The 42411-nt window shown below is 71.1% G+C and carries 34 protein-coding genes and 1 pseudogene; 21 read left to right on the forward strand and 14 right to left on the reverse strand.

Features of this window, described 5'->3' with window-relative positions:
- The first annotated feature begins 160 nt into the window (after window positions 1-160).
- On the forward strand, window positions 161-688 hold the full coding sequence (locus E3O32_RS12450; RefSeq protein WP_134509976.1) for a pyridoxine/pyridoxamine 5'-phosphate oxidase: 528 nt from the start codon (window positions 161-163) through the stop codon (window positions 686-688).
- A 39-nt stretch (window positions 689-727) separates the two neighbouring features.
- Here the strand turns inward: E3O32_RS12450 and E3O32_RS12455 are convergent, their stop codons facing one another.
- Complete coding sequence (locus tag E3O32_RS12455; protein ID WP_134509978.1) at window positions 728-2134, reverse strand: glycosyltransferase family 2 protein; 1407 nt, start codon at window positions 2132-2134, stop codon at window positions 728-730.
- Window positions 2135-2304: 170 nt separating this feature from the next.
- Here E3O32_RS12455 and E3O32_RS12460 point away from each other — a divergent pair, with 170 nt between their 5' ends.
- Window positions 2305-3258: an oxidoreductase gene (locus tag E3O32_RS12460; protein WP_134509980.1), complete on the forward strand. Its 954-nt coding sequence runs from the start codon at window positions 2305-2307 to the stop codon at window positions 3256-3258.
- 52 nt (window positions 3259-3310) lie between these two features.
- Here E3O32_RS12460 and E3O32_RS12465 read toward each other — a convergent pair whose 3' ends face one another.
- Both E3O32_RS12465 and E3O32_RS12470 read right to left on the reverse strand, forming a co-directional pair.
- Window positions 3311-4393: a nucleoside hydrolase gene (locus tag E3O32_RS12465; RefSeq protein ID WP_134509982.1), complete on the reverse strand. Its 1083-nt coding sequence runs from the start codon at window positions 4391-4393 to the stop codon at window positions 3311-3313.
- A 40-nt stretch (window positions 4394-4433) separates the two neighbouring features.
- Entirely contained in the window at window positions 4434-5840 is a 1407-nt protein-coding gene (locus tag E3O32_RS12470) for an MFS transporter (protein ID WP_134509984.1), read from the reverse strand.
- A 112-nt stretch (window positions 5841-5952) separates the two neighbouring features.
- On the opposite strand from E3O32_RS12470, the gene E3O32_RS12475 reads away from it, so the two are divergent.
- Window positions 5953-6741, forward strand: coding sequence for a GntR family transcriptional regulator (locus tag E3O32_RS12475; protein ID WP_134509986.1), 789 nt, complete (start codon window positions 5953-5955; stop codon window positions 6739-6741).
- An 11-nt stretch (window positions 6742-6752) separates the two neighbouring features.
- On the opposite strand, the gene E3O32_RS12480 is transcribed toward E3O32_RS12475, so the two are convergent.
- Window positions 6753-11597 (reverse strand): SCO7613 C-terminal domain-containing membrane protein, encoded by a 4845-nt coding sequence (locus E3O32_RS12480; protein WP_134509988.1) that lies wholly within the window; start codon window positions 11595-11597, stop codon window positions 6753-6755.
- A gap of 106 nt (window positions 11598-11703) precedes the next feature.
- Window positions 11704-12519 (reverse strand): alpha/beta fold hydrolase, encoded by an 816-nt coding sequence (locus E3O32_RS12485; RefSeq protein ID WP_166790847.1) that lies wholly within the window; start codon window positions 12517-12519, stop codon window positions 11704-11706.
- 82 nt (window positions 12520-12601) lie between these two features.
- Between E3O32_RS12485 and E3O32_RS12490 the strand changes: the two genes are divergently transcribed.
- Both E3O32_RS12490 and E3O32_RS12495 read left to right on the forward strand, forming a co-directional pair.
- Entirely contained in the window at window positions 12602-13531 is a 930-nt protein-coding gene (locus tag E3O32_RS12490) for an AEC family transporter (RefSeq protein WP_134509992.1), read from the forward strand.
- A 331-nt stretch (window positions 13532-13862) separates the two neighbouring features.
- Entirely contained in the window at window positions 13863-14942 is a 1080-nt protein-coding gene (locus tag E3O32_RS12495) for an HNH endonuclease signature motif containing protein (protein WP_255455517.1), read from the forward strand.
- 61 nt (window positions 14943-15003) lie between these two features.
- Here E3O32_RS12495 and E3O32_RS12500 read toward each other — a convergent pair whose 3' ends face one another.
- Together E3O32_RS12500 and E3O32_RS12505 are read right to left on the reverse strand one after the other, a co-directional pair.
- A complete protein-coding gene (locus tag E3O32_RS12500) occupies window positions 15004-15648 on the reverse strand; it encodes a putative antibiotic biosynthesis monooxygenase (protein WP_134509996.1) in 645 nt (214 codons plus the stop codon).
- 78 nt (window positions 15649-15726) lie between these two features.
- Window positions 15727-16563, reverse strand: a complete 837-nt coding sequence (locus E3O32_RS12505) for an exodeoxyribonuclease III (RefSeq protein ID WP_134509998.1) — start codon at window positions 16561-16563, stop codon at window positions 15727-15729.
- A 100-nt stretch (window positions 16564-16663) separates the two neighbouring features.
- Here E3O32_RS12505 and E3O32_RS12510 point away from each other — a divergent pair, with 100 nt between their 5' ends.
- The 4 genes from E3O32_RS12510 (at window position 16664) to cofC (ending at window position 21655) form a co-directional block, all read left to right on the forward strand.
- Window positions 16664-17665 carry a TIGR03557 family F420-dependent LLM class oxidoreductase gene (locus tag E3O32_RS12510; protein WP_134510000.1) on the forward strand — a complete coding sequence of 334 codons (1002 nt, stop codon included), beginning with the start codon at window positions 16664-16666 and terminating at the stop codon, window positions 17663-17665.
- Between the two features lie 20 nt (window positions 17666-17685).
- A complete protein-coding gene (gene cofE / locus E3O32_RS12515; RefSeq protein WP_134510026.1) occupies window positions 17686-18525 on the forward strand; it encodes a coenzyme F420-0:L-glutamate ligase in 840 nt (279 codons plus the stop codon).
- Between the two features lie 479 nt (window positions 18526-19004).
- Window positions 19005-20579, forward strand: coding sequence for a M1 family metallopeptidase (locus E3O32_RS12520; RefSeq protein ID WP_255455518.1), 1575 nt, complete (start codon window positions 19005-19007; stop codon window positions 20577-20579).
- 344 nt (window positions 20580-20923) lie between these two features.
- Window positions 20924-21655 carry a 2-phospho-L-lactate guanylyltransferase gene (gene cofC / locus E3O32_RS12525; protein WP_134510002.1) on the forward strand — a complete coding sequence of 244 codons (732 nt, stop codon included), beginning with the start codon at window positions 20924-20926 and terminating at the stop codon, window positions 21653-21655.
- A 193-nt stretch (window positions 21656-21848) separates the two neighbouring features.
- Here the strand turns inward: cofC and E3O32_RS12530 are convergent, their stop codons facing one another.
- The 6 genes from E3O32_RS12530 to E3O32_RS12555 all read right to left on the reverse strand — a co-directional run bounded on the left by E3O32_RS12530 (window position 21849) and on the right by E3O32_RS12555 (window position 29847).
- Window positions 21849-23942, reverse strand: a complete 2094-nt coding sequence (locus tag E3O32_RS12530) for a fructose-specific PTS transporter subunit EIIC (protein ID WP_198417567.1) — start codon at window positions 23940-23942, stop codon at window positions 21849-21851.
- Between the two features lie 238 nt (window positions 23943-24180).
- Window positions 24181-25176: a 2-phospho-L-lactate transferase gene (gene cofD / locus E3O32_RS12535; RefSeq protein ID WP_134510004.1), complete on the reverse strand. Its 996-nt coding sequence runs from the start codon at window positions 25174-25176 to the stop codon at window positions 24181-24183.
- Complete coding sequence (locus E3O32_RS12540; protein WP_134510006.1) at window positions 25173-26120, reverse strand: ABC transporter ATP-binding protein; 948 nt, start codon at window positions 26118-26120, stop codon at window positions 25173-25175. The genes cofD and E3O32_RS12540 overlap by 4 nt, the downstream gene beginning before the upstream one ends.
- Window positions 26111-27178: a putative F420-0 ABC transporter permease subunit gene (locus E3O32_RS12545; RefSeq protein ID WP_174776513.1), complete on the reverse strand. Its 1068-nt coding sequence runs from the start codon at window positions 27176-27178 to the stop codon at window positions 26111-26113. The genes E3O32_RS12540 and E3O32_RS12545 overlap by 10 nt, the downstream gene beginning before the upstream one ends.
- A gap of 29 nt (window positions 27179-27207) precedes the next feature.
- On the reverse strand, window positions 27208-28230 hold the full coding sequence (locus E3O32_RS12550) for a putative F420-0 ABC transporter substrate-binding protein (RefSeq protein ID WP_134510008.1): 1023 nt from the start codon (window positions 28228-28230) through the stop codon (window positions 27208-27210).
- A 228-nt stretch (window positions 28231-28458) separates the two neighbouring features.
- On the reverse strand, window positions 28459-29847 hold the full coding sequence (locus E3O32_RS12555) for an aminotransferase-like domain-containing protein (protein ID WP_134510010.1): 1389 nt from the start codon (window positions 29845-29847) through the stop codon (window positions 28459-28461).
- A 191-nt stretch (window positions 29848-30038) separates the two neighbouring features.
- On the opposite strand from E3O32_RS12555, the gene E3O32_RS12560 reads away from it, so the two are divergent.
- From E3O32_RS12560 to E3O32_RS12600, 9 genes are all read left to right on the forward strand, one after another.
- Window positions 30039-30917, forward strand: coding sequence for a nitrilase-related carbon-nitrogen hydrolase (locus tag E3O32_RS12560; protein WP_134510012.1), 879 nt, complete (start codon window positions 30039-30041; stop codon window positions 30915-30917).
- A gap of 23 nt (window positions 30918-30940) precedes the next feature.
- A complete protein-coding gene (gene hydA / locus E3O32_RS12565; protein WP_134510014.1) occupies window positions 30941-32389 on the forward strand; it encodes a dihydropyrimidinase in 1449 nt (482 codons plus the stop codon).
- A gap of 13 nt (window positions 32390-32402) precedes the next feature.
- Window positions 32403-33419 (forward strand): TIGR03842 family LLM class F420-dependent oxidoreductase, encoded by a 1017-nt coding sequence (locus E3O32_RS12570; RefSeq protein WP_134510016.1) that lies wholly within the window; start codon window positions 32403-32405, stop codon window positions 33417-33419.
- Window positions 33416-34285, forward strand: a complete 870-nt coding sequence (locus E3O32_RS12575; RefSeq protein ID WP_241974915.1) for an ABC transporter permease — start codon at window positions 33416-33418, stop codon at window positions 34283-34285. The genes E3O32_RS12570 and E3O32_RS12575 overlap by 4 nt, the downstream gene beginning before the upstream one ends.
- A gap of 29 nt (window positions 34286-34314) precedes the next feature.
- Complete coding sequence (locus E3O32_RS12580; RefSeq protein ID WP_134510034.1) at window positions 34315-35130, forward strand: ABC transporter ATP-binding protein; 816 nt, start codon at window positions 34315-34317, stop codon at window positions 35128-35130.
- A complete protein-coding gene (locus E3O32_RS12585) occupies window positions 35127-35960 on the forward strand; it encodes an ABC transporter permease (protein ID WP_241974916.1) in 834 nt (277 codons plus the stop codon). Before E3O32_RS12580 ends, E3O32_RS12585 begins: the two co-directional genes overlap by 4 nt.
- Window positions 35961-36044: 84 nt before the next feature.
- Entirely contained in the window at window positions 36045-37196 is a 1152-nt protein-coding gene (locus E3O32_RS12590) for an ABC transporter substrate-binding protein (RefSeq protein ID WP_134510018.1), read from the forward strand.
- A 156-nt stretch (window positions 37197-37352) separates the two neighbouring features.
- On the forward strand, window positions 37353-38672 hold the full coding sequence (locus E3O32_RS12595; RefSeq protein ID WP_134510020.1) for an aspartate aminotransferase family protein: 1320 nt from the start codon (window positions 37353-37355) through the stop codon (window positions 38670-38672).
- 53 nt (window positions 38673-38725) lie between these two features.
- The gene (locus tag E3O32_RS12600) at window positions 38726-40225 is read left to right on the forward strand and encodes a CoA-acylating methylmalonate-semialdehyde dehydrogenase (RefSeq protein ID WP_134510022.1); all 1500 of its coding nucleotides are present in this window, start codon (window positions 38726-38728) and stop codon (window positions 40223-40225) included.
- Window positions 40226-40276: 51 nt separating this feature from the next.
- On the opposite strand, the gene E3O32_RS12605 is transcribed toward E3O32_RS12600, so the two are convergent.
- Window positions 40277-41242, reverse strand: coding sequence for a LysR family transcriptional regulator (locus tag E3O32_RS12605; protein WP_338145198.1), 966 nt, complete (start codon window positions 41240-41242; stop codon window positions 40277-40279).
- Window positions 41243-41357: 115 nt separating this feature from the next.
- Between E3O32_RS12605 and E3O32_RS17725 the strand changes: the two genes are divergently transcribed.
- The 3 genes and pseudogenes from E3O32_RS17725 to E3O32_RS12615 form a co-directional block, all read left to right on the forward strand.
- Window positions 41358-41480 carry a hypothetical protein gene (locus E3O32_RS17725; RefSeq protein ID WP_255453676.1) on the forward strand — a complete coding sequence of 41 codons (123 nt, stop codon included), beginning with the start codon at window positions 41358-41360 and terminating at the stop codon, window positions 41478-41480.
- A 65-nt stretch (window positions 41481-41545) separates the two neighbouring features.
- Window positions 41546-42094, forward strand: a complete 549-nt coding sequence (gene pyrE, locus E3O32_RS12610; protein WP_134510024.1) for an orotate phosphoribosyltransferase — start codon at window positions 41546-41548, stop codon at window positions 42092-42094.
- Window positions 42094-42411 (forward strand): annotated as a pseudogene (locus E3O32_RS12615) (hypothetical protein); the annotation flags it as partial. The gene pyrE and the pseudogene E3O32_RS12615, both read left to right, overlap by 1 nt.

The following is a 42411-nucleotide window of genomic DNA, read 5'->3' on the forward strand; positions in this document are numbered from 1 at the left end:
CGGTAATGAAGGGCCATGAACCATTTTCTCAGACCCCTCAAACACGCCCAGGAACGACACGCCCTGCCGGTGGGCAGCCCCATAAAGCAACAGGCTCTGGACCCTGCGCCCGCCTCCCCAACCTGAGCCGCGACAGGGGTGCCCGGAGTAGGCTCGCCGGATGACTGAAGCCTTCCGCCGCCGGCTGCGCGCCCTGCCGGATTTCCCGAGCGACCTGCCCGTGTTCGACCCGGCCACCGCGCCGGACGACCCGACGGTGTTGTTCAAGGAGTGGTTCGAGGACGCACTCGCCGCGGGCGTTCCGCAGCCGCACGCGTTCAGCCTCGCCACGGTCGGCGCGGCGGGCATGCCCTCGTCCCGGATGCTGATCCTCAAGAACCTGGATGCCCGGGGCTGGCAGTTCGCGTCGGCGCGCACCTCGCGCAAGGGTCGCGAACTCGGCGAGAACCCGCAGGCCGCGATGAACTTCTACTGGTCGCGCCTCGGCCGGCAGGTGCGCGTGCTCGGACCGGTCTCCGAGCTCTCGGCGGAGGCATCCGCCCTCGACTGGGCCGAGCGCCCGGCGGCGGACGGCGGCGCCAACCCGGCCTGGCAGCTCTACGCCCTGCGCCCGGTCGAGATCGAGTTCTGGCAGGCCAGCGCCGACCGCAACCACGTGCGGCACCGCTACGAGCTGACCGCCGGCTGAGTCAGGGAACAGGCCGGGAGGGGAACCAGGCCGGGCCGGCTACTTCCAGCGGCGCGCGGAACCCGCCAGGTACTGCGTGTAGCCGGCCAGCGACGCGAACGAGCAGAGCACCTGGTAGCCGAGCAGGAAGGCCAGGTAGCCGACCGCGTTGCGCCGCACGTGCAGGTCCAGCGGGCCGAACACCGAGCGCCGCTGGTGCCGGCGGAGCCCGCCGTAGATGAGCAGGGTGACCGGGAGCACGGTCAGCGCCCAGGCCGAGACGATCGCGGGGACCCCGAAGAGGAACAGGACCAGGCCCGGCAGCCAGATCAGGGCGTAGCCGACGTCGAGCAACGGGATGAGGTAGTCGATCCCGCTGATCAGGCCGGCCAGCCGGCGCTTCTGCCGCCACGGCGGCACCGCGTGCAGCCCCTCGAACATGCCGCGGGCCCAGCGCGCCCGCTGCCGCAGGAAGTGCGGGACGGTCGCCGGGGCATCCGTGAACGCCACGGCGGTGGGCTCGAACAGGACTCGTCCGCCCTGCTGCAGCAGCTTCCAGGTGACGACGATGTCCTCGCCGATCGCGTCGGGCCAGCCGCCGATCGCCTTCACGTCATCGGTGCGGTAGACCGAGAACGCGCCCTGGGCCACGAGGGTGGCCTGGTAGAGGCCCTGCATGCGCTTCACGGCGGCGATGCCGAGGTAGTAGTCCCACTCCTGCATGCGGGTGAGCAGGTTGACCCGGGAATTGCGCACGAGCACGGTGCCGGCCACGGCGACCGTGTCGGCCGGGGCGGACTCGAGCCGGGAGATCAGGCGGCGCAGGGCCTCGCGGTGCAGCAGGGTGTCGGCGTCGACGGTGATGACGTAGGGCGTCGTGACCTGCTCGAGCGCGGTGTTGAGGGCGTGCGACTTGCCCGGGCTCGGCTCGGGGATCACCTGCAGGGTCATGCCCGAGGTGGCGGCGGTCCGGGCGGCGACGGCGGCCGTCGCGTCCTCCGAGCCGTTGTCGGCGAGGATCACGGTGACCGCGCCGGCGTAGTCGCTCTCGCCGATGCACCGGATCGTGCCGGCGATGCCGGCCTGCTCGTTGCGGGCCGCGACGATGATCGTGACCGGGGACACCGGGTTGCTGATCCGCAACGGCGGCTGGCGGTCGAGGAGCAGCGACATGGTCATCAACGCCACCACGAAGCCGGGCAGGTAGGCGACGAGGGTGACCATGACCCAGGCGGCCGGCTCGCCGACGCTGTGGGAGAGATCGGCGATCCAGGGCTGGGAGATCCACACCGCCGCGCCAGCCCAGGAGACTGCGAAGAGGGTGGAGAGCAGGAACTTGACCGTCACGGACAGGTAGAAGCCGGTGTACGCGTTCCCCGGGTGCTCCGGCCGGGCCGTGGGCGGTGTGCCCTGCGGGACTTCGGGCGGGCGTGAGTCCGCGTGCTGCGCGTGCTCCGTGACGGACATCCTGTAACCCCTCCCCTCAACGCTATGCCTTTCCCCGCTCATCGACGAAAGGAGCGCCCTCCCATTTCGGGGGTCAGGCCGGGCCTTTCGCTCGGTGCGGGGGTCAGCCCGGGGCGCAATCGTTTACAGTGCTCTTATTGCGCCGTCGGAGCGCGAGTGAGGACGAAACCATGGCCCGAAGCACACCGCCCCGTTCCGGCTGGACCGCCGCCGACATTCCCGATCTGGCCGGCCGCACGGCCATCGTCACGGGCGCGAACTCGGGGCTCGGCTTCGTGACGGCGTCGGAACTGGCCCGGCACGGCGCATCCGTCACCCTGGCCGCGCGCGACCCGGACCGGGGCGAGGAAGCGGCCGCCCGCATCCGGGCCGCCGCACCGGATGCCTGGGTGCAGGTGCGCACGCTCGACCTGTCGAGCCTGGCCTCGATTCGCGCCTTCGCCGGCGCATGGGCCGACGAACACGTCGACGGGCTCGACCTGCTGGTCAACAACGCCGGCGTGATGAACGTGCCGCGGCGGCTCACCGCGGACGGTTTCGAGCTGCAACTCGGCACCAACCACCTCGGCCACTTCGCGCTCACCGGGCTGCTGCTGGGCTCCCTGCTACGCCGCCCGGCCGCCCGGGTGGTGACGGTCTCCTCGACCCTGCACCGCCGCGGCCGGATGAACTTCGACGACCTGATGGGGGAGGCGAGCTACAGCGGCTGGGCCGCCTACGGCCAGAGCAAGCTGGCCAATCTGCTCTTCACGAAGGAGCTGGCACGCCGGGCCGCGGTGGCCGGCCTGCCGCTCCTCGTGCTCGCCGCGCACCCCGGTTACGCCGACACCAACCTGCAGGCGGTGGGACCCTCGATGCGGGGCAGCGCGTTCCAGCGGGGCGTGTCCGCCCTCGCCAACCGATTCCTGGCCCAGCCGGCCGAGATGGGCGCGCTGCCCTCCCTCTATGCCGCGACGGCCCCCGGGCTGGCCGGCGATTCGTTGGTCGGGCCGGACGGGCGCGGCGAGCAGCGCGGCCACCCGCGCCTCGTCGACCGGTCGGCGGCGGCGAAGAACGGCGCGGATGCCCGGCGTCTCTGGGAGGAGAGCGAACGCCTCACCGGCGTGCGTTACGCCCTCGGCTGAGCGGTCCGGGGCGACGCGGTCCGACGCGGTGCGGCAGCTCCCGCAGCCCCGCTCAGGCGGCCACCGATTCGGACAGGCCGGCGGCATAGGCGGGTTCCGGCATGGGCACCGCTGCGGTGGACCGTGCCGGAGTCGTGGCCCGCGCCGGCGCGAGGGCGAGGATCCGCTCGAGCAGGCGCGGCGCGGCATCCCGGCGTAGGGACAGCAGCACCCGGGCTTCGTGCGGGTTCTGCCCGTTGCGCACGTCGGCGCTGACCGGGCCGTCGACCTTGGCGAAGTAGGTCTGGCCGCGACGCGGGCCGGCGGTCGTGTCGACGCCGATGCGGAGGGTGGGCATCCGCTCTGGGTCGAGGTCACCGGTGGCGAACGCCGCGGCCAGGCAGTCGTGCGGGGACATCCGCCGGGTGCTGAAGTGCTTCTCGTAATAGGTGAAGCAGGTGCCGAGCATCTGCGCCAGCGCCTGCTGGGTGAGGCCCTCCGCGGCGGCCAGCGCACGCCGGTGGGTCTCGTCGAAGGAGTGGGCGAGGGCCACGTCGAGCGGCACCAGGGTCACCGGCCAACTGGCCGCGAACACGTCCGCGGCCGCCTCGGGGTTGGCGGCGACGTTGGCCTCGGCGAACTTGCCGGCGTTGCCCGGTGCGAAGACGGCGCCGCCCATGACCGTCACGCGGCGCACCAGGCGCGGCAGTTCGGGGTCGAGGTAGAGCGCCTCCGCGAGGTTGGTCAGCGGCCCGGTGGCGATGATCTCGAGCCTGCCCGGGTGCTCGTGCGCGAGCCGGATCAGGAGTTCCGTGGCGCTCTCGTCCACGGGATGCCGGCGCGAGCGGGGGAGCAGCACGTCCCCGATCCCGTTCCGGCCCTGTCCGGTCCGGCCGTGCCCGGGGGTCCCCGGCCGCGGCCCGTCCACGGGATCGTACCCGCCGACGGCGACGGGGATGTCGTCGCGGCCGGCCGTGGCGAGCAGGTTCAGGGTGTTGGCGGCGGCGACGGCCGCATTCAGGGCGCCGGCCACGGTGCCGATCCCGGCCAGGCGAATGCCGGGCGTCGCGAGCAGGTAGGCGATCGCCAGCGCGTCGCCGACCCCGGTGTCGCAGTCGAGGTAGATCGGGGTGAGCGGGGTGGGGTGGGTGTTCATCGGTGAACCATCCATTTCGGGGTCGACGGGTTCGAGGGGGTCAGGCGCCGGTCTTCACGGCGGCGCGCAGGACGAGGGAGGCGAGGAAGGACCCCGTGCACAGCAGGGCGGAGATCCAGAGCGCGCTCTGGTAACCGGCGGCGGATGCCGTCGCCACGGCGGGCGCGACCAGGGCGATGCCGGTGCCGATCCCGATCCCGAAGCAGGCGCCGTTGAGACCGGGCAGGGCCCCGCGGGCCTCGGGCGGGGAGTTGAGCACGGACACCCCGTTGACGGCGCTCTGGAACAGGCCGAGGTAGCAGATCCCCATCACGATGAGCAGGCCGAAGACGGCCCAGCGGTCGAGGGCGAACACGGCCAGAGCCACGGCGACCAGCGCGATCAGGCCGCTGCTCAGCCGGAGGGAGGTGATCCAGCCGATCCGCACGGCAACCCAACCGGAGAAGATCGCCGCGGTCACGCCGAACAAGGCGGTCGGGGAGAGGTAGAGCAGCGCGGACATCGACGCGTTCAGGCCGTAACCGACCTGCTGGTCCTGGCTGAGCATGATGACCGTGAAGTTGAGCGCCGAGTACGCTCCCGCCATGGTCAGGACCGTGCTGACCAGAAGCGGCCAGACCTGCCGGGAGCGCAGGGCGCGGATCGGGATCAGGGGCCGGATGATCCGGTTCTCGACCAGGACGAAGGCGACGGCGGTGACGAGGGTTCCACCGAGGCAGGCGATCGTCAGTGGGTCCGACCAGCCGGCGGAGGAGACCTGCGAGATCAGGCTGGTGACCGAGACCAGGAAGAGGGAGAGGATGCCGGCGCCCCACCAGTCCATCGACCCGGCCTGGGTCCCCGGCTCATCCTGCGGCACGAACCGGGCGACGCAGACGATCGCGATCAGCCCGAGAACGAGGGTGATCACGAACAGGAACCGCCAGCCGATGGTGTCGGTCACCAGGCCGCCGAGGAGCCCGTCGACGCCGAACAGGCCGCCGTTGACCGAGGTGATGATGCCGACCGCGATCCCGAACAGGCGGGAGTCCAGCCGCTCGGAGAGCAGCAGGAAGGAGATCGTGAAGGTGGCACTGGCCGCACCCTGCAGAACCCGGCCCACGAGCAGCATCGCGAGGCTGGGGGCGAGCACGCAGACGACGGTGCCGACCAGGAGCAGCGTGAGCACGATCACCAGGCTGCGCCTGCGGCCGATGAAGTCGCTCCAGCGGGAGAACACCATGCCGAACACGGCGCCGGCGAGGAAGAAGGTCGACTGCACCCGGGCGACGTCCCGCATGCTCTCGCCCAGCTGCACGCCGATCGCGGGCAGGGCGGCGGAGAGGAGGGTCGCGTTCAGCTGGAAGGTGAGGATGGCCAGCACCAGTGTGCCGATCAGCACCCCGGCGGAGCGGGGAGCCCGGTCCCGGACGGGTGCCGGGATCAGTTCGGGGGCAAGCACGAGCATGAACGAACTCCTTCGTTGGAGCAACCACAAGGTCGATACGCTCAGTCTACATGCATGTTATACACGTGCACCAGTTCCGCCCGGTATACTCGGTCGCAACCGGGGGAGACGAATGGATCGACGCACCGAGGCGGCCCTGGCCGGGCCGCTCGAGAGCACCGGCGGGATTCCGCTGCGCGTGGCCGTGTACTCGCGGATCACCGAGGCCATCCGCGACGGCTCACTGCCGATCGCCTCCCTCCTGCCCTCGGAGACCGAACTCGGCGCCGCGATGGGGGTCAGCCGCACGGTCGTGCGCGAGGCGCTGATGCTCCTCGAGGAGGACCGTTTCGTGCGCAGCCGCCGGGGAATCGGCCGATTCGTCGCCGACCGGCTGCCGCACCTCGGGTTGCAGAAGATCCGCCCGATCGAGGACCTGCTCGGCGAGACGGGCCAGCCGGTGCAGGTGCGACGCACCCAGAACGCACTGCAGCCCTCGTCGCCGGCGTTCACCGCCGACGCGATCGGGATCCTGCCCGGCGAACCGTCCTGGTTCATCGAGAGCGTCATCTCCCGCGACGGCGCGCCGATCGCCCTGCTGCAGGAACACGTGCCGGCCGAGGGCCTGGACCGGCTCGGCCCGGCCGCCGTCGCCGCCGTCGCCGACGACCAGGCGGATGCCCGCAGCGTGCTCTCCGCCCTCATCGCGGTGCTCGGGCCGACCTTCGGGCCCGGCGAGACCGACATCACGATCGGCGTTCCCGGGGCGACCAGGGGCAAGCTGCTCGGGCTGCCCGCGAACAGCCCCGTGCTCATCCTCACCCAGACCCTCGAACGCGAGGGACACCCGTTCTACCTCTCCAAGGCCCTCATCAACACGAACCCCGTGCAGCTGACGATCAGCCACTCCGCGCAGTCCTGATCGGGTCTTCCTCAGCGCAGCGCGGAGATGCCCAGGGCGATCGCCTTGAGGTTGCCGATCCGCTGCTCGTAGCGGGCGGCGAGCACGATCAGCACGGCGCCGCCGATCCCGAGCCACAGCCACCACGGCACGGCGCCGTAGGCCAGCGAGATCCACGGCCAGAGCTGGGCGATCGCGTGCACGAGCAGCACGACGGCGCCGATCACGAAGGGCGCCTGCAGGCGGCGCACCGCGCCGACCACGATCACGACGGTGGCGACGACGCCGAGGCCGACCACCCGCCAGAGCGGGCTCTCGGTCACGTCGAGCAGCAGTGACGGCACGAGGAGCACGAGCAGGCCGGGCGCGAACCAGGGCCAGCTGCGCGCGGCCGGCGTCGCCTCGAGGTGCAACCAGCCCGTGGTCAGCAGCGCGACGGCGAGCGGAACGCTGACGATCTCGATCGTGTCGGGGGCCGCGTGTGCGAAGCCGGCCAGCACGGCGACCGCCCCGGCCGCGATGAACACCCAGCTGACACCGCGGCCGAGAGGGCTCTCGTCGAGCCAGAACGCGGCCAGGTGCAGGGAGGAGAAGGTCCAGACGAGCAGGATCACCCGGATCGTGGCCAGGGGCGCGAAGTCGAGGGCGGGCAGCTCTGCGGCGAGCACGAGCGCGGTCGCCAGGATGACCAGTGCGTAGCCGCGGCGGAGTGCCGCGGCATCCGTCGGCCGGCCGGCGCCGGCCGGGATCGCGCCGACAGGCAGGGTGAGGGCAGCGGGGCCGTGAGCTCCGGTGACGAGGATGGTGCCGGCGACCACGAGAGCGAGCGCTGCCGGGAACAGCCAGGCCTCGAGCCGGGCATCCGGGCCGGCCGGCACCTCGGCGAGGAGCCTCACGATGCGCCCGCCCGCGGCCGAGACGACTCCCACCAGGCTGAGCACGAGGGCGAGCCCGGCGGGCGCCCTCCACCGCGGGTGCGGGGTCAGGACGGCCGCACCGACGGCCAGCGCGCCGCCGACCGCGAGCGCGAGGATCGGCCGCAGCACGGCGTCGCCGCCGGTGAACGCACTGGGCAGCAGCCCGATCGCGAGGCCGGCCCCGAACCGGCGGGTGGCCAGGGCGTCGAACGCGACGCCGCCGACGCGGAGCCGGGGAAGCAGCTGCCCCAGGGCGACGACGAGGCCGAGCGGCACGGTGACGAGTTCGAGCGGGTCCACCGCTCCGGTCACGATCGCGGCGAACGCCACGAGCACACCCAGGGCCACGGCCAGCCAGCCGGTTTCCGCGCGCAACGGCCCCCGGCTGCCGTCCCTGGTGAGGGCGAGCAGGTGAAGCGCGCCCAGCCCGAGCACGAGCGCGGTTCCGCGCAGGGTGCCGACCCAGCCTTCGGCCTGGCCCCCCGCGCCGTCGAAGCCGGCGATCTCGGCGAGGCTCACGATCGTGAGAACGCCGGCCAGCAACAGCATGCCGGCGAGCCGGCGCGCGGACCGGGTGCGGGTATCCGGGTGGCGAGGCAGCAGGAAGGCGGCCGCCGCCAAGACGGCCAGCGGCAGCAGCCACAGTTCGAGGCGGCCGTCCGGCGGCCCGGGTTCGTTCAGCACGGTGACCGCCCGGGCCACGACGGCGACGACCAGGCCGGCCGCCCCCGCGGTGCCGGCTGCCGCCAGGTAGGCCGACCGGGCCGGCGACCAGCGGATGCCGGTGACGGCCAGGAGCAGCAGGGCGCAGACCAGCATGACCACGACCGGGCGGGCGACCGGGCCGGTCTGGCCGGCCACGGCGAGCGGCAGCACGGCCACGAGCAGCCCGGCCAGGGTGAGCAGGGCGGCGACCGGGCTGGCGGCGGCGGCCCGGTCGACCCGGCCGAACCGGCGCACCAGCACGGCCACGACGAGCAACAGTCCGGCGACGGGGAGCACGAAGGGTTCGAGAGCGGCCGTGCCGGCGGCGGAGAGCCCCCGCCAGAGCCCGGCGATGCCGAGGACCATGGCCAGCCAGCCCAGGTGGCGGCGCGGCGAGCGGGAGGCGAAGAGGCCGTCGGCCGCGATCGCCGCGACCAGGGCCCCGACGCCGGCCACGAGCAGCACCAGCCAGCCGAGGTCCGGGTCGGCGGTGACGGCCCAGCCAGTGGCAGGCACGAGCACCAGCGTTGCGCCGGCCTCGACGGCGAGCCGGTCGCGGTCCGCGCCCCCGGCTGTGGCGGTGGCCCCGGCTGTGGGCCCGCCGTGGGTGCCGAGGAACAGGGCGAGGGCGAAGACGAGCAGCGCGGAGGCCGCGGCGGGAAGGGCGATGGTGGCCACGGCGGCCGGGGCATCCGTCGCCCGGATCACGCTCCACCCCAGCAGCAGGAGCACCGAGGCAAGCGCCACGGCGGCGGTCAGGCGCTCGCGGTGCAGCTCACGGTTGCGGGGCGCCAGCACCCAGACCAGCGGCACCGCGAGCAGGATCGCCGCGTGCGCGATGCCCGCGGCCGGTTCGCCCTGCAGGAGCGTGGCATGCTCGGCGGGCGTGAGACCTTCCGCGATGGCGGAAAGCGGCAGCGCGAAGGCGGCCGCCGTGGGGGCGAGCAGGGTCCAGAAGGCCCAGCGGCGTTCGGTCGCCCCGAACAGCGGGAGGGGGACGGCCACGAGGAGCTGGAGCAGGGCCGCCACCAGGGTGAGGCCGCGGAGCTGGTCGACCAGCCGGGCGTCCCCGGTCGGCGCCGCGTCGAGGTTCAGCGCCCAGGGCGCGGCGACGGCGGCGACCAGGGTCAGCAGCAGCGCGCCGGCGAGCAGTGCCCCGCGGGTGGTGCCGCCTCTCACCCGGTCGACGAGGAGCCGAGCGGTGAACAGGGCCACGATCGCCCCGGCCGAGCCGACCCACCAGCTGCCGCTGCTGTTCCAGCTGACCAGGTAGCCGAACAGCACGGTGGCGGTGAGGAAGGCGACGACGACCGGGCGGAACCGGCCGAAGGACGCCCGGCCGAACCGCTGCAGCAGCAGACCGAGGAGGGACAGCAGGCCGAGGAGCACGTAGACCAGGGTGACCAGCCAGAGCGCGCCGAGGAACGGAACCGCGAGCACCGCGACGACGGCGAACAACCAGGCGATGACACGAGCCCTGACCGTGAGGATGCCGCCCAGCGCCCAGACGAGCGTCGTCAGCAGGCCGACCCCGGCCAGGGCGCCGAGCGCCCAGACGTTCTCCGCGACCGGCGGCGCGAGCGGATCGCCGGCCCCGGACAGACCCCCGGCCACGGCGCCGACCAGCGGGATGGCGGCATAGAGGCCCGTGAGCACGGCGAAATTGGCTGCCGCGAATGCCGCGGTCAGGGCGGCGACGATCGCCGCGGTGCGGGTCGGCCCCGAGCTCCGGCGGGCCAGGAGCTCGAGGGCGAGGGCCAGGCCGACGGCGATCAGGATCGGCCCGGCGGTGGCTCCGGCGAGGTCGCCGGCCCGGAAGGTGGCCACCGGAGCGATTGCCACCACCGCCAGGGTGGCCAGCGCGGCCGCGCCGTAGGCGAACGCGCGATGTGGCCCGCCGGCCGCCGGGGCGACCAGCACGACGACGGTGTGCAGCAGGGCGGCGGCCGCCACCAGCCCGAGGGTGAGGACAGGCGCGAGCGCGTTGGCGGGGTCGACGAAGAGGGCGGCGAGGAAGGCGCCGGCCAGGGCCAGGCCGCCCAGGGTGAGCACGGCCGCGCGCTCCGGCACCCGGTCGATCGAGGGCCAACGGCCGCCGCGCACAGTCGGGGCGGCGGCGGGAACGGCGTTCGGGGCTTCGGCAACCGGAGCCATGGCGACCGGGGTGTCGCCGACCGGGGCATCGGAGTCCCGGCCCGGTGCGGGCAGGGTGAACCGGTGCACCAGCGCGCCGATCGACGCGCCGAGGAACGCGAGGTAGAGGCGCGTGGCGTCGGGCTGCCCGGTCGCCAGGCCCGCGGCGAGCAGCCCCAGCCCCGGTGCGGCGGCGGCGAACCCGGCGACGCTGGCGACCCGGAGCCGGGAGACGGCGTGCCAGCCGAGGAAGAGGAGCGTGCAGGCCACCAGGGTCACGCCCCAGTAGGTCAGGGCGTCCGTTCCGGCCAGCCCGAACAGGTCGTTCTGCCGCAGGGCCCAGGCGTCGAGGAGCACGAGCACGACGGCGAGGGCGCCGATGCCCTCGGCCGTCGCCACGAGAGTGCGACGGCGGAGGGCCGCCGCGGTGACGAGCGCCGCCACCGTGACCAGGCCGACGATCAGCGAGCGCACCGCGAGCCCGGCGAAGAGCCACGCCACGGTGAGGAAGAAGATCGCCGCGACCGACACGAGCGTGACGCCGACCAGCAGCAGGAGGATCTGCACGCTCGAGCGCTTCGGCGGCCGGGGTGCCCCGGCGGCGTGGGGCTCGGCTCGCGGCGGGAGCGGAGGCGCCTGCTGTGGTCCGAGCGGAAGCAGCGGCTGAGCGGGCAGCGGTGCGCCTGCCGGCGGCGCGAAGACTGGCGGCGCGAAGACCGGCGGCGCGGCGGGAGTCGTCGAGGATTCGGGCGCCGCGGCGGCCGTCGGCGCAGCCACGGCCACGGCCTCGGCCACGGCCACGGCCACGGCACAGGCTACGGCCGCGACCGGGCCGCGGGGGAGCGGCAGCTGCGCGGTGCGGGCCCGCTCGAGGTCGAAGCGGATGCGCCCGATCAGCGCGACGCGCCTGTCGAGCAGCGCCGCAGCATCCGTCGACGCGGCCAGCAGCTCCGTCGCCGCGGGGTGCGAGAGGTCGAGTCCGCAGGACGGGCAGCGGAACGATCGCAGCCGGGACTGGCAGGCGGGGCACTGGGTGACATCGGTCAGGTCGGCGGGCCGCCGAGGCCAGAGCACCCGCCCCGCGAACTGCGCGAACGAGCCTGGTGTTCCGGTGCCTGACATCGTTGCCCCTCGCTGGATGTGAACCTTCCCCACAGGCTAGCGGCACGGGTGCGTTCGTGGCGGTACGGTCGCAACCGGGGGCACGTGATGACCGACCGCGGGTGGGTTACAGCCGGTTCTCGGCCAGCCAGGCCAGGAGCACCCGTTCGAACTCCGCCGGCCGTTCCACGCTGGGCAGGTGGGCGGTGTTCCGGAACGTGCAGCCGGTGGCTTGCGGCAGGGTCGACAGCAGGTATTCGTATTGCGCCAGCGCGGGGGTGATGTCGAATTCGCCGACCGTGACCAGGGCAGGCACCTCGATGTCGACCACCCGGATGCTCGCCGGCGGCTCCAGTGGGATGGGGAGCGGATTCTCCTCGGCGTGCACCACGTTCACCCGGTTGAGGGCGTAGGCCGTGGAGAGGAACTCGGGGTCGAGGTCGGCTTCGGTGCGGAGTGGCCCGATCGCCCAGAGGGCGACTTCGAGCCGGGCCAGGCGGTGCCAGTCCTTCGCGTCGAACGCGCGGTCGAGTTCGTCGAAGAGGGCATCCTCCGCCTCGGTCAGTTCCACCTCGGGGAAACCGCTGGGGCCCGACCCGATCGTGACCAGCCCGGTCACCCGGTCGGGGTGTTCCAGGGCCAGGTCGATGGCGATCGAGCCCCCGCGGGAGCACCCGACCAGGGTGGCCGCGGCCACCCCGAGGTGGTCGAGCACGGCGATGGCGTCGGCGCGGTTGGAGAAGGCGACATCCTCGGTGCTGGTCTGGCCGAAGCCGCGGCTGTCGAAACGGATGACGAAGTGGCCGGCCGCCAGCGCGGCGATCTGCGGGTCCCACATCCGGAGGTTCGCGATGCCGGCGTGCAGCAGCAGCAGGGCGGGCGCCGAGGCATGCCCGTCGGTCTCGTAGTACAGCGATGCGCCTGGAACGGTGAGATGGGGCATGGCTCGAGCGTAGGCGGGCCGCTTCTCCGGCCGCAAGGACCCGGCTGACTTTCGGCCGCCGCCACCCCGTAGGCTCTGTGCCATGGGCGGTGTGCTGGTGGGGTTCGCCATCATCGGGTTCGTGATCCTGGTCGGCTACCTGATCGAACGATTCGGGGTGGCCGGCGCGGGCGCGCAGCGGGTGCTCAACCGGGTCGCCTTCTTCGTGGCGACACCGGCCCTGTTGTTCACGGTGCTGTCCCACGCGGATGCCCGGGTGCTGTTCTCGTCGTTCCTCCTGACCAGCCTCTGCAGCGTCCTGCTCGGCGCCGGGCTCTACCTCGTCACCGCGCGGCTGTTCTTCCACACTCCGGTCGCCGAGACTGTTCTGGGCGCGGCCTCGTCGAGCTACGTCAACGCGAACAACATCGGGCTGCCCGTGGCCATCTACGTGCTCGGGAGCGCGCGCTTCGTCGCCCCGATCCTGCTGCTGCAACTGCTCGTGCTCGCCCCGGTGATCCTGGCGGTGCTCGACGTGTCGACGAGGGGCCGGCTGTCCGTGCGCGCCATCCTGACCCAGCCGTTGCGCAACCCGATGATCATCGCCTCCGCAGCCGGGGTGCTGGTCTCGATCTCGGGGGTGCGGCTGCCCGCTCCCGTGCTGGCGCCGCTGGAGCTGCTCGGCGGTGCGGCGATCCCGATGGTGCTGCTCGCGTTCGGGATGTCGCTATCCGGGGAGCGGCTGCTGCGGGCCGGCTCCGGGCGCAGGCTGGTCGCCACCGCCGCCGTGATCAAGGTGGTCGTGGTGCCGTCGATCGCATTCCTGCTCGGCCGGTTCGTGTTCGCGCTCGACGCGGCCGAGCTGTTCGGCGTCGTCACCATCTCCGCGCTGCCCACGGCGCAGAACATCTACAACTTCGCCGCCCGGTATGACCGGGGCGTGACGGTGACGCGGGACACCGTGCTGGTCACGACCCTGGCGTCGGTGCCGGCCCTGCTGCTGATCGCGGCGCTGCTCGCGCCCGGTCGCTGAGTGAGCCCGTCGCCGGGTCTCGACAAGCTCGACCGCCGGTGATTGAGCTTGTCCGCCGGTGATTGAGCTTGTCGAAATCACCGCACCTGGTCTCGACAAGCTCGACCTCCGACGGTGATTGAGCTTGTCGAAATCACCCCCGACCTGTCCTCCACAATGTGGGTTTGATCAGCTTATCCACGCCCAAGTGCGAGGGCCGGTTGGGCGCCTCGGAATGTCGGTGGCTGGTCGTAGTGTGCTCGTATGGCCACCCCGGTGAGCACCACCCAACAGCAGCTCGGACTGCTCTTTGACGCGGTCGCGGCAGCCGACAAGGCGATCGCCCGGTGCTTTGCCGTGCGGGCCGAGGCGGTCGACCGGGCCCGCCGGTTCAGCGCCGCGCAGGCCGGGTCGATTCCGCTCAGCCTGCAGTCCCGGTGGAGTCGCGAGNGCCGAGCACCTCCCCGCCACCCGGGCCGCGTTGGCGGAGGGGCGGATCAGTTATCGGCATGCGCAGACGATCGTCCAGCAGTCCTGGTCGATCCCCGAGGAGGGGCTCGCCGCGTTCGAACAGGCCCTGCTGCCCTCGGCCGAGCATCTGACGGTGGCCAAGCTCAAGCACAAGGCCCGGCTGCTGCGGGAACGGTTGCATCCGGAGACGATCACGGCGCGGCGGGCGAGGTCGATCACGGACCGCACCAGCGGGGTGACCCCCGAGTACGACGGGATGGCGACCCTGTTTCTGACGACGGGGGCCGAACTGGTGCAGGCGATCTTCCACCGGGCCACCGACCTCGCCGCCAGCCTCCAGGGGCCCGACGAGGAACGCACGCTGACGCAGGTGCGCACGGATGTGCTCAGTGACCTGTTGATCCACGGGGTCACCCCGACCGGCGTCGGCACCGGCGTCAAAGCCACCGTGCAGGTCACGGTGCCGGTGCTGACACTCCTCGGGCACAGCGAGGAACCCGGGTACCTGGAGGGGTACGGGCCAATTGACCCGGACACGGCGCGGGACCTGGCGTCGAAGGCGCCGAGCTTCACCCGGCTGCTCACCCACCCCGAGACCGGGGTGATCCTCTCCGTCGGCAGGGACCGGTACAAACCGCCCAAGGCGATGCGCCGGTTCCTCCGCCTCCGCGATGAAACCTGCCGCTTTCCCGGGTGCAACAAACCGGCCCGGGGTGCGGAGCTTGACCACTCGCATGATTGGGCTCTCCTCGGCGAGACCGCGCACGACAACCTCGCCCACCTCTGTAAACCCAACCATGCGTTGAAGACCCAGACCCGGTGGACCGTCGCCCAGAAGCCCGGCGGCATCCTCACCTGGACGTCACCGACCGGGCGGGACTTCGTCACCGAACCGGCCACCGTCCTGCCCACCGGACCCCCGTCGACGGCGTCGGACCTCCCCGACGACCCGCCTTTCTGACCAGGTACTCGAATCAGGGCCCGTCGGTCGAGGGGGCGGCGCACGAATCCTCCCGGGCGGCCTAGCGAACGGGCGGCTTCGGGCGGGTCGCCGGCCGTCGCATCAACCAGGGCCGCAGCATCCGGGTGACCCAGGGCATCACCAGGAAGGTCATGGTCGGGGCCATCACGAGTGTCGTCACCAGGATCTTGGGCAGGACGTCCACGTCGTGCCAGCCGGGGATCAGCCAGGTCGCGAGCAGGGTGAAGGCCAGGTTCGTCGGGAGGAAGCCCAGCCCGATGCTCACGGCCTGCTTCCACCGCGGTGGCTGGAAGGATGGCGCCGCGTCGACGTCGTCATCGTCGGAAGCAGGGGCGTCGAACCAACCCTCGATACCGGTGCGCTTCTCCACCCGGGCGTCGAGGATGAGATCGTGGCCGTCGATCAGCCAGTGCGCCCGCTCCTCGGAGCCCTCCCAGGCATCCAGCAGCTCGGAGTTCGCGAAGCGGTAGAGCATGTGCCAGCTGAGCGAATCCGCGGTGGCGCGCACCCAGCCGGAGCCGAGGAACCCGGGGAAGCTGCTGGCGAGGTCCATCCCCTGTTGGGCCCAGTGGGTGGCGTCCGGGATTCGGGTGGGCTCGACCCGGCGGGTGACGGACACGGTGACGGAGGACGCTGGCCGCGCTTGTGGCGCTCCGGCGGCGTTCCCCGGGGGCAGGGAAGACATGGTTCCAGTATCGCCGCTGCGTGCACTCCTACCGTTGCCGTCTCGTTTCCGGCTCGTTGCGGGCGGCCGGGCACCCGCTTAGAAGATCATCGGGCGGTCGTCGTCCTCGCCGTCGAGGGCCAGCTCCACCACGACGGGAACATGGTCGCTGGGCGCATCACCCTTGCGTTCGCCCCGGTGGATGCTCGCCCCGGTGACCAGGTCGGCGAACGCCGGCGAGCCGAGGATGAAGTCGATCCGCAGGCCCTCGTTGCGCGGGAAACGCAGCTGCTTGTAGTCCCAGTAGGTGAAGCCCTCCGGAACCAGCGGGCGCACCACGTCGTGCAGCCCCGCGCCTTCGAAGGCCTCGAAGGCCGCGCGCTCCGGCGGCGAAATGTGCGTGGAGACCCCGGGGATCAGGGTGGGGTCGCCCACGTCGCTGTCCAACGGGGCGACGTTCCAGTCGCCCATCAGGGCCAGGGCCAGCTGCGGGTTCGCGGCGAGTTCCTGCCGCGCGTGCTCCTCGAGCCGGGCCAGCCAGTCCAGCTTGTAGGTGTAGTGCGGGTCGTCGAGGGACCGCCCGTTCGGCACGTACAGGCTCCACAGGCGCAGGTCGCCGACAGTGGCGCCGAGCGCACGCGCCTCGAGCGGCAGGCCGGGACCTTCCTCGCCCTTCTGGAAACCGGGCATGCCGGGAAAGGCTGTGGCGACATCCGTCAGTTCGTGACGGCTCGCGAACGCGACCCCGTTCCACTGGCTCAGGCCGTGGATGGCCAGCTCGTAACCGGCCTCTTCGAACTGATGGGCCGGGAACTGCTCCGGCTTGCACTTGATCTCCTGCATCGCGAGCACGTCGATGTCCTCGCGCACCATCCAGTCGACCACCCGGTCGACGCGGGCTCGGATCGAATTGACGTTCCAGGTGGCGATGCGCATGCCCCCAGCCTATTTGACGGACACCGCACCGCCCGGGACGGGGATACTCGGAGACAGCAATGGCAGGATTGACGCACGACCAGAAGGCAGGGGTGGACCCATGACGGATTTGCAGATCGGCTACGCGGCGATGCTGGAGCAGTTCGCGCCGGCGGAGGCCGTTGCGCTCTCGGCCTACGCCGAGGAACACGGCTTCACCGGCGTGATGGCGGCGGACCACTTCCAGCCGTGGGTGCCCGCCCAGGGCCAGTCGTCGTTCGTCTGGAGCGTGCTCGCCGCGGTCGCCGAGCGCACGAAGGGCGACTTCGGCCCCGGCGTCACCGCGCCCACCTTCCGCTGGCACCCGGCGATGGTCGCCCAGGCCTCGGCCACGCTCGCGTCGATGTACCCGGGCCGGCACTGGCTCGGCCTCGGCTCCGGCGAGGCCCTCAACGAGCACATCGTCGGCGGCTACTGGCCCGAGGCCCCCGAACGCATCAACCGCATGTTCGAGGCCATCGAGATCATCTCGAAGCTGTTCACCGCGTCGATCGCCGGCAAGGACGTCAAGCACTCCGGCCAGTTCTTCAAACTCGAGTCGACCCGGCTCTGGACCATGCCGGAGGTCGCGCCCGAGATCCTCGTCGCGACCGCCGGGCCGGTCACCGCCAAGCGCGCGGGGCGGCAGGCCGACGGCCTGATCACGGTCGGAGCCCCGCTGGAGAAGATCTCGATGCTGTTCGGCAAGTTCGACGACGGCGCCCGCGACGCCGGCAAGGACCCGTCGACCATGCCCAAGGTGCTGCAACTGCACATGAGCTGGGCCGAGACCGACGAAGAGGCGATGACGAACGCGCTGCACGAATGGCCGAACGGCGGGATGAAGTTCCCGAAGGGGGACATTCGGTCGCCGTTCGAGTTCGAGCAGATGGCGAAGCTGGTGCGGCCGGAGGACTTCGAGGGGCGGATGATCATCTCGGCCGACCCCGACGACCACCGCGCCTACATCCAGAAGTTCGTCGACCTCGGCTTCGACCGGATCTACCTGCACAATGTGGGGCGCAACCAGCGCCAGTGGATCGACGTGTTCGGCGCATCCGTGCTGCCGAAGCTCGTGCGGTAGTGGCGCCCGACCCCACCGGGATGCACGTCTTCGTGCTCGCGGGCATCGGCGAGGTGCGGGCCGGTGACGACCTCGCCGCGCTCATCCTGGCCGCCGCCGAGTCGCCGGTCGCCCGCCTGGCGGACGGCGATATACTCGCTGTGACCAGCAAAATTGTCTCCAAGGCCGAGGGGCGCCAGGTCGCCGCGACCGACCGGGAGCAGGCGATCACCGACGAGACCGTGCGCGTGGTCGCCACCCGCGTCTACCCGGGCGGGGTCACCCGCATCGTGGAGAACCGACAGGGACTTGTGATGGCGGCGGCCGGCGTCGACGCAAGCAACACCCCCGACGGCACGGTGCTGCTGCTGCCCGTCGACCCGGATGCCTCCGCCCGCGCGCTCTGCACCGCCCTGCGCGCGCGCACCGGGCTGCGGCTCGGCGTGCTGATCACCGACACGGTCGGCCGCCCGTGGCGGGAGGGCCAGACCGACATTGCGATCGGCGCGGCCGGAGTGGCGGTGCTCGACGACCTGCGCGGCACGACGGATGCCTCCGGCCGGCAACTCGACGTCACCGTCGCCGCCGTCGCCGACGAGATCGCCGGCGCCGCCGACCTCGTCAAGGGCAAGACCAGCGGCAACCCCCTCGCCGTCGTGCGCGGGCTCGGCCGGCTGGTCGAGGCGCTGCAACTGCAGCAGGGGCCGGCGCCGCAGGATGCCGCGGGCGGCGCATCCGCTTTGCTGCGCCCGAGTGAGACCGACATGTTCCGGCTCGGCACCGCCGAAGCCGTGGCAGAGGGGTACGCGGCGGGCTATGCCGCCGGAATCGCCGCGGCACGCGCGGCGGGTCCCGTGGCGGAGCGGTCGGGGCGCGGCTAGCGCAGTGAGGCGGCGTGACGGCGCGCCGTGAGACACCGAGCGTCCCACTGCAAGACGGCGTCGACGAGTACGGCAATCGACATGGGTGCCGTTGCTGTTTCCGGGGCGGAGCGCTAAATTGAGGATTTTCTGCGCGAACCGTTGCCATTGACCCAGGTCTCCGCGACAACAGGCTCGGAAGCCCCACCGAACCACTTCACTCCGGTCGGCCTTCGAGCGTCCCAGACCTGGTCAAGAACTCGACGAAGCAGCGCTGAAACCTGGCATTCGCACTCTTGTCTTGTCCCGCAGGTCCCTGTCCGCCGTCACTCCCAACAACCGTCACTCCCAACAACCGTCACTCCCAACAAAGGGGTTGTCTCGTGCACTCATTCAGAAAGTTCCACACCGTCGCCCTCGCAGGGCTGTCCGTGTTCGCACTGGCTGCCTGCGGGACTGGAACAGCAGCGACCCCCAACACGTCTGCAGGCACGGTGAGGGTGACTCCGGCGGTCGCGGTCGTTCCGGCAACGATCGGATTCGGCGCGTTCAGTGGGACGGCGCAGGTCTCTCCCGGGAAGGATGAGGCGCGCTACCCGGCCGGCGCCGCCGGAAGCGGTGACCCGTACTTCCCCAACGCCGGCAACGGCGGGTACGACGTCCAGCACTACGACCTCGCTCTCCGTTACTCGCCGCCGGTGGACCCCACGGTGCTCACCGGCCGCCTGAGCGCCGTCGCGACCATCACACTTCGCGCGACGCAGGATCTACAGTCACTGAACTTCGACTTGCGCGGGCTCGACGTCACCTCGGTCCGGGTGGACGGCAAGGCGGCGGCACACGGGGATTCGCGCGGCAAAGACAGCGCCGAGTGGTCACAGATTCAGGACGATGCGAACCGATACTGGGAACTCACCGTCGGGCTGCTGCCGAAGCTCAAAGAAGGACGGACGACGACCATCGTCATTGAGTATGGCGGGATCACCGGGCGGCCGCTCGACACGACCGGGGCCCTCTACGGGTGGGTCACCACTGCTGACGGGGCCATGGTGGTCAATGAGCCCGACGGCGCGGCGACCTGGTATCCCGTGAACGACGACCCGCAAGACAAGGCAACGTACACCTTCCGGATCACGGTCCCGGCCGGCAAGACGGCTGTGGCGAACGGCCTGCCTGCCGGAGAGCCCCGTACCAAGGCCGGGTGGACGACCTGGACGTGGCGGGCAACGGACCCGATGTCCAGTTACCTGTCCACGGCGAGCGTGGGTGACTTCGCCATATCCCGCGACCCGAGTTCGGACCGTCTGCCCATCATCAATGCTGTCGACGATGGCGTCACGGGTGAGGCCCTCACAGAGACGACCGCGGCCCTCGCGCTACAGCCCCGGATGATCACCTTTCTGGAGGCCCAGTTCGGGCGATACCCGTTCGAGTCGTTCGGCGCGATTGTCGACGACGATTCGGTCGACTACGCGCTGGAAACCCAGACGCGTCCGGTCTACTCAGGGGTCGCGGACGAATACACGGTGGTGCACGAACTGGGTCACCAGTGGTTCGGCAACTCTGTCACCCCGTCAGATTGGAAGGACATCTGGCTGAACGAAGGCTGGGCGAGCTATATCGAGTGGCTGTGGGCCGAGCATCAAGGCACGGCCACAATTCCCGACCAGTTCGCCGACACCGTGGCATTTCTCGACGCAACCAACGGCTGGGCGCTCAACATCGCAGACCCGGGTCGCGACAATCTGTTCGCGAATCCGGTCTACCTGCGGGGAGCGGCCACCTTGTACGCGTTGCGCGCCAAGATCGGCGATGCCGCGTTCTTCGCCGGCGCCCGGTTGTGGCTCACCCGGTACAACGACTCGAATGCGACCACTGAGGACTTCGAAGCCGTGATGGAAAAGACCTCGGGCCAGCAACTCCACACCTTCTTCGACGACTGGCTGCGCGAAGGCGACCGCCCGGCAATGCCCCAGCCCCAAGCGCCGTCTCCGGCGAGGAGCGCTCAAGCGGCCCAGGCGCCCGTCGGGTCCGCGGGTTCCCACGACAGAGAAGGTCGGCCAGGCTCTCGTTGAGCTCCTCACGATCGAGAGCGGGCCGGCGCCGCCGGACTCCGGCGGATCTAGCCCGGCGACCGGAGGCATCCGCGGCGAAACCGACCCCACCGCCGACCGTCGGGATGGAGTTTCTCGCGACGCGCCGGTTGCCCCGGCGCGAATGAAGGCGAGTCGCGCAAATCTCCGTCTGAACCATCCTGCGTTGCGGCAGCTGCGGCCGGGCATGGCGCGACCCGGGGCATCCGGGCACGCCGGCGCCCGCGCACGAGCGCCGGCTCGGCGGAGGCCTGCGGTGAGCCCGGTGCTTCTTGCGAGCATCGCCGGGCTGGGCCGGGCCGACCCGCGACGGTAAACTTCGGGGCATGAAGTCGGGGCAGTCGGGGCAGTCGGGGCAGTGGGTGGCGGTCGTCCCGGTGAAGGGAAACCCGGGCGCGAAGAGCCGGCTCGGCGACCGGCCCGACCGGCCCCGGCTGGCGGATGCCTTCGCCCTCGACACGGTCGCAGCGGTGCTCGCGGCACCTCGGGTGGGCCGGGTGCTGGTGGTCACGGCCGATGACGCCCTCGCCGCGCGGCTGGCCGCCCTCGGGGCGGAGATCGTGCTGGAAGCAGCCGTGCCCGAAGCAGCCGTGCCCGCGACGGAACCGGCTGCCGGGGAGGGTTCCGGCGAGAGCGCCCGGCCTCCGGCCGACCCGATGAACGCGGCGATCCGGCAGGGGCTGACCGCGGCGCGCACCCGGTTCCCGCGGGCGAACCTGCTGGTGCTGACCGGGGATCTCCCGGCCCTAACGCCCGCCGACGTCGAACAGGCCCTCGCGCTCGCCGCCGGCCACGAGCGATCGATGGTGCCCGACGCCGCCGGAACCGGAACGACCACCCTGCTCGCGCTCGCCGGGGTGCCGGTCGAGCCCAGATTCGGGCCGGGCTCCCGGGCTGCGCACGAGGCCGCCGGGCATGTTCCGCTGGAGATCCCGCCGGCCGCCGGCATCCGCAGCGACGTCGACACCGCCGCCGACCTGCTCGTCGCTGAGCGCCTCGGCCTGGGGGCGCACACACGCCCCCTCGTCGCCGCCGACCCGGCCTCGATCTGGCGCTGACTCCGGGCTCCTGCTCCGGCCGCCTGCTCCGGGCGCTGACGCTCCGGAATGGAGTTATTCGCGACACGCGGTGTTTCCGGGCGCGGATCGCGGCGCGTCCCGAGAATCTCCGCATCAAGCAGATTCGGACGCCGCGGAGCAAAGCGGATGCCAGCCGCGTCGGCTAGCGGCGGCATCCGTCTGGGGGCCGGGCTCAGATCGCGGCGGGGGCCGTCTTCTTCGCGCCGACCTGACCGGCCAGCGCCTCGAGCACCTCCGCGGGGGTCGCGGCGGCCTGGAGTGCGGCCCGGAAGGCGGGTTTCACCAGGGCGCGGGACAGCTGCGCGAGCACGGTGAGGTGCTCGGTGCCGGCCGCCGCCTCGGGAACGGCGATCATGAAGACCAGCGTGGCCGGGGAGCCGTCGACCGAATTCCAGTCGATGCCTGTCCTGCTGCGGGCGAAGGCGAGCACCGGGGCGCTCACCCCGTCGGACTTGGCGTGGGGGATCGCGATGCCGTCGCCGATGCCCGTCGTGCCATGCTCCTCGCGGGCGAAGGCCGCCTGGACGACACCGGCTTCGTCGGTGACGCGGCCGGTCGTGCTCATCAGGCCGGCGAGGGTGCGGATCAGCGCGTCCCGGTCGGTCTCGTCGACGTCGAGCACGATCGTGCGTTCGTCGATGTAGTCGAGCACCGTCTTCGTCACCGGAGGCACCGTCGCCGAAACGGGCTCGAGCTCGGCGGACCGGTTCGGGCCGGCGCCAGCGGAGACGGGACCGGACGCATCCGCATCAGACGCCCCCGCCCCTGCAGTCGCAGCCGCCGCGGCGTGGCGTTCCGCCGTGCGCGCGGAAATGCCGAGCAGCAGCACCGACACGAGGGCGGTGACGACGGCGCCGATGAGCAGCGCGGCGAAGTACATCGGCACCCCGGAGACGGCGCCGAAAACGGCGACGATCGGGCCGCCGTGCGGCACGGAGTCGGTGACGCCGAACAGGGCGGCGATGCCGCCGGCCACGGCTCCGCCGATCATGTTCGCCGGGATGACCTGCAGCGGCTTGGCGGCGGCGAGCGGGATGGCGCCCTCGGTGATGCCGAAGAAGCCCATGAACAGGGCGGCGATGCCGGCCTCCCGCTCGGGCTTGGAGAAGTAGCGGCCGCGGATCAGCGTGGCCAGGCCCATCCCGAGCGGCGGAACGGCGATCGCGGCGGCGACCATGCCCATCGGGGCGGGGTTGCCGGCCGCGATCAGGGCGCCGCCGAAGAGGAACGCGGTCTTGTTGATCGGGCCGCCCATGTCGAAGGCGACCATGGCGCCGAGGATCAGGCCGAGCACGATCACGCTGCCGCCCTGCAGGCCGGTGAGGAACGTGGTCATGCTGGAGAAGACCCAGCTGATCGGCTGGCCGAGGGCGAGCACGAAGGCGCCGCCGACGATCACGGTGGTGAGCACGGGGATCACGAGGATCGGCATGATCGGCCGGATGAAGCGGTGCACGGGGATCTTCTTGATGCCGAGGGCGACGAAGCCGACCAGGAAACCGGTGATGATGCCGCCGATGAAGCCGGCGCCGGACTCGGAGTTGTAGAAGGACCCGGTGGTGGCGATCCAGCCGCAGATCATGCCCGGGGCGAGTCCGGGCCTGTCGGCGATCGCGTAGGCGATGAACCCCGAGAGAATCGGCACCATCAGGGTGAAACCGAGCACGCCGATCTGGTTGATCGTCAGCCAGAAGCTGCCCTCGGGGATGACGAGGCCCTTCGGGGTCGCCTCGCCGCCGAGGGAGAGCGAGATCGCGATCAGCAGCCCGCCGACCACGACGAACGGGATCATGTAGGAGACGCCGTTCATCAGGGCGCGGTACAGGGTGCCCCCGAAGTCGGCCCTGCCGGAGCTCGCGGTCCCGGAATCCCGGCCGTCGCCGGCGGCGGTCGGCCCTGCGGCCGACGGCCCCGCGGCGAGGGCGTCCCTGATCAGTGCGGCGGGGTGATGGATGCCGTCGGCGACCTTCGCGGAGACGATCCGCTTGCCCGCGAAGCGCGAGCGGTCGATCTTGGTGTCGGCGGCGATCACGACGGCGTCCGCACGATCGATGTCGTCCTGGCTGAAGGTACCCTCCACGCCGACCGAGCCGTGCGTCTCGACCTTCATCTCGTAGCCGAGCTCCGCCGCCGCGCTCTCCAGCTTCTCCGCCGCCATGTAGGTGTGCGCGATGCCGGTCGGGCAGGCCGTGATCCCGAGGATCAGGAGCCTTGGTGGGGCCGGGGGCGCGTTGGTGAGAAGTTCGGGCATGACGGGTTCGGGCATGGCTGAGAGGTCCTTCCGGGGCGAGGCCGACCGGAATCTCCGCGAACACCACAGCCCAAGTTCATAAGCTTAACTAAGTATATCATCCCCGAATGAGGGCCTCGCTGTCTGGTGCACGGACCGCCCGGGACGGGCGCTGCCGCTAGGGGATGGAGTTTTTCGCGACGCGCCGGGTGCCGAGGCGGGCACCACGGCGAGTCGCGAAAAACTCCAACCCGGAGCGGGGCGGGAGCCGGCCTCAGGCTTGAGCGGAGCGCCCGAGGGTGAGGGTGTCCGCCGCGATTCGCGCGGTCGACGCCGCGTCACGCATCCAGAGCGGCACGGCCGCCCCGCGGATGCCGGCGGCCGCCAGCGCGGGCAGCGCCGCGGCATCCGTCTCGTCCACCAGCCAGGCGTCGAGCACGCCCCCGGCCGCGCGGGAGCCGTAGTGCAGTCCCACGGCCTCGGCCGCGGTCTCGACGCCGATCGTGCGCAGGCACGCGTCGGCCATGCCGCGCACGGCGGAGCCGGCGATGATCGGCGACACCCCGACGACCGGTGCCGCGGTGGCCCGGAGCGTCTCGCGGATGCCGGGGACGGCGAGGATCGTGCCCACCGAGACGACCGGGTTCGACGGCGGCAGGATGACCAGGTCGGCCTCCGCGAGGGCGGCGAGCACTCCCGGGGCAGGGGCGGCGTGCTCCAGCCCGACCTGCACGAACTCGGTGACCTCCACCTGGGAGCGGTAGCGCACCCACCACTCCTCGAAGTGGATCAGGTCGCCGGCCTCGTGCTCGTCGATCGCCGCGTCGAGCCGCACGTGGGTCTCCACCGGCTGGTCGCTCATCGGCAGCAGCCGGGCGCCCGGCTGCCAGCGCCGGCAGAGGAACTCGGTCGCCTCGGAGAGCGTCGCCCCGCCGCGGAGCAGGTCGCTGCGCACGATGTGGGTGGCCAGGTCGAGGTCGCCGAGGGTGAACCAGGACCAGCCGCGCCCGTAGGCGGCGATCTCGGCCGAGGTGCGGCGGGTCTCCTCCGGCCGGCCCCAGCCCTGTTCCTCGTTGATGCCGCCGCCGAGCGTGTACATCACGGTGTCGAGGTCGGGGCAGATGCGCAGGCCGTCGAGCCACATGTCGTCGCCGGTGTTCACGATCACGGTCACCGCGGTGTCGGGGGCGGTCGTGGAGAGGTGGTGCAACAGGCCGCGGGTGAAGCGGGCGCCGCCGATTCCGCCGGCGAGCACGGTGATGTTCTTCATACGGATGCTTCCTCCGTCGGGTCTGGGTCCGCGAGCTCAGCCCTCACGGCCCGCCCCACGGGTCGGCCCCGTCGAATTCGACGGAGATTTTGCTCCGGATTGCGGTTTTTGGCCTCTACCGCGCCCGATGAACGAAAATCTCCGTCGAATTCGACGGGCGGATGAGGCTCTTCCGCGGCGGGGGAGAAGACGATCACCGGATGCCCGCCCCGCGGATGCGGCACGATGTCGGCGTCCACTCCATAGACCTGGGCGATGGTCTCCGGCACGAGCACCTCGGCGGGGGTGCCGGCCGCGACGAGCCGCCCGCGGTGCAGCAGGAGGATCCGGTCGCAGTACGCGGCCGCGAGGTTCAGGTCGTGCAGGGCCATGATCGCCGTCAGCCCGAGCGAGCGCACCTGGCCGAGCAGGCCCAGCTGGGCGCTCACGTCGAGGTGGTTGGTGGGCTCGTCCAGCAGCAACAGGCTCGGCCGCTGCGCCAGCGCCCGGGCGATCTGCACCCGCTGCTGCTCCCCGCCGCTGAGAGTGTGCCAGAGCCGCGCGGCCAGCGCGCTGCCGCCGACCAGGGCCAGCGATTCCTCGGCCACCCGGTGGTCGTCCTCGCCGCCGAAGCCGCCGAGCAGCCGGCTCCGGTGCGGGATACGGCCGAGCAGCACGACCTCGCGCACCGATAGGTCGACGCTCGGCGCCGCGCTCTGCTCGAGCAGGGCCACCCGCCGCGCCGTCTCCCGGCGGGTGAGGCCGTGCAGGGCGGTGCCGTCCAGTTCGACCTGACCGCCCGCCGGGGTGTCGAGGCCCGCGATCAGCCGGAGCAGCGTGGACTTGCCGGCGCCGTTGGGGCCGAGCAGGCCGGTCACCGAACCGGTCGGCAGCTGCGCCGACACGTCGTCGAGGATGGCCGTCCCGCCGATCCGGAACGACACCCGGTCGAGCCTCACGCCCATGCCGCGGCCCTCCGGCTCTTGATCAGCACGATGAAGACGGGCACGCCGATGAGCGCGGTGATGATGCCGACGGGCAGTTCACGCGGGTCGAAGACCGTGCGGGCAAGAGTGTCCGCCACGACGAGGAACAGGGCGCCGAAGACCACGGTCAACGGCAGCAGCCGACGGTGGCCTGGCCCGCTCAGCCCGCGCACGAGGTGTGGCAGGATCAACCCGACGAAACCGATCGCGCCGCTCACGGCGACCATGGCCCCGGTGAGCAGGGCGACCGCGCCGAGCAGCGCCCACCGGGTGGCGTTGACGTTGATGCCGAGGGAGGCAGCGGCCGTGTCGCCGAACGCGAACGCGTCCAACCGGGTGGCCGAGAGCACGATCCCGGTGCCCACGACCACGAGCGCGCTGCCCGAGATGAGCACGCTGGTCCAGGAGCTGCCGGCCAGCGAGCCCAGCAGCCAGTTGAGGATCTCCCGGTAAGAGTCGCCCTTGGCCGACCAGAAGATGACGAAGGATGTGCCGGCCGCCCCGAGCTGGGCGATCGCGAGTCCGGAGAGCACCGCCCGGCCGGGAGTGATCGTGCCGCCGACCCTGGCGATGCTCAGGGTGGCGACCAGGGCGGACAGTGCGCCGAGGAAGGCCGCGGCCGGCAGGGCGAAGGCGACGCCGAGGATGACGACGCAGACCGCGCCGAGCGACGCCCCGCTGGACAGGCCGAGCAGGTAGGGGTCGGCGAGCGGGTTGCGGGTGACGCTCTGCATCACGGCGCCGGAGAGCGCGAGCCCCGCGCCGACCGCGGCCGCGGTGAGCACCCGCGGCAGGCGCAACTGCCAGACGATGGAGTCGGTCAGCGGCGGGACATCCGTCATTCCGGGCAGGCCCAGGTGGGCGCCGACGCTCGCGAGCACGTCTGCAAGCCCCACGTCGGCCGGGCCGACGGCGACGGCGGCGACGCAGACGAGCAGCAGCGCCAGCACCGACGCCGCGACGAGGCCGAGGTAGCGCCCGCGTGCAACGGCCCGGCCTGCCGCCCGCGCCGTCGCCGCGCGTCCATCCACTGTCACGGCCTGTCCCCTGTCACGCGGTCTCCCGGCTACCTGGACTTCTGCTTGTCGAGCGCGGCCAGCTGGTCGATGGCCGACCCGGCGGCCTCCACGTTGCGGATGCCGGCCTCGGTGGCCGCGAACGGCAGCACGATGTAGCGCTTGTCCTTCACGGCATCCAGCCCCTGGGTTGCCGGGTTCGACTCGAGCGTGGCGATCTTCGACGCCGCGGTGTTCCAGGTGGCGTCGACGAGCACGATCACGCCCGGGTTCGCGGCGATCACGGATTCCCAGCCCACCGAAGTCCAGGTGTCGTGCACGTCGGCGAACACGTTGGTCAGGCCGGCGGCCTTCATGATCATGGCGGGCGAGCCGATCCCGGCGCCGACGTAGGGGCTGTCGGTGCCGCTGGAGTACCAGAGCGCCGTGGTCTTCGCGTCGGCGGGGGCAAGGGCGGCCAGCGCCTTCTCCTGCGTTGAAACGAGCTTGTCCGCGGCATCAGCCCGGCCGAAGATGGCGCCGGCCTGGGCGATCTCGGCGAACACGGAGTCGAAGGTCAGCGGGTCGGGCATGTAGCCGGTGGCCTTGCACGCGGCAGGGGAGACGTAGCTGCCGATGCCGAGGCCCTCCAACTGGCCGCGCTCGCCGACGCCGTCGGCGGTGAAGTTGGACTCCCAGCCGCCGTAGAAGAAGTCGGGCGCGAGGGCCAGCACGGCCTCCTGGCCGGGCACGAAGTCGCTGACCACGTTGAGGCCCTTCCCGGCCGGGGCCAGGGAGGCCGGCAGGGGCCCGTCGAGGAACGCCGAGCCGACGATCCGGTCGCCGAGGCCGAGCGCGAGCAGCAGTTCGGTGGTCGACGACTTGATCGTGACGATGCGCTTGGGCGCCGCGGCCACGGACACGGTGGTGCCGCAGTTGTCGAGCGTGACGGGGTACCCCGCCGGGGCTCCGGTCGCGCCGCCCTCGGAGGTCGCCCCGCCCGCGGCGCCGGTGCCGGCTCCGGCGCATCCGCCGAGCATCAGGGCGACGGATGCCGCGCCCGCGACGTAAAGAAGAGTACTTCGACGGTTCATGAAAACCTCACGTTTCGAAACCGCCCCCGCCCATCGGCGAGAGTGCACTTTTCGCCCTCAGGGAAGTGCTGAAGGGGCGAGAACTGCACTCTCGCGGCCAGGAACGGGCGGCGGAGCGGGGGGGAGCCGCGGGGGAGCGGCAGGGGTGGGGAGCGTGTGTGGGGGGACCTGCCGCCCAAGTCAGGGTTGGCACGACCGGTCAGAGCCAACCGGCGGTCTGGATCCAGCCTAGGCCCATCTCGTTTCGGGCGGGCGCGCACCGGGGGCGGGGAGGAGCGCGCCGGGTCCCGGGCGTCGGAGCACCGCGGCGACGGCCCGCGCGACCTCCGTCACGTCGCCGTGGAGCGCCCCGGCGGTCACCCGGATGAACGCCTCCGGGCTGGCATCGGACAGGAACGGCGAGCCACCGGCTACCCGGATGCCCGAGGCCGCCAACTGCACGATGGCATCCCGTTCGTCGGCCACCGGAAGCCAGGTGTTGATGCCATCCGCCTGCCCGGTCGGCCAGCCGAGCGCGGTCAGAGCGTCGGCCAGGGCCTTCTGCCTCGCGAAGTAGATCCGTCTGGCCTCGGCGATCTGGGCGATGCTGTCGCCGTGGGTGAGCAGGTCGTGCAGGATCGACTGCAGCATCCGGCTCGTCCAGCCGGGCCCGAGCATCCGTCTGGCCACGATCCGGTCCACGAGCGCCGCCGGCCCGCCGAGGGCGGCGATGCGCAGGTCGGGGCCGTGCGACTTGGAGTAGCTGCGCACGTGCAGCACCCGGCCGGGCAGCCAGCGGCCCAGGCTCACGTCGGGGGCCACGCTGATCTCGCCGGAGTGGTCGTCCTCGATCACGACGGTCTGCGCATTGCGCTTGTGCACGCCGAGCAGCCTCGCCAGTTCCTCGGCCCGGGCGAGCGGCATCGACGCCCCGGTCGGGTTGTGTGCGCGCGGCTGCAGGATGACCGCCACCGGCGACTGGGCGAGGGCGGCGGCGAAGGCGGCCGGCACGATCCCGTGCGTATCGACCGGCACCGGCAGGCGTTCGATGCCGAGCTGGTCCAGCAGATCGAAGAACGGCGGGAAGCCCGGGTCCTCCACGATGACCCGGTCGCCGAACCGGGCGACCACGTCGAGACTGCGGGAGATGGCGTCGAGGGCGCCGTCGACGACCGTGATCGATTCGGCCGGGAACGGCCAGGATGCCCGCAGTACCGCGAGCAGCTCCGGGATCACCGGCAGTTCCTGGTAGAGGACGGTGCTGGCCCGCTGGGAGACCCGGGAGAGCGCCGGGCCGAGATCGGGCAGGAGCCGCGGGTCGGGCGTGCCCCGCGACAGGTCGATCCTGGCCTCGCGGTGGTAGCCGGCCATCGACTGGCTGCGGGCCGGCAGCCAGCGCGGAGCGGCGTCGAGAACAAAGGTTCCGCTGCGGCCGCGGGAGACGATCAGCCCCACCGCGGAGAGCGCCTGCCAGGCGTGGCTGACCGTCGCCGGGCTCACCGCCAGGGCCGCCGCCAGCGCGCGCACGGTGGGCAGCCGGTCGCCGGGGGCGAGCCGGCCCGAGCTGATCAGGCGGCCGAGCGCGGCCGCGATCCCGGCGGGAGTGCGGTGCTCGACCTCGTCGATAACGGTTTGCATGACCCCTTGCCTCCGGCTGGTTTGGACGACAGGATGATTAACGCGTGCGTCACACACAGAAACAGAACTGAAATGTTTACGTCGAAGAATAACAAACACGGACAACGCAGTCCGATTCGACTCAACTGATTCGGCGAGGCGACTCCCGGCCACAGGGCCAGCTCAGCGCCGAGCTCGATGTGGAGGCAAGGATGACCGGGGAAACCAGTACCACCGACGGGCGCACGATCGTGCGGGCCGCCATCACCCAGACCGACTGGACCGGCGACCAGGAATCGATGATCGCCAAGCACGAGGGATTCGTGCGCACGGCGGCCGAGGCCGGCGTGCAGGTGATCTGCTTCCAGGAGCTCTTCCACGGGCCGTACTTCGGCATCGTGCAGGACCCGAAGTACTACGACTACGCCCAGAGCGTTCCCGGCCCGCTGGTCGAGCGGTTCCAGAAGCTCGCCGCGGAGCACAAAATGGTGATCGTGCTCCCCGTCTACGAGGAGGAGCAGCCCGGCGTGCTCTACAACACCGCCGCCGTGATCGACGCCGACGGCAGCTACCTCGGCAAGTACCGCAAGCACCACATCCCGCACCTGCCCCAGTTCTGGGAGAAGTTCTACTTCCGCCCCGGCAACGGCGACTACCCCGTCTTCGACACCATGGTCGGCAGGATCGGCGTCTACATCTGCTACGACCGGCACTTCCCCGAGGGCTGGCGGGTGCTCGGCCTGAACGGCGCCGAGATCGTCTTCAACCCCTCGGCCACCAAGCCCGGCCTCTCCAACCGGCTCTGGGAGCTCGAGCAGCCGGCCGCCGCGGTCGCCAACCAGTACTACATCGGTGCGAACAACCGGATCGGCACCGAGAGCCGCGAGTTCGGCGACGAGGCGGTCACCTTCTACGGCAGCTCCTACTTCGTCGACCCGCGCGGCAACTACGTCGGCGAGGTGGCGTCGACGGATGCCACGGAGATCGTCATCCGTGACCTCGACCTCGGCGTCATCCGCGAGGTGCGCAACTCGTGGCAGTTCTACCGCGACCGCCGCCCCGACTCCTACGAGCCGATCGTCGAACCCTGAGCCCGGCCGAATAGGAGCGCACCATGACGACAACCCTCATCACCGGCGGCACCGTTGTGACTGCGACCGGCCGGTCCAGAGCCGACGTGCTCATCGACGGCGAGACGATCGCCGCGGTGCTGGCCCCCGGATCACTGCTGCTCGGCGCCGACCTGGCCTCCGGAGTCGACCGGGTGATCGACGCGACCGGCAAGTACGTGATCCCGGGCGGGATCGACGCGCACACCCACATGCAGCTGCCGTTCGGCGGCACCGCGGCATCCGACACCTTCGAGACCGGCACCCGCGCGGCCGCCTGGGGCGGAACCACCACGATCATCGATTTCGCGGTGCAGAGCTACGGCCAGCGCGTCTTCGACGGACTCGCCGCGTGGCACGAGAAGGCCGCCGGCAACTGCGCGATCGACTACGCGTTCCACCAGATCATCGGCGACCTCAACGCGGACTCCCTGCAGGCGATGGACGGGCTGCTCGCCGAGGGGGTCTCCAGCTTCAAACTGTTCATGGCCTACCCGGGCGTCTTCTACTCCGACGACGCGCAGATCCTCAAGGCTATGCAGAAGTCGGCCGAGACCGGACTGATGACCATGATGCACGCCGAGAACGGGCCGGCGATCGACGTGCTCGTCGGCCAGCTGCTCGCAGAGGGCAAGACCGACCCGTACTACCACGGGGTTGCCCGGGCCTGGCAGCTCGAGGAGGAGGCCACCCACCGTGCGATCATGCTCGCCAACCTCACCGGCGCGCCGCTCTACGTCGTGCACGTGAGCGCGAAGCAGGCCGTCGCCCAGATCGCCACCGCCCGCGACAACGGCCAGAACGTGTTCGGCGAAACCTGCCCGCAATACCTCTACCTCTCGCTCGAGGAGAACCTCGGCGCCCCCGGCTTCGAGGGTGCCAAATGGGTGTGCTCGACCCCGCTGCGCTCCCGGGCCGAGGGGCACCAGGACCACCTCTGGCAGAGCCTGCGCACGAACGACCTGCAACTGGTCTCCACCGACCACTGCCCGTTCTGCATGAAGGGCCAGAAGGACTTAGGCCTCGGCGACTTCTCCAAGATCCCGAACGGGATCGGCTCGGTCGAGCACCGCCTCGACCTGCTCTACCAGGGTGTGGTCACCGGCCGGATCTCGCTCGAACGCTGGGTCGAGATCACCTCCACCACCCCGGCGCGCATGTTCGGCCTCTACGGGAAGAAGGGTGTGATCCAGCCCGGGGCGGATGCCGACATCGTCGTCTACGACCCGACCGGCCACACCTCCATCGGCTACGGCACCGACGAGTTCGGCGAGCCGACCGGTCGCAGCCACCACATGAACATGGACCATTCGGCCTGGGAGGGCTACGAGATCGACGGCCACGTCGACATCTTGCTCTCCCGCGGAAAGGTCGTCATCGCCGAGAACTCCTACCTCGGGGCCAAAGGCGACGGCCGGTTCGTCAAGCGCAGCCTGAGCCAGTACCTCATCTAGGGCAGGGGACAGCATGGATTTCGGAGCAGTACTCCAGACCAACCCGCCGTCGGCCCGTGTCGTGCAACTCGCCCAGCTCGCCGAGGTGCACGGCTTCAGCCACGTCTGGACCTTCGACTCGCACCTGCTCTGGCAGGAACCCTATGTGATCCACAGCCGCATCCTCGCCGAGACCCGCAAGATCATGGTCGGCCCGATGGTGACCAACCCGGCCACCCGGGACTGGACGGTGACGGCGTCGACCTACGCCACCCTGAACGAAATGTACGGCAACCGCACCATCTGCGGCATCGGCCGCGGCGACTCCGCGGTGCGGGTCACCAACGGGGCACCCACCACGCTGAAGACGCTGCGCGAATCGATCCACGTCATCCGTGAACTGGCGAATTCGCGGGCGGTGGAGCACAACGGCGCCACCCTCCGGTTCCCGTGGAGCACGGGCTCCAGCCTCGAGGTGTGGGTGGCCGCCTACGGGCCGCTCGCGCTCAAGCTCGCCGGCGAGGTCGGCGACGGCTTCATCCTGCAGATGGCCGACCTCGACGTGGCCGAGTGGATGATCGGCACCGTGCGAGAGGCCGCGGCGAACGTGGGACGCGACCCGGAGTCGATCACCTTCTGCGTCGCCGCGCCGATGTACATCGGCGACGACTGGGAGCACATGCGCAACCAGTGCCGGTGGTTCGGCGGCATGGTCGGCAACCACGTCGCCGACATCGTCGCCAAGTACGGCACCGACTCCCCCGTGCCCAAGGCCCTCACCGACTACATCGCCGGCCGCAGCGGCTACGACTACAACCAGCACGGCCGAGCCGGCAACACGCACGCCGACTTCGTGCCCGACGAGATCGTGGACCGGTTCTGCCTGCTCGGCACGTCGAAGGACCACATCGAGAAGCTGCAGGCCCTCAAGGAACTCGGGGTCGACCAGTTCGCCGGCTACCTCCAGCACGACAACAAGGAGGAGACCCTGCGGGTCTACGGAGAGACCGTGATCCCTGCCCTCACCGACCCGATCGTGGCGAAGCTGTGACTGCGCCCCGCCGGTTCGTCGTCGGCGCGCTCGGGCTGGTGCTGCTCGCCGGGCTCTGGGAGCTCTACAAGCTGCTCGGCCCGGCGGACGGCGTCGTGCTCGCCGGCGTCACCGTGCTGCCGCGCACCAGCGACCTGGCCATGCCGCACCTCTGGGTGATGGCCGGGCGGGCGCTCGAACCGGTCACCGGCGCCGGCAACGCCATGCCGCTCTGGCAGGCCGTCGTCGACGCCTCCTTGTTCACCCTCGGCATCTCCGCGGTCGGCTGGCTCGTCGGCGTCACCGTCGGCCTCGCCCTGGCGCTCCTGATGCAGCGGTTCCGGCTGGCCGAGGCGGCCGTGCTGCCCTGGATCATCCTCAGCCAGACCGTGCCCCTGATCGCCCTGGCCCCGCTCGTGCGGCGCTGGGGAACCCAGATCCAGTTCGGCGCGTTCAGCTGGGAGAGCTGGATGTCGGTGGCCCTGATCGCCTCCTACCTCGCCTTCTTCCCGGTCTCGGTCGGCGCCCTCCGGGGCCTAGGCTCGCCCGACGCCAACCACGTCGACCTGATGCACTGCTACTCCGCCGGCTGGTGGAAGACCCTCTGGCGGTTGCGGCTGCCGGCGAGCGTCGGCTACCTGCTGCCCGCGTTGCGCCTCGCCGCGGCCAGCGCCGTGATCGGCAGCGTCGTCGCCGAGGTGTCGATCGGGCTGCGCGGCGGCATCGGCCGGATGATCGTCGAATACGCCGGCGCGGCCGGCGGCGACCCAGGCAAACCGTGGGCACCGATCTTCGGCTCGGTGCTCGTCGGGCTCGTCGCCGCCGGGTTCGTCGGGCTGATCGGGCTCGCCCTCCGCCGGTTCCGGCGCGGGGAGGTCGCGGCGTGAGCGCGCCGGAACCGACCCCGGTGCCCGGCATGAAGGCCGCGAGCCTGGCCGTGGACGTGCGCGGGGTGAGCCGCGTGTTCGCCGGCCGGAAGGGGGCATCCGTCACGGCACTCGACTCCGTCAGCCTCACCGTGGCGCCCGGCGAGTTCGTCTCCCTGATCGGGCCGAGCGGCTGCGGCAAGAGCACCCTGTTGCGGCTGATCGCCGACCTCGACACCCCGACCACGGGCGAGATCCGGGTCTTCGGCAAACCGGCCAGGCAGGCCAGGATCGACCAGGACTACGGCATCGCCTTCCAGCAGGCCGGGCTGCTGCCCTGGCGCACCGTCAGCGGGAACATCGAACTGCCGCTCGAGCTGCACGGCGCCGGCCGGGCGGCCCGTCGCGCCCGCGCGGCCGAGCTGATCGAGCTGGTCGGACTGTCGGAGTTCGCCGGCCACTACCCCGACCAGCTCTCCGGCGGCATGCAGCAACGGGTGGCGATCGCCCGGTCGCTGGCGGAGAGCCCGAGCCTGCTGCTGATGGATGAACCGTTCGGCGCTCTCGACGAGATGACCCGGGAGCGGATGCAGAACGAGCTCGTGCGGATCTGCGCAGAGACGAGCGCCGCCGTGGTGTTCGTCACCCACTCCATTCCCGAGGCCGTCTTCCTCTCCAACCGGGTCGTCGTGCTGGAGCCGCGGCCGGGCCGCATCCGCGACGTCCTCCGGGTCGGCCTCGGCGAGACCGGGGAGCGCGGCGAGACCCTGCGCGAAGACGAGGAGTTCTTCCACGCCGTAAGCCAGGTGCGCGAGCTGCTGCACGGCGAGGCCCCGGCCGGGGCGAGGGGGGCCGAGGCCAGGTGAGCCAGGCATCCGTTCGGCAGGGCAGCGCCGGGCAGGCCGGTGCCGGGCAGGCCCGCGCCCGGCAGGGCGGCGCCGGCGGGCCGGTGCGCACCGTGCTGGCGCCGATCCTGCTGGGAGTGGCCGTCGTGCTGCTCTGGCAGGGGGCGGTCACCCTGCTCGCCATCAAGCCGTTCATCCTTCCCGGGCCGCTGACGATCGCCGGCCAGTTCGGAGCGAACCTGCAGAACGTGGCCAACGGGATGCTCGCCACCGGCCGGAACGCCCTCATCGGACTCCTGATCGGCACCGTGCTCGGGGTGCTGCTGGCGATCCTCGCCGCGCTCGTGCGGCTGCTCGACGAAATGGCCGCGCCGATCGTCGCCGCCATCGCGGTCGTGCCGATCGTGGCGCTGGCCCCCGTGCTCTACACGATGTACGGCGCCGGCGCCGAGACCGCCCGGCAGTTCGTGGCGGCGCTCGCCGTGTTCGTGCCCGTGTACTTCAACACCCTCAAGGGGCTCCGGCAGGTGCGTCCCGTGCACCGCGACCTGATGCGGTCCTATGCGGCCACCAACTGGCAGGCCACCCGCACCGTGACCCTGCCGACCGCGCTGCCGTTCGTGTTCACCGGCCTGCGGATCGCCTCCTCCCTTGCCGTCATCTCGGCCCTGATCGCCGAGTACTTCGGCGGCCCGGTCGGCGGCCTCGGCAAGTCGATCACCTCGTCGGCGTCGAGCAGCAACTACGGGCTGGCCTGGGCGTACGTGCTGGGCTCGATCCTGCTCGGCCTCCTCTTCTATTCCGCAGCGCTCATCGTCGAGAAGCTCGTCACCCGCCGGTCAGGCGGATAGGCGTCCGCCGCGTGCGCGCGGCGGTCGAAGCACCACGATGCACCATCCACAACACAGCCAGGCAACCACTTCACGGAGGTAGACATGAAACACAGCACACGATGGCTGGGCACGATGGGCGCCCTCGCCGCCACCAGCGCCCTCGTCCTCACCGGCTGCAGCACCGGGACCACATCGACGACGTCGACCTCGGGTTCCGCCGGGGACCTCGTCCCGATCACCCTGCAGCTGCAGTGGGTCGCCCAGGCCCAGTTCGCCGGCTACTACGCGGCCGTGGACCAGGGCTTCTACAAAGACGAGGGGCTCGACGTCACCATCGCCGAGGGCGCCGCGGACATCGTGCCGCAGGACGTCCTCGCCGCCGGCGACGCCGACTACGCCATCTCCTGGGTGCCCAAGGTGCTCGGCTCGATCGAACAGGGCGCCGACATCACCGACGTCGCCCAGATCTTCGAACGCAGCGCCACCACCCAGATCTCGTTCAAGGACAAGGGCATCACCTCGCCCGCCGACCTCAAGGGCAAGAACGTCGGCAGCTGGGGCTACGGCAACGAGTGGGAGCTCTTCGCCGGGATGCAGAAGAGTGGGGTGCAGGTGGGCGACATCAGCCTCGTGCAGCAGGCGTTCGACATGAACGGATTCCTTTCCGGGGACATCGACGCGGCCCAGGCCATGACCTACAACGAATACGCCCAGGTGCTCGAGACCAAGAACCCGAAGACGGGGGAGCTCTACCAGCCGTCCGACCTCAATGTGATCGACTGGAATGACGAGGGCACGGCCATGCTGCAGGATGCGATCTGGGCCGACGCCGGAAAGCTCGCCTCCGACAAGGACTACGCCGCCAACACGGTCAAGTTCATCAAGGCGTCGATCAAGGGCTGGATCTACGCGGCCACCGACCCGGAGAAGGCGGCCGGGATCGTCACCGCTGCCGGGTCGCAGCTGCCGGCCGGACACCAGCTCTGGATGACCAACGAGGTCAACAAGCTGATCTGGCCGTCCACGAACGGGGTCGGCCTGATCGACGCGGCCGCCTGGAAGAACACCGTCGACATCGCGATGAACACCAAGAACGAGACCGGTGCCACCATCATCACCGCCGAACCGCCCAAGATGGCGTACTCGAATGAGTACGTGCAGAAGGCGCTCGACGAGCTGAAGGCGGACGGCGTCGACGTGATGGGCGCCGGCTGGAAGCCGATCACGGTCACGCTCACCGAGGGCGGCAAGTAGGCTCGCCCCACCGCCACTCAACGCCACTCAACGCCTCTCACCGCTGAGGCCGGGTGGTCCACCGGACCGCCCGGCCCAGCTCCCGACCTCCACTCCACGCATTTCCTTCACTCAACTCATATCCTTGGCTCAACGCAGAGAAAGAACACGATATTCGTGAATGACACCACCGCCGCCAGCCTGAACGACCCCGCCTACGAGCTGGACCGGGCCTACGTCTTCCACTCCTGGTCGGCGCAGGCCGCCCTCGCACCGTTGGTGATCGCGGGCGGCAAAGGGTCCCGGGTCTGGGACTACGACGGGCGCAGCTACCTGGACTTCTCCAGCCAGCTCGTCAACGTGAACATCGGCCACCAGCATCCGGCCGTGACCCAGGCGATCATCGACCAGGCCGGCACCCTCGCCACCGTCGCGCCGTCGACCGCGAACCTGATGCGCGGCGAGGCCGCCAAGCGCATCGTCGACCGCGCCCCGGCCCGCTTCAACAAGGTCTTCTTCACCAACGGCGGGGCGGATGCGATCGAGAATGCGATCCGGCTGGCCCGGCTGCACACCGGGCGGGACAAGGTGCTCTCCACCTACCGCTCGTACCACGGCAACACCGGGGCGGCGATCGTGGCGACCGGCGACTGGCGGCGCATCCCGAACGAATTCGCGCGCGGGCACGTTCACTTCTTCGGCCCGTACCTCTACCGCAGCGAGTTCTGGGCGACGACGCCCGAGCAGGAGTCGGAGCGTGCGCTGCGCCACCTCGAACGCATGATCCAGAGCGAGGGGCCGACCACGATCGCGGCCGTGCTGCTCGAATCGATCCCCGGCACGGCCGGGGTGCTCATGCCGCCGCCCGGCTATCTGGCCGGGGTGCGCGCGCTCTGCGACCGCTACGGGATCCTCCTGATCTTGGACGAGGTGATGGCCGGCTTCGGGCGCACCGGGCGGTGGTTCGCGTTCGAGGGCTTCGACGTGACCCCCGACCTGATCGCCTTCGCCAAGGGTGTCAACTCCGGCTATGTGCCCACCGGCGGGGTGATCATCTCCGAGTCGATCGCGAACGACTTCGAGACCACGGTCTTCCCCGGTGGGCTCACCTACAGCGGGCATCCGCTGGCGATGGCCTCGATCGTGGCCGCCCTCGACGCTATGGAGAACGAGGGCATCGTCGCCAACGCGGCCCGGATCGGGCGAGACCGGCTCGCGCCGGGCCTCGCGGAGCTGGCGGAGAAGCACCCGATCATCGGCGAAGTGCGCGGCGAGGGCGTGTTCTGGGCGCTGGAGCTCGTGGCCGACCGGGGCACCCGGGCACCGCTGAGCGGCGTCGTGATGGGCCGGATCAAGGCCGAGCTGCTCGCCCGCAACCTCCTGCCCTTCCTCGCCGACAACCGGATCCATGTCGTGCCGCCGTGCGTGGTCACCGACGACGAGGTCGCCGAGGCCCTCGCCATCTACGACGAGGTCCTTAGCCTCGACCTGCTCTGACCTGCCCGCCGCCGGCTCACCCCCACCCACTCGACGAAGAGAAACGAAGGACAATGACCGATCTGCCCGTAATCACCCACTGGATCGACGGGGCGCCGTTCGACGGGACCTCGACCCGCAGCGCGCCGGTCTTCAACCCGGCCCTCGGCGCCGTCGCCAAGCACGTGCGCCTGGCCGGCGCCGTCGACGTCGACACCGCCGTCGCCTCCGCCCAGGCCGCCTACCCGGGGTGGCGGGACACCTCCCAGGCCCGGCGCCAGGGCGTCATGTTCACCTTCCGCGAGCTGCTCAACGCGCGCAAGGGCGAGCTGGCCGACATCCTCACCGCCGAACACGGCAAGGTGACCGCGGATGCCCTCGGCGAGATCGCGCGCGGGCTCGAGGTCGTCGAATTCGCCCTCGGCATGCCGCACCTGACCAAGGGCGAGTACTCGGAGAACGTGTCGACCGGTGTCGACGTGTACACGCTGCGCCAGCCGCTCGGCGTCGTGGGCATCATCAGCCCGTTCAACTTCCCGGCGATGGTGCCGCTGTGGTTCTTCCCCATCGCGATCGCCGCCGGCAACACCGTGGTGCTCAAGCCGAGCGAGAAGGACCCGTCGGCGTCGAACTGGATGGCCGCCCTGATGACCGAGGCCGGCCTGCCCGCCGGCGTGCTCAACGTCGTGCACGGCGACAAGGAGGCGGTCGACGCCCTGCTCGTGCACCCCCACGTGCAGGCGATCTCCTTCGTCGGCTCCACCCCGATCGCCAAGTACATCTACGAGACCGCGGCGCACCACGGCAAGCGCGTGCAGGCCCTCGGCGGCGCCAAGAACCACATGCTCGTGCTGCCGGACGCCGACCTCGACCTGGCCGCGGATGCCGCGGTCAACGCCGGTTTCGGCTCGGCCGGTGAGCGGTGCATGGCGATCAGCGTCGTGGTGGCCGTCGAACCGGTCGCCGACGAGCTGGTCGCGAAGATCACCGAGCGGCTGAAGGGGCTCAGGGTCGGCGACGGCATGCGCGGCTGCGACATGGGGCCGCTGATCACCCAGGCCCACCGGGACAAGGTCGCCTCCTACATCGACGTGGCCCGCACCGACGGTGCCGAGGTCGTCGTGGACGGGCGCGGCATCGAGGTGGACGGTGACGCATCCGGATTCTGGCTCGGCCCGACCCTGTTCGACCGGGTCGGCACCGACTCGGATGTCTACCTCGACGAGATCTTCGGCCCGGTGCTCTCGATCGTGCGGGTGGGCAGCTACACCGAGGGGCTCACCCTGATCAACCGGAGCCGCTACGGCAACGGCACCGCGATCTTCACCAACGACGGCGGCGCCGCCCGGCGCTTCCAGAACGAGGTGCAGGTCGGCATGGTCGGCATCAACGTGCCGATCCCGGTGCCGGTGGCGTACCACGCGTTCGGCGGCTGGAAGGACTCCCTCTTCGGCGACGCGAAGGCCTACGGCCCGGCCGGGATCGCGTTCTACACCCGGGAGAAGGCCATCACCAGCCGTTGGCTCGACCCCAGCCACGGCGGCATCAACCTCGGCTTCCCCCAGAACGCCTAGCCCGCCCACCGCCCGCCTCCATCCCGCACTCGCGCGGGTGGGGGTGGGCGGCTATGGGGTTGGGGAGGGCGGCGGGGTCGCCGAGGTGTGCTCGGCCTGCACCCGCTCGGCCTCGGCCCGCAGCACGTCGACGACCGTGCGCACGGCGAGGCGCTCGGCCCGGTCGGGGCGCATCAGCGCCACGATCTGCCGCTCGGCGTCGACCCCGCGCAGCGGCTTGAGCACGAGCTTGCCCGGCTGGTCGCCACCCCAGGTGTAGCGCGGCACGAGGGCGATGCCCAGGCCCGCCATCACGAACGCCTCGATCAGCCGCATGTCCGCGAAGCGCTGCGCCACCAGCGCCTGCCCGCCGCCCTGCTGTTCGATCTGGTGCAGGATGCGTTCGAACGGGTAGCCGTCCGGCGCGCCGATCCAGGTCTCGCCGACGACGTCGGCCGGCCCGATCCAGGCTCGGGCGGCCAGGCGGTGGTCGGCCGGGAGCCCCACGTCGAGCGGCTCGGTCATCAGCGGAACCACGGTCAGTCCCCGCCCGCCCCAGGGCAGCTGCCCGCGCAGGCTGTAGGCGAGCACGATGTCGAAGTCGGCGGTCAGCGCGGGGAAGTCGCTCAGCTCCGGGTCCTTGTCGGTGCAGTTCACGACCAGGCCCGGCACCGACGCGATCTGCCGCAGCGCGCCCGGCAACAACATCTCGCCCGCAGTCGGGAAGGTGACCAGGCTCACCTCGCCGGTGGCGTGGTTGCGGAACTCGTCCCACACCGCGTTCGCCCGGGCGAGGGCGACCGCGACATCGGTCGCGCTGCGGGCCAGCGCGCGCCCGGCATCCGTCAGGATCAGGCCACGGCCGCTGCGCTCGGTGAGCGGCAAACCGGCCTCCCGTTCGAGCACCTTGAGCTGCTGCGACACCGCCGACGGCGTGCGGTGGGTGGCCCGCGCGACCGCGGTGATGCTGCGGCGTTCGGCCAGTTCCCTGAGCAATTCGAGCCTCTGTACATCCATGTAGTCAAGCTTCACACTCATTGCAGAACAATGCGATTGTGCTGCACTGTCAATAGTGGTCGAATTAACACGTCGAACTCGTGCAATGGTGCCTCCGTCTCCCCGACATCAACCTCCATTCTCGAAAGGTACGACCGTGTTCGTTCTCCTCGCCGTTCTCGTTCTCATTGTTCTTTCCTCCGCTGCGGCCGTCGTCGTCGACGTGCAGAAGGACGGCTACCGTCGTCTCCCCGAGCGCAAGCTCGTTCGCAGCTTCTGAACCGTCGGAACCCCCGCCGGGAACCCCGCGGGGCCGCCGACCGGCCGATGGCCTAAAGTTGGACTGTGAAAGACACTCGCCAGCAGCTCATCGACCACATCTCGGCCGAGGCCGTCTTCCACGGTGATTTCACTCTCACCAGCGGCAAGAAGGCCACGTACTACGTCGACCTCCGCAAGGTGAGCCTCGACCACCGGGTCTCCCCGCTGATCGGCCAGGTCATGCTCGATCTCATCGCTGAGATCCCGGACGTGGCCGCCGTCGGCGGGATGACCATGGGCGCCGACCCCGTCGCCGCCGCGATCCTGCACCAGGGGGTCGCCCGCGGCCTGGCCTACGACGCCTTCGTCGTGCGCAAGGAACCCAAGGACCACGGCCGCGGCCGCCAGGTGGAGGGCCCCGACCTGGCCGGCAAGCGCGTGATCGTGCTCGAAGACACCTCCACGACCGGCGGCTCCCCGCTGGCCGCGATCGAGGCGCTGAAGAAGGTCGGCGCCATCATCGCCGGCGTCGCCGTGGTCGTCGACCGGGACACCGGCGCGCGCGAAGTGATCGAGGCCGCCGGCTACCCGTATTACGCCGCCATCGGCCTTGAGGACCTGGGGCTCCGCTGATGCCCGACAAGGACGGGCAGGGCGAAGACGGAGTCGACTGGCTCGCCTCCCAACTCGGCGGCGGAGCCAAGCCGGCCAACCCCGACGAGTTCGTTCCCCGCAAGGGTGCGCCCCTTCGTTCGAAGGACACCCCCGCGGCGCCCGCCGACCCTGCCCCGAAGCCGGCCGGCTTCCTCTGGGGACTGAAGCCCACCACCGAGACCGACCCCCACCTGGCGTCGACGGATGCCGCACCTCCCGCCGCCACGCCGGCCACCGCCGCGCCCGTCCCCGCCGACGCGGCGCCGCGTCCCGCCCGCGCCGCGGAGCCTGCCGCC

Origin of the sequence: Cryobacterium mannosilyticum, assembly GCF_004402705.1 — a bacterium.
GTDB classification, from domain to species: domain Bacteria; phylum Actinomycetota; class Actinomycetes; order Actinomycetales; family Microbacteriaceae; genus Cryobacterium; species Cryobacterium mannosilyticum.

Bases quoted from the DNA above. Each gene is read 5' to 3' on its own strand.
- E3O32_RS12570 (WP_134510016.1), top strand. From the start codon at position 32,403: ATGGATTTCGGAGCAGTACTCCAGACCAACCCGCCGTCGGCCCGTGTC.
- cofC (WP_134510002.1), top strand. From the start codon at position 20,924: ATGAAGTCGGGGCAGTCGGGGCAGTCGGGGCAGTGGGTGGCGGTCGTC.
- E3O32_RS12560 (WP_134510012.1), top strand. From the start codon at position 30,039: ATGACCGGGGAAACCAGTACCACCGACGGGCGCACGATCGTGCGGGCC.
- E3O32_RS12530 (WP_198417567.1), bottom strand. From the start codon at position 23,942: ATGCCCGAACCCGTCATGCCCGAACTTCTCACCAACGCGCCCCCGGCC.
- E3O32_RS12505 (WP_134509998.1), bottom strand. From the start codon at position 16,563: ATGCGCATCGCCACCTGGAACGTCAATTCGATCCGAGCCCGCGTCGAC.
- E3O32_RS12480 (WP_134509988.1), bottom strand. From the start codon at position 11,597: ATGTCAGGCACCGGAACACCAGGCTCGTTCGCGCAGTTCGCGGGGCGG.
- E3O32_RS12485 (WP_166790847.1), bottom strand. From the start codon at position 12,519: ATGCCCCATCTCACCGTTCCAGGCGCATCGCTGTACTACGAGACCGAC.
- E3O32_RS12580 (WP_134510034.1), top strand. From the start codon at position 34,315: ATGAAGGCCGCGAGCCTGGCCGTGGACGTGCGCGGGGTGAGCCGCGTG.
- cofE (WP_134510026.1), top strand. From the start codon at position 17,686: ATGCACGTCTTCGTGCTCGCGGGCATCGGCGAGGTGCGGGCCGGTGAC.
- E3O32_RS12590 (WP_134510018.1), top strand. From the start codon at position 36,045: ATGAAACACAGCACACGATGGCTGGGCACGATGGGCGCCCTCGCCGCC.
- E3O32_RS12450 (WP_134509976.1), top strand. From the start codon at position 161: ATGACTGAAGCCTTCCGCCGCCGGCTGCGCGCCCTGCCGGATTTCCCG.
- E3O32_RS12600 (WP_134510022.1), top strand. From the start codon at position 38,726: ATGACCGATCTGCCCGTAATCACCCACTGGATCGACGGGGCGCCGTTC.
- E3O32_RS12470 (WP_134509984.1), bottom strand. From the start codon at position 5,840: ATGCTCGTGCTTGCCCCCGAACTGATCCCGGCACCCGTCCGGGACCGG.
- E3O32_RS12460 (WP_134509980.1), top strand. From the start codon at position 2,305: ATGGCCCGAAGCACACCGCCCCGTTCCGGCTGGACCGCCGCCGACATT.
- E3O32_RS12605 (WP_338145198.1), bottom strand. From the start codon at position 41,242: ATGAGTGTGAAGCTTGACTACATGGATGTACAGAGGCTCGAATTGCTC.
- E3O32_RS12540 (WP_134510006.1), bottom strand. From the start codon at position 26,120: ATGGGCGTGAGGCTCGACCGGGTGTCGTTCCGGATCGGCGGGACGGCC.
- E3O32_RS12555 (WP_134510010.1), bottom strand. From the start codon at position 29,847: ATGCAAACCGTTATCGACGAGGTCGAGCACCGCACTCCCGCCGGGATC.
- E3O32_RS12455 (WP_134509978.1), bottom strand. From the start codon at position 2,134: ATGTCCGTCACGGAGCACGCGCAGCACGCGGACTCACGCCCGCCCGAA.
- E3O32_RS12500 (WP_134509996.1), bottom strand. From the start codon at position 15,648: ATGTCTTCCCTGCCCCCGGGGAACGCCGCCGGAGCGCCACAAGCGCGG.
- cofD (WP_134510004.1), bottom strand. From the start codon at position 25,176: ATGAAGAACATCACCGTGCTCGCCGGCGGAATCGGCGGCGCCCGCTTC.
- E3O32_RS12465 (WP_134509982.1), bottom strand. From the start codon at position 4,393: ATGAACACCCACCCCACCCCGCTCACCCCGATCTACCTCGACTGCGAC.
- E3O32_RS12490 (WP_134509992.1), top strand. From the start codon at position 12,602: ATGGGCGGTGTGCTGGTGGGGTTCGCCATCATCGGGTTCGTGATCCTG.
- hydA (WP_134510014.1), top strand. From the start codon at position 30,941: ATGACGACAACCCTCATCACCGGCGGCACCGTTGTGACTGCGACCGGC.
- E3O32_RS12475 (WP_134509986.1), top strand. From the start codon at position 5,953: ATGGATCGACGCACCGAGGCGGCCCTGGCCGGGCCGCTCGAGAGCACC.
- E3O32_RS12510 (WP_134510000.1), top strand. From the start codon at position 16,664: ATGACGGATTTGCAGATCGGCTACGCGGCGATGCTGGAGCAGTTCGCG.
- E3O32_RS12550 (WP_134510008.1), bottom strand. From the start codon at position 28,230: ATGAACCGTCGAAGTACTCTTCTTTACGTCGCGGGCGCGGCATCCGTC.